This window comes from Bacillus sp. EKM208B, from assembly GCF_011800725.1.
In the GTDB taxonomy this organism is placed as follows: Bacteria; Bacillota; Bacilli; order Bacillales; family Bacillaceae; genus Bacillus; species Bacillus velezensis.
Genome location: NZ_JAANHO010000004.1, coordinates 230,686 through 288,356 on the forward strand (window position 1 = coordinate 230,686; position 57,671 = coordinate 288,356).

The following is a 57,671-nucleotide window of genomic DNA, read 5'->3' on the forward strand; positions in this document are numbered from 1 at the left end:
GACTGTGCGCCAGCTGCAAAAACGACGGTTCGAATCGCTCTTGCAGTCCGGCCTTGCTTTCCGATAATTTTACCGGTATCTGACTTATTGACAGATAAGCGCAGCGCAATCTTTTGATCAGTCTCTTCCTTTGTGACCGTTATGTCTTCCGGATGGTCGACAAGCGGAGCCACAATGCTGACAATCAAATCTTCCAAGTTCTGATCAGTCATTACTTGCCTTGTTTAGCGTTGTGGAATTTTTCCATAATTCCTTGGCTTGAGAACAAGTTGCGGACTGTATCAGAAGGTTTAGCTCCTGTTTGAAGCCATTTAAGAGCAAGCTCTTCGTTGATTTTCACTTCAGCCGGCTTTGCAACCGGGTTGTATGTGCCGACTGTTTCGATGAAACGGCCGTCACGCGGTGAACGAGAATCTGCTACAACAATACGATAGAAAGGAGATTTTTTTGCTCCCATACGTTTTAAACGAATTTTTACTGCCATTTTACTAGCACCTCCGAAAATATTTCAACAAGATAGTATATTAACAATGATAAAAGTGTTTGTAAAGTGTTTTTTCTTAACAACGGTTTTATCATGTATAACCGATTACATAAAAGGTAATTTAAAGCCTTTTTTCTTCCCTTTTGTCATGTTGGTCATCTGCTTCATCATTTTTTTCATTTCCTCAAACTGCTTTAAAAGACGGTTGACTTCCTGAACGGATGTTCCGCTTCCTTTGGCAATCCGCTTCCGCCGGCTGGCGTTAATGATATCCGGCTGTTCTTTTTCAAGAACAGTCATTGATTTAATGATCGCTTCCACATGATTCAGCTGTTTTTCATCGACTTGGATGTTTTTTAAGCCTTTCATTTTGCCTGCGCCGGGCATCATTTGCAGCAGTTCGTCAAGAGGCCCCATGTTTCGGACCTGGCCGAGCTGCTCCAGAAAATCATCCAATGTGAAGCTCATCGTTCTCATTTTCTGCTCAAGCTCTTTGGCTTTGTCTTCATCAACGGTCGCCTGAGCTTTTTCAATCAGCGTCAGCACGTCACCCATTCCGAGAATCCGGGATGCCATCCGTTCAGGATGGAACGCTTCAAGAGCATCGAGCTTTTCTCCCATTCCGGCGAATTTAATCGGCGTTTCGGTGACCGCGCGGATAGAAAGCGCCGCACCTCCGCGGGTATCCCCGTCAAGCTTTGTTAAAATGACACCCGTTAAACCGAGCTGGTCATTAAAGCTTTTGGCGACGTTTACCGCATCCTGACCGGTCATTGAGTCGACGACAAGGAAAATTTCCTCAGGATTTGCGACTTCCTTTACGCCGGAGAGCTCATCCATCAGTTCATGATCGATGTGCAGCCGTCCGGCGGTATCTAAAATCACATAATCATGATGCTCTTCCTTCGCTTTTTCAATCGCCTGTCTGGCAATTTCCACCGGGCTGACCTGATCGCCAAGCGAAAAGACCGGCATATCAAGCTGTTTCCCCAGGGTTTCCAGCTGTTTAATCGCGGCGGGGCGGTAAATATCCGCAGCCACGAGCAGCGGTTTGCGATTATGTTTTTTGCGCAGCAGGTTGGCAAGCTTCCCCGTGGTTGTCGTTTTACCGGCACCTTGGAGCCCGACCATCATAATAACGGTCGGCGGGCGTTTGGCGACGGCAATTTTGCTTTCTTCGCCGCCCATCAGCTCGGTAAGCTCTTCTTTTACGACTTTAATAACCTGCTGACCGGGTGTCAGACTCTGCATAACGTCCTGTCCGACAGCCCGTTCACTTACTTTTTTCACAAAATCCTTTACGACTTTAAAGTTAACGTCAGCCTCAAGAAGCGCAAGACGAACTTCACGCATCATCTCTTTTACGTCTTGTTCGCTGACTTTTCCTTTTCCGCGGATTTTTGAAATCGTCTTTTGCAGTCGGTCGGCTAATCCTTCAAATGCCATTGTTTGCCGCCTCCTAATCTAATTTCTCAAGCGCTTCAATCAGAGCCGTCATTTTTTCCTCTTCCTGCAACCCGGAAGCAAGCTCTTTCAGCTTTGTAAACATTTCTTTACGCTCCTGAAACTTTTTAAAAAGGAGCAGTTTTTCTTCATATTGTTCAAGCATCGCTTCAGTCCGTTTGATGTTATCGTAAACGGCTTGCCTTGAAACGTCATACTCTTCGGCTATTTCACCAAGGGAGAAATCGTCCAGATAATAAAGCGACATATAGCTCTTTTGTTTTGACGTCAGCAACGACTGATAGAAGTCAAATAAATAGTTCATTCTCGTCGTTTTTTCGAGCGACATTTGAGCTCTCCCCTTTGTTAAGTCAAATCCCTTTACAAAAACTTAGTTTACATGGTTTCAGAGCGTGTGTCAAGTTTTTATCTTGTCAAAGCATGATGCTCTTTTTACATCATAAGTTTTTTCAAAAAAATTCATATAGACCGTCGTTAAAATACTCGAATTCTTGTTTTGATACACGGTAGCGGCAATAGCCTTCGTAAAAAGCATTGAGGCATGCTTCATTTGTGACAAAATGACTGATCGCTAATGATTCATCATATCGCGGATCTCCCGCCGATATTCCCGCAGCATCGATAAACAGATAGACCTCTCCGTCTTTCACCAGCACATTATCAGTCGTGCAGTCACCGTGAATCATTGTCTGCTGAACAGGAACAGGCCTGTACCTGTCCAATTCCTTCAAAAGCTCTGCACTTCCTTCAGCCTGTCCTTTTTTGACATATTCCCCGGCTCGTTTGATTTGCAGATCGAGCCAGTCTGTTTCCGGCTGTAAACCAGAGACCATGTCGGTTTCATGCAGCCGTTGCAGAAACCGGCCGAAACTTTTGATCAGCTTTTTCTTTTCAGTATCCCCTTTTGCTTTTCTTAAAGCCGAAGTCAGGGTGATTCCATCCTCAAATGACATGATGATATGGCTGGCATGCTGTTCCTGTATCATCCCATAATAAACAGGAACAGGCAGACGACGAGTTTCCGTCAGTTTTTGTAAAACGAAGGCTTCTCTCATTAACCATTCCCGATACTTCTGTTGAAAAGAACTTTTCAGCAGAAATGCGTCTTGACCGGTCACTATTTTTCGAACGGTTGAAGTGCCTCCCTGTTCATCCAACAGCGACATATGGTTTATTGCGCCGATCTTACTTTCCAATTCAGCTTTCAGCCATTTGTCCAACAATTGCCCCCTCCATTCCGATCTATCAATGCGTATAAAAAAACGAGTATAAAACCGTCCATTTTATACTCGTTTATTATTCATTAATCCTCGGCTTTTTCAACTAAATCAGAAAAGAGACCGTATACGTAAGATTCTGCATCAAACCGCTGGAGGTCGTCAACCTTTTCTCCAAGGCCGACCAGTTTCACGGGGATGTGAAGCTCATTGCGGATTGCCAGGACGATACCGCCTTTTGCGGTGCCGTCAAGCTTCGTTAACGCGATACCCGTCACATTCGTCGCTTTGGAGAATTCTTTCGCCTGCGCCATCGCATTCTGGCCTGTCGTCGCGTCAAGCGCAAGGAGAACCTCATGCGGAGCCTCAGGCACTTCGCGTTCGATGACGCGTTTGACTTTTTCAAGCTCTTTCATTAAGTTTACTTTATTCTGAAGGCGGCCGGCCGTATCACAAATCAGCACATCCGCTCCTCTTGCTTTAGCCGCGTGTACGGCATCATAAATAACCGCCGCAGGGTCGCTTCCGGCAGCCTGCTTAATGACAGGCACGCCTGTACGCTCCCCCCACACTTCAAGCTGTTCAATCGCCCCGGCTCTGAAGGTGTCTCCGGCAGCGAGCACAACGGATTTGCCTTCATTCTTCAGCTTATGGGCAAGTTTTCCGATCGTTGTCGTTTTTCCGACGCCGTTTACCCCGACAAGCAGAATAACGTTCAGGCGCCCGTCCTGAATATTTAATTCAGAAATCTGTTCGTCGCCGCTGTTATAAATGTCGACAAGCTTTTCAGAAATGACGGACTGCACTTCCTGAGGATCCTGGATGTTTTTCAGCTTCACTTCTTTTTTGAGCTCATCAATCAGCTCCATGACGGTTGTAAAACCGACGTCAGCGCCAATCAGCACTTCCTCAAGCTCCTCGAAGAAATCCTCGTCGACTTTCCGGTAGCGGGAGACGAGTTCGTTCACTTTATTCGAGAAGGAATTTCTTGTTTTTTCAAGACCATCTTTAAATTTTTCAGAGACGGAGTCTGTCTGTTTCGTGATTTTCTCTTTTAATTTTTTAAAAAAGCTCATCTTTCAACCTCTTTCCTCGTTACTGAACGAATTCTTTTGTTTCTTCCAGTTTGACCGAAACCATTCGGGAAACGCCGGATTCCTGCATCGTAACACCGTAGAGGACATCCGCTTCTTCCATGGTGCCTTTTCTGTGGGTGATGACGATAAACTGGCTGTCGCTGCTGTATTTTTTTAAATATTGCGCAAACCTGAATACATTGGCTTCATCAAGCGCAGCTTCCACTTCATCAAGGACGCAGAACGGCACGGGCCTTACTTTCAGAATGGAGAATAAAAGGGCAATGGCAGTCAGCGCCCGTTCTCCCCCTGACAAAAGATTTAAGTTTTGCAGTTTTTTGCCCGGAGGCTGCGCGATAATGTCCACCCCGGAGTTAAGAAGATCATTCGGATCAGTCAGCTTCAGTTCAGCCCGCCCTCCTCCGAATAAAGAACGGAACACGTCGTTGAATTGAGAACGGATCTGGATAAACGTTTCATGGAATCGCTTCGTCATTTCAGAATCCATTTCTTCAATGACTTGAAACAGTGTGTTTTTCGCTTCCGTCAGGTCATTTTTCTGCTCTGTTAAAAACTGATACCGTTCGTTTACTCTTTCAAATTCATCGATGCTGCCGAGATTGACCGTTCCGAGCTCTTCAATTGAAAGCTTGATCAGTTTGACCCGTTTTCTCGCCTCTTCAGGCTCGAGTTCGAGCTGATATTGTTCTTTTGCCCCTTCAAAGGATAAGCTGTATTCCTCGCGTAAATACTGCAAGAGATTATCAAGCTCAACTTCCATCCGGCCGAGTTTTACCTCTTCATCTTTCAGAATTTCTGTTTTTTGCTTGTAGAGACGCTTCATCTCTTTCAGCTCAAGTTCGTTCGTATCAAGCGCCCGCTGGAGCTTCACACGCTGGTCGCGCCTGCTGGCGATCAATTCAATCGTTCTCGTTTTATCGTGAAGCTTGTGATGGGCTGCTTCTTCAAGCTGCTCCTCACCGCTTGTGCTGGACGTCATCTCTGAGGTCAGGAGGCTTAAATCTTCCCGTGTTTCTTTCAGAGCGAGCTGCGTTTCCTCAAGCTCTTTTTTCAGCCTTTTGAGATTGTCTTCTTCACTCGAGCACGCCTGTTCTTTTTTCGCAGCGGCCACTTTACATTCCGTCAGTTCATGAGAGAGCGTTTCTTTTGTTGAGGATAGGGTCTGCTTTTGTTTTGTCAGCCTTTCCATCTCTTCCTCAAGCTCTTTCAGCTGGCCGGATGCCTCACTCAGCTGTTCTTCCAGAGCTGATTTGCGCGTCTCTTTTTCCCGGCTGCTTTCCGTCAGTGATGCTTTCTCCTGATCGTAAAGCTCCAGATGGGTATTGATGTTCTTTTCAGCGACTTCGAGTTCATACAGCCTGCCTTTTACATCCTGCTGCTTTGTTCTGAAAGCTTCACCGTCTTCACGGAGACCGCTCAGCGTATGTTCAAGCTCTTGAATGGCCTGCTTCAGCGTTTTGACCTCTTTTTCGAGCAGAGCTGTTTTTTCTTCCATTTCGGCAAGCCGCGCAGTCACCGTCTCAAGCTCACGGCTTCTGCCGAGCAGAGAATTGTTTTTCTTTTTGACCGCGCCGCCTGTCATTGATCCGCCTGGATTGACGACATCGCCCTCAAGCGTCACGATGCGGTAGCGGTGCCCGAGAAGCTTGGCCAGTTCATTCGCGCCTTTTAAATCTTCAGTGATCAGCACGGTGCCGAGAAGGTTTTGAATGACATTCCGATACGCCGCATCATATGTGACAAGCCCGCTTGCTGTGCCGAGGAAAGACGGATGCTTCAGAGCCGTCTGTTCATCACGGGTTTGGAGCTGGCGCGGTTTCATAACCGTAAGCGGCAGGAACGTCGCGCGGCCGAAGGAATTCTGTTTTAAATATTGAATCGCTTTCCGCGCCGCCTGCTCATCGTCTGTGACAACGTGCTGCGCCGCTGCGCCGAGTGCAATCTCGATGGCCGTTTCATACTTTTGTTCGGTGGCAATCAGTTCGAGAACGGCGCCGCGGATGCCGCCAAGCTGCTCTTTCTGCTTCAGCACTTCTTTTACGCCTTGGTAAAACCCTGAAAAATCGCCTTGCATCGTTTCAAGCATATCTTTTTTGGATCTGGCCTGCTGGACGAATTGATACGCCTGATACAGCGCAGATTCTTTCTTTTCATATTGGCGTTTTTTCTGTTCATATGCTGTCTGGACTTCGCGAAAGCGGACGACCTGATTGTGAATATCCTCTTCAACGGCGGCCAATTCTTCTTCGCACGCCGCTTTGCGGACTGCAATATCGTTACGTTCTTCAAGATATTTTTCATTGTTTGCGGTCAGTCTCGCCTGCTGGACCGCAGATTGGGACATCTGGTCATCTAAAAGCTGCAGCTCGTTGCGAATCGACGCCTGGCTGTTTAACAATTCAAAGTAATCGCTTTTTAATTGTTCGATTTTGTCTTCTACATTTTCATTATGCAGACTGAGAGCCTGCTGCTTTTCTTTCACCTGGGCGTTTAACCGCTTCACTTCCGCACGCAGCTTATCATAGACGGCAGACTGTTTTTCAATGTCCGCTTTCAGTTCGGCTTCTTTGTTCGTGTAATGTGTAACGGATTCCTCAAGCTGTTCCCGGTTTTGCGCGGCGTTTTTTTTGCGCTCTTTCAGCACTTCTTTCCGGCCTTCCAGCTTTTCCAGCTCTTCACTTGTCACGAGCAGAACCTGCTGCAGTTCGTTGACGGATTCATCAAGCGCGTGGATTTTATCTCTCGTCTCTTCTATCACCGCTTCTTTTGCGGACAGAGCCGATGATTCCGCCAATTCTTCTTCTTTAGCAGCCTGCACCTTATCTTTTAAACCCGACCATCTGCCGTGCAGTTGTTCGATGTCAAAGGCGGTAAGGGCGATTTCGACATGCTCAAGCTCTTTCTTTTTTTCTAAGTAGTCTTTGGCGATTGAAGCCTGGATTTTCAGCGGTTCGACCTGATCTTCAAGCTCGTGGAGAATATCTTCCACCCTGTTTAAGTTATCCTGCGTCTCAAACAGTTTGTTTTCCGCTTTTTTCTTTCTTGTTTTATATTTCAGCACGCCGGCCGCTTCTTCAAAAATACTGCGGCGGTCTTCCGCTTTGCTGCTGAGAATCTCTTCGACTTTCCCCTGGCTGATAATAGAGAATGCTTCTTTCCCGAGCCCGGAGTCCATAAATAAGTCAATGATATCTTTCAGGCGGCACTGCTGATTGTTGATGAGAAATTCACTTTCTCCGGAACGGTACACCCGTCTCGTCACGCTGACTTCGTGGTAATCGATCGGGAGAAAATGATCTTCATTATCAAGCGTTAACGTGACTTCGGCAAGGTTCAGCCGCTTGCGCGAATCACTTCCCGCAAAAATAATATCTTCCATTTTTCCGCCCCGAAGCGAGCGGGCTGATTGTTCGCCGAGCACCCAGCGGATGGCTTCGGTAATGTTGCTCTTTCCGCTGCCGTTCGGACCGACAACGGCCGTGACGCCTTTTACAAAGTCAACGGATATCCGTTCTGCAAATGATTTAAATCCTATAACGTCTAAACGTTTGAGGAACATCCCAGATCCTCCTTATCGTATAAGTATCTCAATATTATCATAATCACCCGCTTATATCAGGCGCAGACATACTGAAATCCCCCTAGGGAAACAGGGGGATTTTATTGTTTCGTATGATGTTTTTGCATTTTTGCAAGAGCTTCCTGTGCCGCATGCTGCTCGGCTTCTTTTTTGGAACGTCCGTTCCCGATACCGAGCGCCTCACCTTTAAGAGAGACAAGCGCCTCGAATTCCCGGTTGTGGGCAGGCCCTTTTTCATTGAGAATTTTGTACTCAAGCGATCCTTTTCCGTCCCGCTGTACAAATTCTTGAAGCTGGCTTTTGAAATCCATCACATGAGAAAAAGCACCATCGTTTATTTTAGGGAACACGTACACTTTCAGGAATTGCTGAACCGGCTCAAGGCCCTGATCCAGATACAGTGCGCCGATAAACGCTTCAAACACATCCGCTAAAAGCGCAGGACGCTTTCTGCCGCCCGTCATTTCTTCTCCTTTTCCCAAGAGAACAAGATCGCCGAATGACAATTCATGGGCAAGTGAGACGAGTGACGGCTCGCATACGATAGCGGCTCTCAGCTTCGTCAAATCTCCTTCACTCATGGCCGGATATTTGGCAAATAAGAATTGGGAGATCGTCAGTTCCAAAACAGCGTCACCTAAAAATTCAAGCCTTTCATTGTCTTCATACGGCTTTTTCCGATGCTCATTCACATAAGATGAATGTGTAAATGCTTGATACAAAAGTTTCTCGTTTTGAAAATGAACCGAAATCCGTTCTTGGAACTCTTTAAATTGCTCTATTTTTTTATAGAACTTTTTTTTATCTTTAAAATGTGAGTGTTTTGACATAGTAACCTCCATAGGCACATCAGGTTCACCGCGCTCCCCGCCGTAAACGGAATCGGCAGCGCGTACAGCGTCAGACGCCGGTAACCGAACGATTAAAGGGCTAAAGCCCCGCTGTCAGGCGGGACTTTTAGCATCAGCTTATTGCTGGTTTTGTATGTAGTTCACAGCGTCGCCGACTGTTGCAATCTTTTCAGCATCTTCGTCAGAAATCTCCATATCAAACTCGTCTTCAAGTTCCATAACAAGCTCAACTACATCTAGGGAATCAGCACCTAAGTCTTCCTTGAAAGAAGCTTCAAGTTTGACGTCAGCTTCATCAACGCCAAGGCGGTCTACGATGATTTTCGTTACACGCTCTAATGTATCTGCCATAGCAATTCACCTCCCCTCAAGTATTATAGAGGATTCGTTTTTAAAAAACTAGAGAAACTAGGATGAAATTTTAAAAACAAATCTTTACATCACCATTCCGCCGTCAATATGAAGGGTTTGGCCCGTCATATAACGCGATCCTTCAGAAGCAAGGAACGTAACAACGCTGCTGATATCGGAAGGATCACCGAAACGCGCGAGCGGAATCTGCTTCAGCATTTCATCTTGGACTTCTTTAGAAAGCTTGTCCGTCATATCTGTAGAAATAAAGCCCGGAGCAATGGCATTAACCGTAATATTGCGGCTTGCAAGCTCTTTGGCTGATGACTTTGTTAAGCCGATTACACCGGCTTTTGCCGCCACATAGTTCGCCTGGCCGGGGTTTCCGCTGACGCCGACGATTGATGATACGTTGATAATCCGGCCGGAGCGCTGTTTCATCATCTGTCTTGTAACGGCTTTCGTGCAGTTGAATACACCTTTCAGGTTAATGTTAATGACATCATCCCATTCATTTTCTTTCATTCTCATCAGAAGATTGTCTTTTGTGATCCCCGCATTGTTCACGAGAATGTCGATTGAAGAAAATGCAGCGACAGCCTCTTTCATCATGTTTTGTACTTCTTCGGAATTTGATACATCGGCTTTTACCGCGATCGCGTTTCGGCCCAAAGATTTGATTTCATCTACGACTTCGTTCGCTTTCGCTTCATTCCCGGAGTAGTTGACTACTACGTTACAGCCGTTTTTCGCAAGATCAAGCGCGATCGCCCGCCCGATTCCGCGGGACGCTCCCGTTACCACTGCTGTTTTTTCATTAAGCATCCTGATTCTCCTCCTTCAGCGTTTGAATCGCCAGTTCGATGGTTTCATGGTCAGAAACCGCGATTGTTTTAAGGCGGCGGTTCACTTTTTTCACAAGGCCTGAAAGCACTTTTCCTGGCCCGATTTCAACAAACGTCGTGACGCCTTCGTCAATCAGTTTGTTAATGGTTTCTTCAAAGCGAACAGGTGAGTACAGCTGTTCGATCAATTTTTTCTTGATATCGTCTTTTTCTGTCATAACGTCAGCCGAAACGTTTGAAATCACGGGAACAGCCGCATTTTTCAACTCACAGGCGCTGAGCACCTCCTCGAGTTTTTGCGCTGCCGGCTTCATTAATTCAGAATGGAACGGTCCGCTTACTTCTAAAGGGATTGCCCGTTTCGCTCCGTTGTTTTTCGCTTCTTCTGAAGCCAGCTCCACGCCTTTTGCCGTTCCGGAAATTACGATCTGTCCGGGGCAGTTCAGGTTTGCAAGCTGTACGAGATGACCGTTTTCCGTCACTTGATCCGTTACCTTTTTCAAGGACTCCGCATCCATTCCGAGAATAGCTGCCATGGCGCCTTCTCCGGCCGGCACGGCTTCATTCATGAATTCTCCCCGTTTTCTTACCGTGTAAACGGCATCTTTAAATGTCATCGCTCCCGCCGCAACAAGCGCCGAATATTCTCCGAGGCTGTGGCCGGCGGTGAAATCAGGGGTGATGCCGGATTCTTTAAACTTTTCCAATACGGCGATGCTCGTTGTCAACAGCGCAGGCTGCGCATTGTATGTAAGGGTCAATTCTTCGGCGTCACCTTCAAAAATGAGCGAGCTCAGCTTTGTTTCAAGCGTTTCATCCGCTTCATCAAAAATACGTTTTGACGCTTCTTCGCGTTCGTACAGGTCTTTTCCCATACCGATATATTGTGATCCCTGTCCGGGAAATAAAAATGCAATCTTACTCATGATGCGGTAACCTCCAGACTACTCATCTGTTTTTTCTTCTTTTACTTCTTCTTCTATAAATGCGGCCACGTTTTGGCTGACCATTTCTCTCGCCTGGCGCAGCGCATGGTAAACAGCGCGTGCGTCAGAAGAGCCGTGCGCTTTAACGACGGGCGCTTTCAAACCGAAAAGACTCGCCCCGCCGTACTCAGAATAGTCCATTTTCAGTTTCATTTCCATCAGCTTCGGCTTCAGCACTCCCGCTGCGAGCTTAGAAACAAAACTTGAAGTCAGTGTATCTTTCAACATTTTGAAAATCGATAACGCTGAACCTTCCAATGTTTTCAACGTGACGTTGCCCGTAAAGCCGTCTGTGACGATGACGTCAGCAGCGCCTTCGAGCAAGTCTCTCGCCTCAACGTTTCCGACAAAATTTACGTTTGTTTCTTTTAATAATTCAAACGTCTTTTTTGTCAGGTCGTTTCCTTTCTTTTCTTCCGTGCCGACATTTAACAATCCGACGCGGGGCGAGCTGATTCCGAGAACCTGCCGGGCATATACAGATCCCATAATTCCGTACTGGACGAGATGCTCCGGTTTGGCATCGACATTGGCTCCCACGTCCAAAAGAAGGAAACCGTCGCCTGAAACGGTCGGAAGCGTCGGCGCAAGCGCAGGCCGGTCGATTCCTTTAATTCTGCCGACGATAAACAGTCCCGCTGTCATGAGTGCGCCTGTATTCCCCGCTGAGATGCAGGCGTCCGCTCTGTTTTCAGCCACTTCCTGCGCCATCAGCACCATAGAAGAGTTTTTCTTTCTGCGTACGGCGCGGACCGGTTCATCCGTCGGTTCAATCACTTCATCGGCGTGCAACACAGTGATGCGGTCTGATGTTGTTGGCAAGTGTGATTCTATCGTTGTCTTGTCACCGACCAGCGTAATATGAAGATCGTCAAATGCCTCAATACTCTTCATTACTCCGTCAATAACAGCTTTGGGTGCGTTGTCGCCTCCCATTGCATCTACAGCTATTCTCATGCATGCTCCACCTTTATGATTGTTTTGAACGGTACATGTCAAAGCTGCCGGAGAACACGACTTCTTCTCCCACATAGCTGTTGACTTCAACTACCGTTCTGCCTTTTTCTTTTTCGACTGCCGTCACTTTGGCTTTCGCAACGACGCGCTCGCCTTCTTTCACCTGTCTTGTAAAGCGGATATTTGCGCTTGCGGTCAGCGCCAGCTCATCATCAATGACGGCTACGGCGAGTGAGTTCGCCTGCGCAAACAAATGATGCCCCCGCGCAATTTGATTGCGGCTGAAGACATGTTCGCGTCTTACTTCTAATATGGAAATGGCCTGGCCGTCAAGCTCCAGATCAATAATTTCACCGATCACTTCGTCTAAAGACAGTGATTTCACTTCATCATCAAGCGTTTGTTCTGCCACGTTTTTAATTCTTTCCCTCAGCTCCGGTATTGAGAGCTCTAAGCGGTCTAAACGGATCGTCTGAATGCTGACGCCGAATTTCCCCGCTAATTCTTCATCTGTGATGAAGGGTGTCGATTTGATCGTCTGCTGCAATAATTTTTGGCGTTCTTTCTTGCTTCTTCTCATCTGTAAACACCATCCGGACAATTAAGACTAGGTACTAATAGTAGTATATAATCTCATAGATTGGAATGCAATGATTGTTTTTTGAAAGCCGCCGAATTTTACAGAATCAGCTTAATTTCTCCCCTTCTAGGACGCCGCTTGAAAGTAATTGGCCGCGCAGCATACGGTATTCGTCATCTTTCCAAAAAGCCTCTGAAGACACCAGATTGGCCGCATCCTGGCGGGCCGTTTCCAAAGCTCTGTAGTCATGAACCATATCCGCCACCTTGAACTCGGGCATACCGCTCTGTTTTTTCCCGAAGAAATCACCGGGGCCGCGCAGTTCAAGGTCCTTTTCAGACAGTTCAAAGCCGTCGTTTGTCTCCGACATGATTCTCATCCGTTCCTTCCCGGTTTCGGATTTCGGATCGGCCATCAAGATGCAGAAAGATTGGTGGTCTCCCCGCCCGACCCGGCCGCGGAGCTGATGGAGCTGAGATAATCCGAAACGGTCGGCGTCATAGATGACCATAATCGTCGCATTGGGCACGTTCACCCCGACTTCTACGACGGTTGTTGACACAAGTACCTGACATTGATTGGCGCTGAATTCTCTCATCACCTGATCTTTTTCATCAGAATGGAGCTTCCCGTGCATCAGGCCGACATTCCATTTACCGCGGTAAACGTCAGACAGCATGTTATATACGTCAATCGCATTCTGCACATCCAGTTTATCCGACTCTTCAATGAGCGGGCAGATAATATAGGCTTGCCTTCCCTGTTTCAGCTCTTTTTCTATAAAAGCCAAAATCCGCTCCAGCATGTCGTGTTTCACCCAATACGTTTCGATTTGTTTTCGCCCCGCGGGCATTTCATCTATCACGGAAACATCCATTTCTCCGAAGACGGTAATGGCCAACGTTCTCGGAATCGGAGTGGCTGTCATAAACAGCACATCCGGATCCTGACCTTTATTCTTGAGTTTTTTGCGCTGTTCGACTCCGAACCTGTGCTGCTCGTCCGTAATGACAAGGCTCAGCGCTTTAAATTCCACTTCGTCCTGGATTAAAGCATGGGTCCCTACTAAAATATCAATCTCTCCGAGAGCAAGCCGCTCCAAAAGCTCCCTGCGCCGCTTTCCTTTTACAGAACTCGTCAAAAGCGCGATATTTACATCTTCATTTGCAAACAACGATACGAGAGAATCTGCATGCTGTTCGGCCAGAATTTCAGTCGGCACCATTAATGCCCCCTGATACCCCGACAGAATCGCAGCGTACAAAGCGATGGCGGCGACGGCCGTTTTCCCTGAACCGACATCACCTTGCAGCAGACGGTTCATTCGGTAAGGGGATGTCATATCAGCGGTAATTTCCCGAAGCACGCGCGTCTGTGCGGTTGTGAGCGAAAACGGCAGGCTGTCTGTGAAAGCAGCGAGCTTTTCAGCAGGAAACACATGGCTGATGCCTTTTGACTGTTCCCTTTCCGCTTTACGGAACGCCTGCATTTTCAGCTGAAATAATAAGAATTCCTCGTAAACAAACCGGCGCCTGGCCTGCTGTAACGATTCCCTCGTTTCAGGCTGATGCATCGTCTGCAGGGCATGTTTGTAATCAGGCAGCTTGTAGCGGATTCTCAATTTTTCAGGAAGCGGATCGGCCGCACTGTCCAAATGATGCTGCAGCGCTTCCTTAATAAACCGTCTCATCATTTTTACGGTGACGTTTTCTTTAACGGAATAAACAGGCTCAATGCTTTTATCTTCTTGATGAGGACCGTTTTTTAATTCCTGCACGGAAACGGTCTGTCTGTGTTTATCCCATTTCCCGGATATCGTGACGACTGAACCTAACGTCAGTTTCTTTTTTAAGTAGGGACGGTTAAAGCAGACCGCGGTAATTAAATAATTGCCGACAAGCACCCTGAATGTCAGCCTGTTTCGTTTTTTGCCGTAATAGGTAAGAGAAGGTTCTGAATGAACCTTCCCTTCTACCGTCACTCTTTCTTCATGTTTTACTTCTTCTAAATCCCTCAGCTCATAGTCGTCATAACGGTAAGGGAAATAATTCAGAAGATCAGAAATGTCATAGATACCTAGTTCGTGCAATGTTTTTTCTGTTTCCGGCCCAATGCCCTTAATTTCCGCTATACTAGTTTGCTGATGGTGTGTCACTTGATTTCAGCGCTCCTCCGAAAATTTTTTTCTCTAATTCTCTTCCCGTCGGTGTCGCGGCTAAACCGCCTTGTCCCGTTTCACGCAGTGCTGTCGGCATTGTCTGGCCGATTTTGTACATCGCGTCAATCACCTCATCGCAAGGAATGCGGCTTGTAATCCCGGCCAGCGCCATATCCGCCGCGATCATTGCGTTGGATGCTCCCATTGCGTTTCGTTTGACACACGGCACTTCTACCAATCCGGCGACCGGGTCACATACGAGACCGAGCATATTTTTCAGTGTAATCGCCATTGCTTCCGCTGATTGCTGAGGCGTTCCGCCCGCCATTTCCACAATCGCAGCCGCTGCCATGCCTGATGCTGACCCGACTTCCGCCTGACAGCCTCCTGCCGCTCCTGAAATACTCGCATTGTTTGCTACGACAAAACCGAACGCGCCGGCTGTAAACAGAAAACGGATCATTTGTTCTGTCGTAGGGTTCAGCTTATGCTTTACGGCGAATAACGTTCCCGGCACAACCCCGGCAGAGCCGGCGGTCGGTGTAGCGCAGATCGTTCCCATCGCCGCATTGACTTCATTTGTCGCCACAGCTTTAGAAACGGCGTCTAAAATCAGATTGCCCGACAGGCTTCTTCCCGATTGGATGTATGCCTGAAGTTTCACGGCATCTCCGCCTGTTAAACCGGTCTGGCTCGTGACGCCCTTCAGCCCTTTTTCAACAGCTGCTTCCATGACGGAGAGATTGCGCTCCATTCCTTGAAAGATTTCTTCCCGCGTTTTTTGCGTCACTTCCATCTCTTGCGTGATCATCACTTCCGAAATCGGAATTTGTTTTTCTTGAGTGATTTCTATTAATTCTTTTACATTACGAAACATGTCATTTTCCTCCTGACTTTTTAGTCAGCTATCTTAGTAACCTGTATAATATTAGGAAGTGTTGAAAGCTCGTCAAGCACTTCTTCTTCAATATTCTGATCGACCTCAATCGTCATCAGCGCAAGCTGGCCGACGTCCTTACGCGCCACTTCCATATGTCCGACGTTGATGGAGAATTTCGCCAGCACATTGGCAACGCCTGCAATCGTGCCGAATTTATCATTGTGAACGACTAAAATAGCCGGATGGTTTCCGGAAAGACGCAGCTCAAAGCCGTTGAGCTCCGTGATTTCTATTTTTCCGCCGCCGATGGAAATACCGGTAAGGGCAAGCTCTCCCTCATCATCAGAAATGACGAGACGCGCCGTATTCGGATGAACGGGCACGGCATCCTCTGTACGGAACTCTACATATATGCCCTTCTCTTCCGCAATTTGAATCGCTGTTTTAATCCGTTCATCAAATGTATCAAAATCAAGCAGGCCGCCGATAATCGCGACATCAGTGCCGTGACCCTTATACGTCTCCGCAAATGATCCGTAAAAAGACACAATGATCCGGCGGGGCTCCCGCCTGAATAGGCTTCTGGCCACTCTGCCGATCCGGGCGGCGCCTGCGGTATGTGAACTGGACGGACCGATCATTACCGGGCCGATAATATCAAAAACGCTTCTATACTTCATGCTGGTTTGTTCCTCCTTAACATCACTTCATTCAGCGCTTTTCTTTAGACTAATTGAACATTTCTCAATTGGCAAGCAGGCACACTGCCGCACTGCCGCAGGTAAATAAAGACATAAGAATAGAAGGGCCTGATAAGCCCTTCTATTCTGCCGCAAATATATATGGATACAGAGGCTGTCTGCCGTTATGGATTTCAACCTCGATATCTTCACAGACGCTAGCAATATACTCAGCGAGTTTCTCAGCTTCTTCTTCCGGAGCGTCCTCTCCGTACAAGATGGTGACAATTTCATCTTCTTCCCCGATCATTTCATCCAGCAGCAATTTTGCCGCACTCATCCGATCTTCGGCGCTGCCGATAATTGAACTGTTTAAAATGCCGATAAAATCACCTTTTTTAATATCTTTGCCGTCAATATGGGTGTCTCTGACTGAATATGTCACCTGTCCGCTTTTCACATTCCGGATGGCCTCAAGCATATTGGCTTCATTTACGTCAGCCGGCTGGTCAGGGTTAAACGCAAGCAGGGCGGTCATGCCTTGAGGGACCGTTTTTGCCGGAATGACAATGACATTTTCTTCAGCCACGCTCGCCGCCTGATTGGCAGCCATCACAATATTGGAATTGTTCGGAAGAATGAAAACCGTCTCCGCATTGACAGACTGAACGGCTTCAACAATATCTTCCGTGCTCGGATTCATTGTCTGGCCGCCTTCGATTACGTGTGAAGCGCCGATGCTCGTAAACAATTCAGAAATGCCCTCTCCCATTGCCACAGTCACGATGCCAAAAGGCTTGCGGGCTTCTTTCATAACGCCGGCCGGCTTTTTTTCATCATGTTCTTGGCTGATGATTGAAGTATGCTGTTCCCTCATGTTTTCAATTTTAATTTTAATCAAATCGCCGTAACGCTGTGCGAGATTGAGTACGTTCCCTGGTTCTTCGGCATGAATATGGACTTTCGCCAGCGTATCATCAGCCACGACCAGCAATGAATCGCCGAAACGGCTCAGTTCGTTTCTGAACGTCTCTTCCTTGAACGTCCGTTTATCTTGATCCAGCCTCACCATCACTTCCGTACAAAATCCGAATTCAATGTCTTCTGTACTCAGCATGCTTTGCGCGCTTTTATGATGCTCGGCATTCACCATATCATCGAGTGCCGGAAGAACCGCTTTTTTCGGTACGGCCTCTCCTTTTAAAGCAGCCAAAAAGCCTTCATATACACAAAGCAGACCTTTTCCGCCGCTGTCAACGACACCGACGTCCTTTAAAACAGGAAGCAGATCCGGCGTGCGGTTCAGCGACGCTTCCGCTTCTTCAATAACGGCCTCCATGACCGAAATAATATCGGTTTCTTCTTTGGCCGAGGCGACCGCTTTTTTAGCCGCATCCTTAGCCACGGTTAAAATCGTTCCTTCAACCGGTTTCATGACCGCCTTATATGCCATATCCACTCCCGCTTGGAGTGCTGCGGCAAATTCTTGGGCGTCTATTTGGTTTTTGTTTTCAATGCTCTTTGTGAAACCTCTGAACAATTGGGACAAGATCACCCCTGAGTTTCCTCTCGCTCCCATAAGCAGGCCTTTTGACAGGGCGATGCCGACTTTGCCGATGTCGGGTGAGTCAATGTGCTCTACCTCTCTTGCACCGGATGACATCGATAAATTCATATTTGTTCCGGTATCGCCGTCAGGCACGGGAAACACGTTCAGCGCATCCACCGCGGATGCGTTTTGAGACAATGTCTCAGCCCCCGCCAGAATCATTGCCGCAAAAGCTCTCCCATCTAAGTTTCGTCTAGACAATACTCATCCTCCTCACTACGGGTTCGTTACTCGTACGCCTTGGACATAAATATTTACAGAATCAACTGCAAGTCCGATTGTTTGATTTACTGTGTATTTTACCTTCGTCTGAACATTGTGGGCTACTTCGGATATTTTAGTGCCGTAGCTGACAATAATGTACATGTCGATATGTATTTGTTCGGCTTCCTGACGGACATGTACGCCTTTTGCGAAGTTCTCTCTCCGGAGGATTTCAGACAAACCGTCTTTAATCTGGTTTTTTGAGGCCATCCCCACTATTCCGTAACAGTCAATGGCAGCGCCTCCGGCAACCATTGCGATGACTTCGTTGGATATATCAATCTGTCCGTATTTTGTCTTCATTTCAATGGACACACAGGTTCCTCCTTCAGGTGCATAGAGTTATCATTATTCTACTATATGTATCCCATTATGAAAAGAAAAGATACAGACAGCGGCCTTCAGCGCGGAAATGTGATTGGTTTTACATGTCAAGTGATTTTTCTTGAAAGTAAGGGAAACAATAGTTGCAAACGGTTTTTAGCTGTGGTAAATTATTTAAAGTATTGTATAACGAAAGCATCTGAGAAACTATGTTTGAAAAGATGTTTCGCGCAGTTAGGAGGGAAACAAATGGCACGTAAATGTTTTATTACAGGTAAAAAAACAAAAGCCGGAAACAACCGTTCTCACGCAATGAACGCTTCTAAGCGTACTTGGGGCGCCAACCTTCAAAAGGTCCGCATCCTCGTTGACGGCAAACCTAAAAAAGTGTATGTATCTGCCCGGGCTTTAAAATCCGGTAAAGTTGAGCGTGTATAAGCAAAAATGAACGCCTGCCCTTTTATGCGGCAGGCGTTTTTTATGCGTTCAAAGAGGGCAATTTCAGCTTCTTGGGCTTACTCTTTTCTAAATGAGCCCAGCATCGCCCGGACAATTCCTCCTAAAAACTTCGGCAATTTAATGGTATAAAATTTCATTTTGTCCCCTCCTATAAGTCCCGTATCCGCTGCGTTCATCACTTTAGGATTCATGGTTTTTTCCGCATATGGCAGAAGCCGCTTTTTAATCCGCGCTCCTTACCATTATTAATATGCCTTTTGCAAACGAAAAAGTACCTCGTGAATGAATGAGTTCGTTACTAATACATAGTGTGGAACCCAGAGGAATATGACAATTATCAAGGGGATATTTAAAACCGTCGAGTGTCAGGCCGTCTGCCGCTTCCGTAAATGGAATGAAAGAAATATAGCGTCTGCGCGCTTTTTCTTCAATTGTATAACGGCCGGGCCCGAACATCTGAATGTCATTCTGCCGGTCGATCAGCTCGACATCGGTATTCTTATGTAAGGCTTTATACAGCAGCTGGATGTTCCCTAAAAAGTGATCGGCTCTTCCGCCCGTCACACCGAACATCCGAATGGTTTCCGGTTCTTTTTGTAAAGCCCAGTCAAGGGCGAGTTCAAGATCGGTATAATCTTTTTCCGCCTGATACACATGGAGGGCCGGCGCCGCTTTTTGAATCTGCATGAGCTCCTCTTCCGTAATGCTGTCAAAATCACCGAAAGCTTCCTGCGGAATGATTCCGGCTTCCAAAAGAGAAACCGTCCCTTTATCGACTCCGACCCACGTCGTATCTCCGTCTGTGTATTCGGATAGATCGGGAATAAGTTCCCGCGGGCCGCCCGCAACGATATTGATTGTCTTCATATGTTTTCCTCTCTCTTAGACGCGAAAAGAGCCGGCGGCTTTCACCGGGCTCTTTTTCAGCATGTTTATTACGCGTTTCGGATGTCAGCGATGGCTTTTTTCCGATCCGGCTGATTATATACGGCAGACCCGGCAACAAGCAGATTGGCGCCCGCTTCAGCGCATAAAGGGGCTGTTTCTTTATTAACGCCTCCGTCCACCTCGATTAAAAGCTCAGACAGGCCTTTCTCCTCAGCCAGCTGTTTGACCTGACGGATTTTCGGCAGAACCGAATGAATGAAGCGCTGGCCGCCAAAACCGGGGTTAACCGTCATTAACAGCACAAGGTCAAGTTCCTCGATCACATGTTCAATCATTTGGACGGGCGTATGCGGATTGAGCACAACTCCCGCTTTTACCCCCTGCTCTTTTATCAATTGAATGGTCCGGTGAAGATGCGGACACGCTTCAGCATGAACGGAAAGGATGTCCGCGCCGGCTTTTGCGAATGCCGGTATGTAGCGGTCCGGGTTTTCAATCATAAGATGGACATCCAGCGGCAGATCAGTCACCGGACGGACGGCTTCAACGATAAGCGGCCCGATTGTAATGTTAGGGACGAAATGGCCATCCATGACATCAATATGGATATAGTCCGCCCCTCCTTTTTCCACGTCTTTAATTTCCTCGCCCAGTGAAGCAAAATCGGCGGAAAGAATTGATGGCGCAACCTTAATCATATTAATACCTCGGCTTTCTCTCTTTTATTTCCTGCATAAATTCTTTGTAATGCTCATAGCGGTACGGCTGAATCTCTCCTTCTTCCACCGCTTGCTTTACCGCGCATTTCGGCTCCTTAAGATGCAGACAGCCTCTGAATTTGCAAGAGGCGCTTATTTCTCTGATCTCAGGGAACGTGCTGCCCAGCTCATCTTCCTCAATGCCGGTAAATTCAAGCGAACTGAACCCCGGAGTATCCGCCACCAGACCGCCTGATGTATGAATGAGCTCCACATGGCGCGTCGTATGTTTTCCGCGTCCCAAATGCGCGGAAATCTCGTTTGTTTTCAGCTCAAGCTCCGGGCTGATCGCATTTAAAAGCGAAGATTTTCCGACTCCCGACTGACCGGCAAACACCGTCGTTTTGTTCTCGAAGTGTTTCACAATGCCTGTTAAACCGCTGTTTTCTTTTGATGACGTCACATATACGTCATAACCGATCCCCTGATAGTCTTTCACGTAAGAAAGTATCGCCTCTTTCGATTCCCCGTCTGCAGCTAAGTCTATTTTGGTTATGCAGATGATCGGGTGAATGCCGTTGGCTTCCACAAGGACGAGAAAACGGTCCAATAAAGACGTGCTGAACGCCGGCTGAACGGCAGAAAAGACGAGAACGGCCTGATCGACATTTGAAATCGGCGGCCTGATCAGCTCGTTTGTTCGTTCTTTGATTTCCAGCAAGTAGCCTTCTTTATCATTTTCAGCCTGATAAACGGCATAATCGCCGACCAGAGGCGTTATTTTATTTTTTCTGAAAATGCCCCGGCCCCTGCATTGAATGATCTTGTCCTGTGATTCATCCAAGACATAATAGAATCCGCTTAACGCTTTTATAATTTTGCCCTCAGGCATAGGGTCCCTCCTTGTCAGTCATTATCTTTCGGGTATTCAATCGTTTTGTAGCTGACGACTTTATGATCGACCATCACTTGGTAATACCCCTTCTGTCCCTGATCAATCTTCAGTTCAATTGTTTTTTCAGTCGGCTCTTTTATTTTAAATGAGTCATACGTATCAGAGATGCTGTGGTCCTTATCATCGATGGCGATTTGCACTTCAAGCTCGTCCCCTTCATGTTCGGGTTCGTAAGGAATGCTGATTTTTTCTTTTACCGTTTTCGCCGGTTTTTCTTCAGGTCCGAGCGAGAACGTCACTTCAACATTACTTCCCGGCTTAACCGCAGTGCCGGCTGCCGGCTCTTGCTTCATGACTTGTCCTTTTGGCACGTCATCTGAATGGGCTTGTTTTTCAACAAGCTGCAGGCCGTTATCTTCAAGATACCCTGAAGCCGCTTCTTTGCTGTAAGTCTTTAAGTCCCTCAGCGTAACGTCCGCCGGGCCGAGGCTGACCGTTAGATTGACTTCATCGTCGCTTCCGACCATGTCGGTGCCGGCTGACGGGTCCTGATCAATTACGGTGCCGGCCTCGCTGTCATCGTTCTCTTCTTTGACATTGACATGTTTGAAGCCTTTGTCCTTCAGCGCTTTTTTTGCGTCGCCGATCTGCCGCCCTTTCACGTCGATCAGCTGGGTTTTCGGTTTTCCGATGCTTTTGTACAGTTTTACAGAAGAGCCTTCTTTAACGGTAGACCCCGCTTTTGGGTCCGTTTTGACCATTAATTCCTCTTCTATTTTGTCATCTTCAATGTCCGTTATATCAGGATCCGCCCGGAGCCCGTTCTTTTCAAGCAGTGCTTCCGCTTTTTCGTACTTCATGCCCCGTACGTCGGGGACGCTTACATCTTTAGGCATAAACAAAGACGGGAACACGGTGACCGCAAGAACAGCCGCCATAATGAAAATGAAACAGACGGACAGCAAAACCCACGGCCATTTCCGTTTTTTCTTTTTGGCGGGCTGCTGTTCCTTATCGTCCGTCTCCCCCGGCGTTTCCGCCTGAGGTGCGGCTTTTGCGCCGTCAGTAATAACGGGAATGGCTTTTGTCATTTCCTCATCATCCTGAACGGAAAATTTTTGTTCATTCAGCCTGCCGGCGTCAAAAGCCGTTCTGATGTCCGCTTCCATGTCCTCGGCGCTTTCATAGCGGTGAAACGGGTCTTTGGCGGTTGCCTTTAAAATAATGTTTTCGACGCTCTGCGGAATGGAAGGGTTCCACTTTCTGGCGGAAGGCGTTTCTGTTTGCAGATGCTTTAGCGCTATGCTGACGGCTGATTCTCCGTCAAAAGGAATTTTACCTGTTAAAAGCTCAAACAGCACGATGCCGAGCGCGTAAATATCTGATTTTTTCGTTGCCAGACCGCCTCTCGCCTGCTCCGGAGACAAATAATGAACCGAGCCCAGCACAGAATTCGTATGTGTGATTGTCGTAGACGTAAGTGCTGTGGCGATGCCGAAATCCGTCACCTTGATATGCCCTAAATGATCTATCAATATATTGTGCGGTTTAATATCCCGGTGCACGATATGGTTTTGATGGGCATGGGCGATGGCCGAGACGATCTGCTCCATAACGGACAGCGCTTCTTTCGGATGAAGCGGTCCGTGTGCGGTTATGTATTCCTTTAATGTCATGCCTTCCACATATTCCATGACAATGTAATAAATATCGCCTTCCTCCCCGATATCGTAAATACTGACGATATTCGGATGATCGAGGCTTGATGCCGACTGTGCTTCTCTTCTGAAACGCCTGATAAAATCAATGTCATTCACAAAGTCAAACCGCAGAATTTTAATTGCGACTTCACGTTCGAGAATGATGTCCTCAGCTAAAAAAACGTTTGCCATTCCGCCGCCGCCAATGGGCCGGAGGATATGATAACGCCCGCTGATCCGCTTGCCGGTTAGCACTTGTCTTCACCCTCTTTTGCATCTGCGGAAAACTCAATCAACACAGCCGTGATGTTATCTTCGCCGCCGTTTTGATTCGCTTTGCTGATGAGAAGGTCTACTTTTTCCTGAGGATCAGATTCGGCTTGAAGCATTTGTTTGATCTCGTGATCTTCTATTTTATTTGACAATCCGTCAGAGCATAAAAGCAGCTGATCGCCGTCAGACAGTTCAAAAGAACGGGCGTCGGGACTGATGGTTTCATCTGTCCCCAGCGCTCTCGTCAATACATTTTTCCGCGGATGGTGCTCGGCGTCCTCTTTCGAAATTTCCCCCGTCTTGACCAGCTCATTCACAAGCGAATGGTCTTCAGTCAGCTGAGTGAATTCCCCATCTTGAAGCAGGTAGCACCGGCTGTCTCCGATATGAGCCACAGTGACAAACTTCCCCGTGAATAAGGCGCAAACAACGGTGGTGCCCATTCCCCGGCATTCTTCATTCGCTTTAGCGTGGTCATGTACTTTGACATTCGCCTCATGAATCCGGTCTTTCAGCCAATCCTCGCAAGCAGACGGCAGAGAAGGAACCGTTTCGGTCCGGTTCCACTGCTCTTCCATCGCCGCAACCGCCATCCTGCTCGCTACATCTCCGGCAAGATGACCGCCCATGCCGTCGGCGACAACCGCAAGCACCGCGTCTTCTTTTGTGAAAATGCCCGCCGCATCTTCATTATGCCGGCGGACTTTACCTGTATCTGTTTTCAAGGCTGTAATCAACCTCTTCACCTCGTCTCGTCTTGACGCTCCTTCGCGCGAAGCTGACCGCAGGCCGCGTCAATGTCATGGCCTTGCTCTCTTCTGATCGTGACATTTACACCGCGGGATTTTAACGTTTTTTCGAATGCGAAAATCTGATCTCTCGGTGTGCGGACGTAATCCCGTTCAGGCACATAGTTTACCGGAATTAAATTGACATGGCATTTCACGTCTTTTAACAGTTCTGCAAGCTCTTCTGCATGTTCGACCTGATCATTTACGCCGCCGAACAGCCCGTATTCAAAGCTGATCCGTCTGCCTGTTTTCTCGATGTAATATTTGACGGCCTCCATAAGGTCAGGAAGCTTATAGGCTTTGTTAATCGGCATCAGACGGCTTCTGATTTCCGTATTCGGAGCATGCAGAGAAATCGCGAAATTGATCTGCATTTTTTGATCGGCGAAATCGTAAATCTTCGGAATGATTCCGCTGGTGGAAACTGTGATATGACGCGCTCCGATGTTCAGCCCTTTATCGTGGTTAATGATTTTCAAGAAAGCGAGCATTTCGTTAAAGTTATCAAAAGGTTCACCGATTCCCATGATCACGACTGAGCTGACGCGTTCATCCGTTTCATCAAGCGCCTTTTGCACTTTCACGACTTGAGCGACGATTTCTCCCGCTTCAAGATTCCGTTTCAGACCGCCGAGCGTTGACGCGCAAAATGTGCAGCCGATCCGGCAGCCGACCTGTGTCGTTACACATACAGAATTACCATACTCGTGTCTCATTAAAACCGTTTCGATCGTATAACCGTCATGAAGCTCAAATAAAAATTTCATCGTGCCGTCTTGAGATGTCTGTTTTACAGCCGTTTTCAGCGTTGTCAGCACAAAATGGCTCTCGAGTTTTTCACGCAGGCTTTTTGAGAGGTTTGTCATTTCATCAAATGAAGAAACCCGCTTTTCATAGAGCCATTCAAAAATCTGTGCCGCGCGGAACGGCTTTTCGCCATTCTCAGTCAGCCATTGTTTGATTTCATCTAATTCAAAAGAGTAAATGGACGGCTGCTCAGTCCGCAGCTCTTTCCGTACGCTTGTCTTTTTTAATTGTGTCATTTTTTATCCCTTCTTTCTCATGCTGCTAATAAAGAAACCGTCTGTTCCGAAATAATGCGGAAGAATTTGAAGGCTTCCATCCTGAACAAAGGGTCTCGCCTTTTCAGGCAGCCGCTTTTCAAGAGACAAATCGGGTTCAAACTCAGGGTGTTCTTGTATAAACGCATGCATAACTTCTTCATTTTCTGTCCGGTCCATTGTACACGTACTGTATACGAGTGTGCCACCTTTTTTTACTAATGGGGCGATTTCCCTTAAAATGCCGAGCTGGATTTCTGACAGCCGTCTGCTGTCCTCCGGCGTCTTCGTATATTTCATATCGGGTTTTCTTCTGATGACGCCGAAACCTGAGCAAGGGGCATCAACGAGAATACGGTCAAACCGTTCTGCGCCAAAGGCCTCTCCCGCTTTTCGCGCATCCATCGTTTGTGCGTCGATGATCGTAAGTCCGAGCCGTTCTGCGCCCTCTTTAATCAGCTTCACTTTATGGCGGTGAAGATCAAGCGATGTGAGGCTCCCCTCGTTCTCCATCAGTTCCGCAATGTGAGCCGACTTTCCGCCCGGTGCGGCGCATGCGTCTAAAACGGTTTCGCCCGGCTTCGGGTCCAGCGCCCGCGCGACAAGCATTGAGCTTTCATCCTGTATGGATACCCGGCCGTTTTGGAAAAATGCCGTGTTCGCGATGCTTCCTTTTAAAAGCTTAATCGCATCAGGAGAAAGGTCTCCGGCTTCTGCTTCCAGACCGGCATTCTCCATCTCATTCAGCACCGTTTCCCTGTCGCTCTTTATGTGATTGACACGGAGCGTCTGCTTCGGCGGAATGAGATGAATCCGGCAGATCTTTTCAGCCGCCTCAAAGCCGTACGCCTCGACCCACTCTTTTACGAGCCATTCGGGATGGCTTGTCTCTGTGGAAAGACGGAGAACCGGGTCTTCAATTTCAGCGAATGACGGCGCCCCCTCACGCTGCAGGGAGCGGAGGATGCCGTTGACAAAGGACGCAATGCCCTTATGCCCGCGTTTTTTGGCGATTTCAACCGCTTCATGGATGGCGGCGCGATCCGGAATTTTTTCTAAATACTCCATTTGATACGCGGACAGACGAAGCAGCTGAATCACCCACGGCTTCACCTTATTCGGCTTGCGGATAAAAGGCTTCAGCATATAGTCTAAGGCGATTTTATTTTGCAGCGTTCCGTAGACAAGCTCTGTCAGCAGTCCTCTGTCCTGATCGCTGAGCGTATTCGTTTTGATAACCGATGTAAGAAGCAGGTTGCTGTATGCCTGATTTTGCTCAAGCTTCTCAAGCGCTTCGAGGGCGAGCTCCCGGACATTAATTTTTTTCATTTGCTTCTCCTAACACGTCACCGGGCTGCACATTTTTGCCCCTTACAAAATCTTCGCCCTTCATCCGTTTTTTTCCCGCCGGCTGCAGCTCTGTGATTAAAAGGGCGGTGCTGTTTCCTGATGCGACGACAATGCCGTTTTGCTCCGTGCGGATGACTGTTCCGGGCGCAGCTTCAGTTTTTGCCGCAACTTTTTCAGAAGCCCATACTTTAATATTTTGACCGTTCAAAGTTGTATAGGCGACAGGCCAAGGGTTTAAACCTCTGATCTGGTTGTAAATCTCTTCTCCGGGCTTTGCCCAATCAATCCGCTCCTGCTCACGCTTAATGTTAGGCGCGTAAGTCGCTTTTGATTCGTCCTGTTTGATCGGTTTAATATTCCCGGAAATGACGTTCGGAACGGTCTCTGACAAAAGCTTTGCCCCCGCTATGCTTAATTTGTCGTGTAGCGTGCCGACGTTATCCGTTTCATCAATTTCCACTTCGATTTTCGAAATCATATCGCCCGCATCAAGCTTTTCAACCATATACATGATCGTCACGCCCGTTTTCTTCTTGCCTTGGAGAATCGAATAATGTATCGGCGCTCCGCCTCTTAATTCAGGCAATAGTGACGCGTGTACGTTGATACAGCCGTATTTCGGGCCGTCCAGCAGCTGCTTGGGCAGGATCTGTCCGAATGCCGCCGTAACAATCAGGTCCGGCTTCAGGCTGAGCACTTTTTCTATTTCTTCTTCGAGCCTTACTTTTTCGGGTTGAAGCACGGGAATGCCGTGACGTTCAGCTTCAGCCTTTACAGGAGGGGGCGTCATGATTTTTTTTCTGCCTTTCGGGCGGTCAGGCTGCGTAACGACACCAACCACTTCATACCCGTCTTCAATAAGCGTGCGCAGGACGGGAACTGAAAAGTCGGGCGTTCCCATAAAAACGATCCTTGTCATCCAATCATCCTTCCATTTCTGCCAGTTCTTCTTCAGTGTAGTAAGCCGTAATTTTTGATGTGAATAAAATGCCGTCTAAATGATCCATTTCATGCTGAACGGCTCTGGCCAAAAAACCCTCCGCTTCTAAAATAAACGGTTTTCCTTTACGGTCGTGGGCTTTTACCTTTACGTAATCCGGGCGGGTGACATCGCCGTAAACCCCGGGAAAGCTTAAGCAGCCCTCGACTCCGGTCTGTTCACCGATCTTTTCAAGAATAACCGGATTTACAAGGTCGATCCGGCCGCTTTCTTCACCGATGTCCACGACGGCCGCTCTTTTTAAAATGCCGATTTGCGGCGCGGCGAGGCCGACGCCATCCATTTCGAGCATCGTATCGTACATATCGTCAAGCAGTTTTTTTAATTTTTTATCAAATACTGTCACTTCATCGGCAGGTGTTTCCAGAACCTCCGCCGGGTGTGTGACGATTTTTTTCACAGCCAAAATTTTGCCCTCCAAAAACTAATGTTACATCAGCATGTACGGATTCATATCGATTGAAATCATTACATGCTTTTGCGCAATGTCGCGTTTATAGTGCTCCAGTATCTTTTTCAACTGAATCTGCAACTCGTTTTCCTGTCTGTATTTTATCACGCATTGATAGCGATATCTATCTTTGATCCTGGCGATCGGGGAAGCCGCCGGCCCGAGAATTTTCGTATCAGGCCCGCATCCCGCTCTTAAATAGTTTGTAATCTTTTCTGCGGTGACCGCGGCTTTTGCCGCTTCTTCATGAGAAACGGTCACCAGCGCCACGTAATAATAAGGCGGGTATGACTGGGCCCGTCTGTGCGCCATTTCCTGCTGAAAAAAAGTTTCATAGTCGTGCGTTTTCGTCAGCTGAATGCTGTAATGAGACGGTGTATACGTTTGAATAACCACCGTTCCCGGCTTTTCATGCCGCCCGGCCCGTCCGCTTACCTGCGTCAGCAGCTGGAATGTCTTCTCCGCAGCCCTGAAATCAGGGATGTGAAGCGTCGTATCTGCGCTTAATACTCCGACGAGCGTCACGTTCGGAAAATCAAGCCCTTTTGCGATCATTTGCGTACCGAGCAGGATATCCGCCTTCCCTTCACCGAACGCTGACAACAGTTTTTCATGGGCGCCTTTTCTTGAAGTGGTGTCCACATCCATCCTGATCACGCGCGCCTGAGGCAGCACTTTGGTAAGCTCCTCCTCCACACGCTGCGTGCCCGTGCCGAAAAAGCGGATATGTTCGCTGCCGCATTCCGGGCATGTTCCCGGGACAGGTTCCTCATGGCCGCAGTAATGGCATTTCAGCCTTTGTCCGTAGCGGTGATAAGTCATTGAAATGTCGCAATGCGGACATTGCGGCACATAACCGCAGTCCCGGCACATCACAAACGAGGAATACCCCCGTTTATTCAGGAAAAGGACGGCCTGCTCTTTTTTTGCAAGCTTCTCTTCCAGCTGTTCCATCAGCTCTCTTGAAAACATTGATCTGTTGCCGTTTCTCAGTTCTTCTCTCATATCAACGAGAGAAACGTCAGGCATGAGCTGGCGATTTACGCGATGTTTTAACGGAAGCAGCTCATAAACACCTTTTTTCGCCCGCGCAAATGATTCCAATGTCGGCGTGGCGCTCCCGAGGACGACCGGACAGCTGTGATGCTCGGCCCGGCGGATGGCTACGTCCTTTGCATGATACCGCGGCATTTCCTCCTGCTTATAGGAAGATTCGTGCTCTTCATCAATAATGATCATGCCGAGATTTTCAAACGGGGCAAAGATGGCCGATCTGGCTCCGACGACAAGCCGGACTTCCTTGCGCTGAATCTTCCGCCATTCATCGTATTTTTCACCTGTGGATAATCCGCTGTGCATGACCGCAACCTGCGAGCCGAAGCGGCCTTTAAAACGGTTGACCATTTGCGGTGTCAACGAGATTTCCGGAACGAGCACGATAGCTTCTTGTCCTTTTGCCAGCACTTTTTCAATGGATTGCAGGTAAATTTCCGTCTTGCCGCTTCCCGTGACGCCGTGAAGCAGAAAGACGTGATGGACATGGTCGGCTACGGCTTGTTTAATCGGCTCAAAAGCGGCCCGCTGCTCTTCTGTAAGAGAGAGCGGCTCTGTTTTTTTGAACATTCTGTCCTGATAAGGATCGCGGTAAACCTCCTCAAAGCTTTCCGTAAGAAGCCCCTTTTTAAGAAGCGTTTTCAGCGTCGCGGAACTGGAATCGGTCTTTTTGCAAAGCTCGGCCGCGGAAATCTTTGCTCCCCCGCCGATAAAATAAGTAAGCACGGCGAGCTGTTTAGAAGCCTGCTTTGTCAATGAACCTGCGTGCCGGGCGAGTTCTTCTTTGTCTGCCCCCGCTTCGATCATGCGGATCATTTTTTTATTCGTTTTTTGGGCGACTTTATATGTGATATCAATGCTTCCTTTGCGCACGAATTTTTGAAGTGACGAAAGAATGCTTTCATCGGTAATATCCGAGTACAGAAGACTTTTTTGATTCCTGAAAAGCTGTTTGATGTCCGGTGTCAGCGCTTCTTCGTCAACGACTTTCAGCTCTTTCTCGTACTTCGCCTTCAGTGCGGCGGGCAGCATTGCCTGAAGCGCCGTAATTTTAAACGACAGCGTTTTGTCAGAAAGCCATGAAGACAGCTGCATCAGTTCCTCAGTCAGAACGGGCGTCAAATCAAGAAGCTTCTCGACTTCCTTCATTGAGCCGCCGTTTAATTCAGACGAATCTTTCAAACCGGTCACAAATCCTTGAAGCTTGCGCGGGCCAAACGGGACAATCACCCGCATGCCGACTTCGATCATCCCTTTTAAATGATCGGGAATTTTGTAATCAAAGGGTCTGTCAATGTTTTTGGAGCTGACATCGACAATGACTTCTGCTACATTCATACCGGTTTTCGGTCCTCGGCTTTCAAAGCGGTCATTTCCTTCAGCATTTCAAAGGAAACGTCAAGTTTAGACATAAGCGCAAGCTCCCGTTTTCTTCCGTCCCGGAAATAGAAGGTGACGACATTCGTATCCGTGCCAAATCCGGCTCCTTCTGCTTTCACATCATTCGCAACGATCATATCAAGGTTTTTCTGTTCGAGTTTTCTGCGCGCATAGCGTTCGACGTCTTGCGTTTCAGCCGCAAATCCGACCAGCAGCTGGTGTGTCTTCCGTTCGCCGAGTTCTTTCAGTATGTCTGCCGTACGGTTGAATTCGATCACGAGCGAACCGTCTTTCTTCTTCATTTTGTGATCAGAAACAGCCGCCGGCGTAAAATCGGCCACGGCCGCCGTCTTAATCACCATGTCGCATGAATCAAACACAGAAAGCACGGCTTCTCTCATATCGGCTGCCGATTGCACAGGAAGAAACTGATACAGCCCGACTGGCGGCTCTATTGACACCGGGCCTGAAATCAGCGTCACCCGCGCCCCGAGACGGACGGCGGCTTCAGCAGCGGCGTAGCCCATTTTGCCGGTGGATTTATTTGTGAAGAAGCGGACAGGGTCCACGGCTTCGCGCGTCGGACCGGCCGTAATGACAATATGTTTTCCTTTCAGCGGCGCATCGTCTTCAGGCTCCTTAAAATGCTCTCTGACACGCTCAACAATAAGCTCCGGCTCCTCCAGCCTTCCTTTGCCGACATATCCGCATGCCAAATAGCCTTCACTCGGCTCGATAAAGCGGACCCCGTCCTGATAAAGCACAGAGATATTCCGTTTCACCGCCGGATGATCATACATATGGACATTCATCGCAGGCGCCACCCAGACCGGGGCCTCAGCCGCCAGCACCGTCGTTGTGAGCATATCGTCAGCAATTCCGTTGGCAAGCTTGCCGATGATATTTGCCGTAGCGGGCGCGACAATAATTAAATCCGCCCAGTCAGCGGCATCAATATGAGAAATCACCTTCGGATTTTGTTCATTAAATGTATCTGTATACACTTCATTCCGGCTCAGCGCCTGAAATGTCAGCGGAGAAACAAACTCACGCGCGGACTCAGTCATAATCACTTTGACGTTTGCGCCGGCCTGAACCAGCTTGCTCGTGAGTGCGGAAGCTTTATAAACGGCAATTCCTCCGCTTACGCATAGCAGAATGTTTCGGTTTTTCATGAAGTCTTCTCCCCTTTATGAAAGCATTGGACAAATCCCAAACGGAAAAAAATAACAACCTATGTAGAGATAGGTTGCTACGTGTGCTTGTTATTCGCTGTCTTCTCTTTCAAACGAAAGCAGGCCCGCGTCAATTTCTTCTAAAGCTTTGCCTACATATTTGTGAGAAATGGTATGTTCAATCTGCTGGTCTTTTTTGATCTGCATTTCACGCGCGCGTCTTGCAGACACGGTCACCAGCGTATATTTAGAATCTAATTTATTCATTAAAGAGTCAATTGACGGATCTAACATAAGTTATTCTACCTCCAGCATTTTCTTATATCTCGGAGCGACGCGTTCACGTTTTAAGTGCTCGGCGAGAACGATTGCGTTAATCTTATCGCAAGCCGTTTGGATATCGTCGTTTTCAACGACATAATCATACGCGTCCATCATTTCGATTTCAGCTTTTGCGGCATTCATTCTGTTTTCGATTAAATCGTCGGTTTCAGTCCCTCTTGTCACGATTCTGTTTTTCAGTTCAGAAAGACTCGGCGGCGCTAAGAAGATAAACAGGCCTTCCGGAAATGCATTCCGCACTTGGAGCGCGCCCTGCACTTCAATCTCTAAGAAGACGTCTTTTCCTTCTTGAAGCGTCTGTTCGACATAATCAACGGGCGTTCCGTAATAGTTGCCGACATATTCCGCCCACTCAAGCAGTTTGTTGTTTTCAATCATGCGTTCGAATTCATCTCTAGATTTAAAGAAATAATCGACGCCGTCGACCTCGCCCTCTCTCGGGTTTCTCGTCGTGACTGAAATTGAGTATTCAAATTTCGTGTCCTGTTGTGAAAATATTGCTTGCCGAACCGTTCCTTTTCCAACTCCGGAGGGACCTGAGAGAACGATTAATAACCCTCTTTCTTTCATGCGGCAATTACCCCTGCCCTTCATCCATAATTTCTTCTTTCACAGAAAGTCTGTGTGCAACTGTCTCAGGCTGGACGGCAGATAAGATAATGTGATCACTATCCATGACGACAACTGCACGGGTTCTTCGTCCGTATGTAGCGTCTATTAGCATTCCGCGGTCTCTTGCATCCTGGATCATTCGCTTTATTGGCGCAGACTCCGGGCTGACAATCGAAATCATCCGATTGGCGGAGATGATATTGCCAAATCCGATATTAATCAGTTTAATCGTCATCTTCTACGTTCCCCCTGTAAAATAGACGTCTCTAGTGTAACCTGAAGAGACCGTCTGTAAACAATACGCACAGTCGCTATTCTATATTTTGCACTTGTTCCTTCAATTTTTCAATAGAACTTTTCATTTCAACGACAAGCTTTGTGATTTGATGATCATTGGCTTTTGAGCCGATCGTGTTCGCTTCCCGGTTAAGCTCCTGAACAAGGAAATCAAGTTTGCGGCCGACTGCCCCGCCTTCTTTTAATATATCACGGAATTGAACAAAATGGCTCTTCAATCTGGTAATTTCTTCCGTAATATCAGAACGGTCGGCGAAAATGGCGCATTCCGTGATCAGCCTGCTTTCGTCGAGTGCGTCCTCCGTCCATTCCTTCATTCGGGCGTAAAGACGCTCGCGGTATTGAATAACAACGGCCGAAGCGCGCTCTTTCACCTGTTCGGACAGCGTCTCAAGCCGCTCAATGTGCAGAAAGCAGTCTTCCGCCAAAAGCCGTCCTTCTTTTTCCCTCATGTCACAAAGTTCCTTTACAGCCAGCTCAGCGGCTTCCCTGATGACTTCTTCAAGCTTGTCATCACGCATCTGTTCTTCGTGTATCTGCGCAATATGTTCAAATTTAAAGAAATCCATTGCATCGGGTTCTGCGGCCAGGCTGTAGCGCTCTTTCATGACGCGTGCGGCGCTCACATATTCATCAAGGAGCTCCCAATCGATGTTCAGGCTTCTTTTTATGAGCGCGTCACTGTTTACAGTGAGAAACAGCTCTACTCTTCCGCGCTGTATATGCTGCAATATCGTTTGTTTCAGCTTATCCTCTACATATAGCAAAGGCCGTGGCAGGCGGGCGTTCACTTCTTTGAACCGGTAATTGACGGATTTCAATTCAACGGTTGCCGAGAGATCGCCTTTTGTGCTGCTTGCGCTGCCGAAGCCTGTCATACTCCGTATCATATGAAACACCCAATTCTTTCCCGTTATCAAAATAAAAGGGCAATAGACATGCTATTACCCCTAAGATTATATCATATGGAATTATTTTTTTCTTGTCAAAAGTGAACCCGCCAGCAAAAAAGTAGGTATGCCCGACATACCGATAATCAGCATCCAATCGCCCGGCGTAATCGGCACTGTTTTGAAAATCGGCTGCAGCGGCGGATAATAGATGACGATGACCATCAGGAAGATAGAAGAAATGATGGCGCCGAGCAGATAGATATTTTCAAACGGATTCCGGGAGAAAACAGACGTTTCGCTCCGGCAGTCAAACACGTGTATAAGCTGAGCCAGGACAAGAGTCGCGAATGCAACGGTCTGTGCGTAGGGCAGATTTTCAGGATTGCGGTGATAGACGATGATAAACGCTAAAATGGTTGCGGCTCCGATTAAAAACCCTCTTGATACGACTTTCCAGCCCAGTTTTCGCGCAAACACTCCTTCTTTCGGATGCCGCGGCTTCCGCCTCATCAGATCTCCTTCCGGCTGATCCATACCGAGGGCCATCGCCGGCAGCCCGTCAGTGACTAAGTTCACCCACAATATCTGAATCGGAACGAGCGGCAGCGGCAGAGCGAGAAGCATCGCAAACAGCATCACTAAAATTTCACCGACGTTGGAGGCGAGCAAATACCGGACGAATTTTCTTATATTTTCATAGATATTCCGTCCCTCTTTTATGGCTGATTTAATCGTAGCAAAGTTATCATCTACCAGAATGAGAGAAGAGGCTTCCTTTGCCACATCGGTTCCCGTCACGCCCATGGCAACACCGATATCTGCCTGCTTTATGGCCGGCGCGTCATTAACCCCGTCTCCCGTCATGGCGACGACGTGTCCGTTTTCCTGGAACGCTTTGACGATTTTCAATTTATGTTCAGGCGACACGCGTGCGAAGACGTAGACATCATCGACCGTTTCGATAAGTTCTTTCTCCGTAAGCTCATTCAGCGTCTTGCCGTCCATCACACGCCCCTTTTTCGGAAGAAGACGCAAATCTTTTGCAATGGCCTTTGCCGTTTCGACGTGATCCCCTGTGATCATAACCGTTTTAATGCCGGCTTCACGGCATTCTTTAATCGCCTGTCTGACCTCCGGACGGGGCGGATCAATCATGCCTGACAAGCCGAGCATCGTCAGATTTTTTTCCGCCTGCTCCATTGTCGGCTTTTCTCCGGGCTTAAGCGGTTTATAAGCAATCGCGATCGTACGCAAAGCTTGCGACGCCAGCTCTTTCAGAACCGCTTCCGTTTCTGCTTTCTTTTCTCCTGAAAATGGCGCGCTTCTTGCGTCGTACATCAGATGTGACGAGCGGTCAATCAGCACATCGGGCGCTCCTTTAGTGATGACGAACTGCTTTTTTTCCTTATCCTCTACAATGACGGTCATCATTTTGCGGACGGAGTCAAACGGAAACTCGGCAACCACGCGGTATTGCCCGTTGAGCCAATCGTTTGAATAGCCGCCCTTTCTTGCAGCCGTCAGCAGCGCTCCTTCTGTCGGATCGCCGTCGAGTACATAATGGCCGTCTTTCAGTGCGATTTCGGATGTGTTGCACAACGCGCCGAAAACCAGCATCTGTTCAAGAATCTTCTCATCTTTCAGCTTGATTTCCCGCTCATCTCGGGTGAAAACTCCCTCCGGCTCATAGCCGATGCCTGACACTTTAAATGTTTTTCCCCCTGACCACATATGGGTGACGGTCATTTTGTTTTGTGTCAGCGTGCCGGTTTTATCAGAACAAATGACAGAGGCGCAGCCCAATGTTTCAACCGCCGGGAGCTTTCTGACAATTGATTTTTGTTTGATCATGCGCTGGACGCCGATTGATAATGCCACCGTAACAATGGCGGGAAGCCCTTCCGGAATCGCGGCGACGGCCAATGACACCCCGGCCAAAAACATGCTGTAAAGCTCATGTCCCTGTAAGACGCCGACTGCAACGACCAATACCGTTAAAAGGAGCGCGACGATAATTAAAATTTTTCCGAGCTCTTCAAGCCTTCGCTGCAGCGGTGTTGAAAGGCTGCCGGCGGATTCCAGCATATCGGCGATTTTCCCCATTGCCGTATTCATTCCTGTACCGACGACGACGCCGACACCGCTGCCGCGCGTTACGATCGTACCCATAAACGCCATATTGCTGATGTCGCCTAACGAAACATCCGGCTTTCTCAGTTTATCAGCTTGTTTAACCACCGGAATTGATTCCCCGGTCAGCGCCGATTCCTCAATTTCAAGGCTTTTCGCTTCAACGATCCGCACATCCGCGCCAATCCGGTCGCCGCTTGAAAATTTCATGATATCGCCGGGAACGAGCTCCTTGGACTGAATTTTCTTCCAGCTCCCGTCCCGCAACGCTGACACATACGGCGTTGACAGCTCTTTTAATGCGTGTAAAGACTTTTCCGCCCGCCGCTCTTGAAAAAAACCGAGAACCCCATTGACAAATACAATCGCCATAATCGCTACGGCATCTACATATTCGCCTAAAAACCCGGATATTAAGGTTGCCGCCAGCAGCACGAGCACCATAAAATCTTTAAATTGGGCGAAAAACACGGCGATCGCCGGTGTCCTCTTGCCCTCCTGAAGCTCGTTCGGTCCGTGCTTTTCAAGGCGTTTTTTCACCTCTTTTTCGGTCAACCCCTGTTTAATGGACGTATTTGTTGCTTTCAGCAAATCGGTTTGTCCCATTTCATGAAACTTCATTCTTCTCGTCCACTCCCCTGCCTCGCTTTAGAGATGTCACTCTGTAAACAAGCTTATTCTGACTCGTCCCTTTTCATGCTATAATTATCGAATGCAGGAAGAAGGAAAGGGTGTTTTATATGTCTTTTGATGGCATGTTTACATACGGAATGACACATGAATTAAACAGCCGGATTGCCGGAGGCCGGATCACGAGAGTCCATCAGCCTTTTAAGCACGATGTGATATTCCATATCCGCGCTAACGGAAAAAACCATAAATTATTATTATCGGCGCATCCGAGCTATTCACGGGTGCACATGACGAATCAGGCCTATGAAAATCCGAGCGAGCCGCCGATGTTTTGTACGCTGCTCAGAAAGCATATAGAAGGCGGATTTATTGAGAAAATAGAACAGGCCGGATTAGACCGGATTATGATATTCCGCATAAAAAGCAGAAATGAAATCGGCGACGAAACCGTCAGAATGCTGTATGTTGAAATTATGGGACGGCACAGCAATATTATTCTGACCGACGGAGAAGGAGCCATCATCGACGGGCTGAAACATTTATCTCCGTCGATGAACAGCTACCGGACCGTTCTGCCGGGCTATGATTACAAGCTTCCTCCCGCTCAGGAAAAAATTTCGCCGCTCGCCGCGGATGAAGAAGACGTTTTGCGTTATCTCAGTTTTCAGGAAGGACGTCTTGACCAGCAGATCGTCAGACATTTCTCCGGTGTTTCTCCGCTGTTTGCAAAAGAAGCCGTTCACAGAGCGGGTCTCGCTAACAAAATAACGCTGCCGAAGACGCTGATTGAAATGTTCCATGCCGTAAAAGATTACAGGTTTACACCGAACATTACGACAGCCGGCGGAAAGGAATACTTTTATCTCCTGTCTCTCACACATGTAAACGGAGAGGAGCGCACCTTTCACTCTCTGAGTGAGCTGTTGGACCGGTTTTATTTCGGCAAAGCGGAACGCGACCGCGTCAAACAGCAGGCTCAGGATCTCGAGCGGTTTGTCGCAAATGAACGGAAAAAGAACGCCAATAAGATAAAAAAGCTGGAAAAGACGCTCGACTACTCAGAGAACGCGAAGGAATTCCAGCTATACGGCGAACTGCTGACGGCGAATTTATATATGCTGAAAAAAGGTGACAAAGAAGCGGAAGTCATCAATTATTATGATGAAGAAAGTAAGACGGTGACCATCCCTTTAAATCCGAACAAAACACCGTCAGAAAACGCGCAGATGTATTTTACAAAGTATCAAAAGGCGAAGAATTCCGTCGAGGTGGTAAAAGAACAGATCCGTCTGGCCGAGGAGGAAATCGCTTATTTCGATCAGCTGATCCAGCAGCTCTCCTCCGCCTCCACAAAGGATATTCACGAAATAAGGGAAGAGCTTGTGGAAGGCAAATATCTGCGACCGAAACAGCAGCGAGGACAGAAAAAGCAGAAGCAGCACGTTCCTGTTTTGGAGCAATATGAATCTTCACGGGGATTGACAATTCTTGTCGGCAAAAACAATAAACAAAATGAGTACTTAACGACAAAAGCTGCCGCAAGGGATGATTTATGGTTCCACACGAAAGACATTCCCGGTTCCCACGTTGTGATTAAAAGCAGCGATCCGGATGAACAATCCATACTGGAGGCGGCTGCGATCGCCGCTTATTTTTCCAAGGCGAAAGATTCCGGCTCCGTTCCCGTTGATTATACAAAAATCAGACACGTGAAAAAGCCAAACGGCGCAAAGCCCGGATTTGTCACCTATGACAGCCAGCACACCGTATTTGTCACACCTGATGCCGACCTTGTCATACGGCTGAAAAAATAAACGCACCTCCACCTCCAAGCTGAAACCCGCACTCAGCTTGGAGGTGTTTTTTATTACTTATAAACGGAGACGAAACTCTCCCAGCCGTCAGAACCGATCTTTACAGTATCTGATCAGTTTCCCGTCATGTCTGATCCGCCGGGGCCGTCTCTGATTAAAACGGTCACACCTGATTTGGCGGCGGATACTGTCACCTTCCCTCGCCGAGCCTGAACACATCCGGGCGGGTCTCTGACCTTTCCTTTGTATGCGGGCGGAATCCAGGCGGCATCGGGATCAGATACATATTCCGCATCACTTCGCAATCCTGACCGCTTGTCGGCATATACCGTTCAAACTGCCCGCTTTCGTTTTGAATTGTTCACATTCGGGGACTGTCAGGACAGTATAAAAAATACCCTGCCTGATGACAGACAAGGTGTTTTTTATGGTCTTCTTCTTTTCTCAAATAATCGATCCACTTCTTCAGCCAAATCAGCAGTAATGAGAGGCTCTATGTCCTCAGCCAGTCTTTTCGTATGTGCCGGGCTTGCGCCGCTAGTTGATACGGATACTTGAATGCGCCCTTTGCGGATGATCTTCGGCATATACACGCTGCCCTGTTCAGCATCGCTTACACAATTGACCAGCTGCGTTTCAGAAGCGCTCGCGGCTATCTCCTGATTCACGCTGCGGTCATTTGTCGCGGCAATGATGAAAAAAGCGGGCGCGAGATCCTTCATTTCAATTTTACGGGAAACCCAGCGGATACGTCCTTCATCCGCCAGCTGTTTCATTTCAGGCAGGGCATCGGGACTGATTACAGTAATATCCGCGCCTTCCGGAAGCACCGTTTTGAGCCTTCTTAAGGCAACATTGCCTCCGCCCGCGATGATAATTCTTTTTCCGCTTAAATTAATGTGCAGAGGCAGCATACTGTCCCCCCTTAAAATCAAACTGACCGCCGGGGTTTCGAACAGCTTCTGACACACGGTTCAAAAACGCCTGCTTAATATGCGGGTGAAAACCTAAGTATGAAGCGAGATGAACATTTTGATTGATCGTTTGAAGCTTTTGAACTTCCCGTTCAATCTCAGTCATTAAAAGCCCGGTAAACAGAAGATATGGAACGATAAAAACGGGTGCTCCGTCATCCTCTTCAAGGCCGGCAAACACTTCTTTATAGTGCGGGTCACATGCTGTTAAAAAACAAGGGATGACTTCTTTAACAGGTGTAATCGCCTCAAGTTTTCCGGCAATCTCACTGACTGCGTTTTTAACTGCCGGATCTGTGCTTCCTCTTCCGATCAGCACCACTTTCGCCTGCTCAATGGGCACTCCGGTATCTTCAATGCGATGATGCACCGCTTTTACGACTTCATCGTCCACTCCGATCGGAACACCATATGTCACTTTTATATCGGGATGCAGGGCCGCCGCACGGGCGATTTCAGCCGGAATGTCATGTTTTGCGTGGGCAGCGGTCAACAGCAGCAAAGGCACGGCCGCAATATGAGTGGCGCCTTGTCTGACACATGCTTCAAATCCCGCTTCAATAGACGGTTCCTGCAGTTCTAAAAAACAGATTTCCTGAATGGGAGCGTCAGCGTGCGGCATGCACCCTTTTAAAAACGCCGCCGACTCTGTCTGCGCTTTTTTCAGCCTGCTTCCGTGCCCGATGTATAAAATCGCCTGCTTCATTTACAACGCCTCGCTCAAATCCAGATTTTTCTGTTCAGATGCATACCAGTCCAGTTTGCAGTGATAATTGACGACATCACCGATAACAATTAAGCTCGGGTTTTTGATTTCTTCTTTTATCACTGTGTCTGAAAGCGTGCCGACGGTGCAGACGACTGTTTTTTGCCTGTCCGTCGTTCCCCAATGAATAAAGGCTGCCGGGGTGCCGGCGTCTCTGCCGTTTTCCAGCAGCATTCTTTCAATCTGCCGGATATTTTTAATTCCCATATAAATCACCAGCGTATCAATGCCCGTCGCCAGCGCTTTCCATTTTTCTTCAAAGTCGTCTTCTTGTTTATAATGCCCCGTAACGAATGCGACATTGGAGCTCGCCTCTCTGTGCGTCACGGGAATGCCGGCATAAGCAGCAGCCGCGATTCCTGATGTAATGCCGGGAACGATCTCAAACGGAATGGCGTTTTGCGCGAGAGCCTCCGCTTCTTCGCCTCCGCGGCCGAAAACAAACGGGTCGCCCCCCTTTAGCCTTACAACGGTTTTTCCTTTTTTCGCATACTTCACAAGGAAACGGTTGATCGTATCCTGTTTCATAATGTGAAAATCCGGGAGCTTGCCGCAGTAAATCAGATCCGCTTCTTCTCCGGCATACTGTAAAATCTCTTTGCTTACCAATCTGTCATATAATATAACATCCGCTTTCTGTATGGCTTTCATTGCCTTCACCGTTAATAAGTCCGGATCTCCCGGACCGGCTCCAACGATAAATACTTTCCCCATAGCATGTCTCCCCGATCCGTTTTGAAATCTTCCCAGAACAGCCGCGAGGCCGCACTTCAGCTATTTTACCATATCCCGCCATTAGGGGGATATCCGGCTGATTGCGCGGCCTTTTTGGACCTATTATGCTAAGCTGTTTTTCACAAAGTCAACCAGTCTTCCGGTGCATTCTTCGCGTTCACATTTGCCTGAATCAAGTACGAGCTCAGGCGCTTTCGGCTCTTCATACGGTGAGTCGATCCCCGTAAAGAACGGAATTTCACCATTTCTTGCTTTTTTATATAAACCTTTCGGATCGCGTTTTTCACATATATCGAGGTCGCATTTCACATAGATTTCATTAAATTCGCCCTCTGCCACAAGCTCTCTCACCTGATCTCTGTCCTCACGGAACGGAGAAATAAAAGCCGTGATGACGATGGTTCCCTGCTGAACGAAAAGCTTCGCCACTTCCCCGATTCGGCGTATATTTTCCTTGCGGTCATCATCGGAAAAACCTAAGTCCTTGTTTAAGCCGTGGCGGATGTTATCACCATCAAGCACGATGACTTGATAGCCTTGTTCAAACAGCTCGCGCGCTGCGGCGTTTGCAATCGTGGATTTCCCTGAACCGCTTAAGCCCGTCAGCCAGAGGATAGAGCTTTTATGCTTGTTTTTCTGCTGGTATTCTTCTTTCGTTATTGAGGCTTCATGCCACACGATATCACGATTTGTCACTCTATTTTCCTCCTTAAGAAACGCCTGCTTCTTCTTTCGTTTTCAGCCCTTTAATCAACACCTCGACAACTTCAGGACGGCTGAATTCCGCCGGCGGCATGACGCCGCTTCGCAGCATTTCTCTAACCTTTGTTCCTGACAGAATGACGTGGTCTTCTCTGTCATGCGGGCATGTTTTGGCCGTTCCCATGTTGCCGCATTTCCGGCAGAAGAAGCTGTGCTCGAATTTCATCGGTGTAATCCCGAGTTCATCCGCTGTAAATTGATCAAACAGCTCTTGCGCTTCATATGTGCCGTAGTAATCACCGACGCCGGCATGATCGCGGCCGACGATAAAATGCGTGCAGCCGTAGTTTTTGCGGACAAGCGCGTGGAAAATGGCTTCTCTCGGCCCCGCATACCGCATTGCCGCCAAAAATACGCCGAGGAAAACACGGTCTTTCGGATAATAATGATCGAGCAGCACCTGGTAGCTTTCCATTCTGACATCCGCCGGAATGTCATCTGATTTTGTTTCACCGACGAGCGGGTTCAAAAACAGGCCGTCAACCGTCTCAAGCGCGGTTTTTTGGATATATTCGTGGGCGCGGTGAACCGGATTTCTCGTTTGGAAACCGACGATGGTTTTCCAGCCCTTTTCTTCGAAGCTTCGTCTTGTATCGGCAGGTTCAAATGTAAACTCGGGAAACTGCTTTGACGCTTTTTTAACTAATGTGATCGGCCCGCCGATATACGTATCGCCGCGTGAAAATAATTTTTTCACGCCCGGATGCGCGGCATCATCGGTTTTATATACGTGAACAGCTTCTTTTTGTTTATCCGGCGTATAAATATCTTCGATGTCGACGACGCCATATGTTTCTCCGCCGTAAGTCAGTTTCACCGTGTCGCCGACGGCAAGCTCAGCCGCTTTTTCTGAATCGACCGGAAGCGTGATCGGCAAGGACCAGACAACCCCGGATGCCAGACGCATATTTTCAACGACTGACACGTAATCTTTTTCTGTGAAAAATCCTTCAATCGGGCTGTACCCCCCGATGCCGATCAGCTCTAAATCAGCGAACGAAATCAAATCAAGCTCAATTTCTTTTTGGACGGATGTAAGATCATACTGCTCATTCACCCGGTTAATTAATGTTCCTCCGTGCGGTGCTAAACTCATAATACATGATTCCTCCCAGTTAACAGATAAATAAACTCAGATTAATAGTTAAATGCCCCCGCCTTGTTCATGGACAGAGCGTTTCTCTTTTCGGATGGCTTTCATCAGACTGGCGGCTCCGCCAGCTGCCAAAAGCACGCTGGCCATCATAAAGATGGAATAGTAATCTCCTTTTAACAGCAGGGAGACAAGCAGATACGAAATCGATAGTGACAAAAACGGCGAAACGACCCATACTTTGAGCATCGTTTTCACGACTTCTTTATGAAAAACGTTCGGCCCGTTTTTGGCCATTCCGATACCGATAATTGATGATGATGTGACTTGCGCCAATGGGACCGGCAGACCGAAGACGGAACTGATAATGACAAGCCCCGCGCCGGTTCCTGAAAGCAGTATGCCTTCTCCGGCTGAAAATCTCGTAATCTTTTTCCCGTTGGTTTCAAGCACTTTACGTCCTAAAAGCAGAGCGCCGAGAGCGACAAAGATGCCTCCGTACAGCGTTCCTTTGGACACGCTGAGCACGCCCGCAGCAACCAGAGGGCCCACTGCATTTGCGACATTATTCATTCCGGCTGAAAAAGCTTCCCAAAACCCCGCAATCAGCAGCACAATCCCTAAAATCTTCTGTTTCCGATTCGAAATGACTCGAATATTCAGAGAACTGAATACCTTCGAGACGAGAAACGTGAAACAGAACGCGACAAACGGTACAAGCACCCAAAAACTCACGATGACCAAAAGATGCTGTAAAAACAATACTTTGTACGCGACGCCGACACCGACAATCGCCCCGACAGTGACCTCACTCGTCGACAGCGGAATGCCGAGCACATTCGCCGTGAATAACGATAGCGCCGCCGATCCGATAATAATGCAGACAATGGTGAGCGTAATGGTTTGTTCGGGAATGATTCCGCCGCTGATCGTCTTAACAACTTCACCGCCGCCGATAACCGCCCCTGACAGGACTCCGGCCGCGCAGATGATCAGCGCATACGTTTTCTTTTTAACGGCGCCGGACCCGTAAGCGACTCCCATTGAAGCCGCGGCTCCGCTGGCTCCGATATTCATGGCAAAAAACAGGCAGAATAAAATAGCGGCTAATTCCATCGTGCAGCTCCTTTATTCATGCAGTCCGCATTCTGTTTTCGCCATGCCGTTCCATCTGCCGCTCCGCAAATCTTCCGCGGTAAATGCAGGTGAAGTGCACGGTTCACAGCCGATGCTCGGATACCCCTGATCGTGGAGGATATTGTAATCCAGCTCATGCTTGGAAGTATATCTCCAGATGTCTTTCCATGTCCAATGGATCAGCGGGCATACTTTAATCGATTGAAACTTGTCGTCTTTATTCAGGAAATTCGTATTCGCCCGGCTCGGCCCTTGATCCCGGCGAAGACCGGACAGCCATGCCGGATGCCCCGCGAGCGCTTCTCTTAACGGCAGAATTTTTCTGATGTAGCAGCACTGGTTCGGTTCTCTTTCCCACAGTTTATCTCCGTGAGCCTCGGCCTGTTCCTCAAGAGTAAGGCTTGGCTTTTTCAGGATAATGTTCAGCCCCGGGTAACGCTCTTTCACTTTTTCGATCGTTTCATATGTTTCTTTAAAGTGAAGACCCGTATCAAGAAACACGATTTCCGCGTCTTTCTTTACTTTAGAAATTAAATCGATCAGGACGATGCCTTCAATCCCGAAGCTGCACGCGTAAACAAGCTGGTCTCCGTAGTGGCCGTATGCCCATTTTAAAACGGACAGCGCGCCTTTATAGGAATCGTCTTCCGGAAATGTAATCGCCGGCTCTTCCCATGTGTCATACGTTAGCATTTTTTCTTTCCTCCTCCCGGAGACAATCAAACAGCTGTTGTTTTCTGCCGGTTGTCTTATCCCTCAATCTTTTTTTCATATAAAAAACTTTCAATCCAGCGGAATGAAAGACAATGACCCGGTATAGCCCTTATCTTCAAAATGCTGTGCATTTTTCTGGATGCGGCACCTTGCAATACACGCAGGTTGCCGGGCGTCATCGGTCCAGTCCCTCAGCCGCTCTTGATAAGCTTTTTAGATTTGTACTAAATTTTAGCACAATTCTAACAGAAGTCAACCCGAGTTTTTTGATAGGAATAATAAAACAGGCCCTGAGGCCTGTTTTTATTGTCATTATTTTTTAAACCAATCTTTTGACTCGGGATTCAATTTCCATGATTTCAGTTTTTCAATGTCAGCTGAATGAATCGTTCCGTTTTCAAGCGCGACTTCAATCAGCGTGTCATAATCCGTTAACGAGTAATAAGGAAGACCCGCTTTTTTAAAGGCTTCTTTTGCTTTCTGCAGTCCGTATGTAAAAATGGAAATGACGCCGAGGACTTCCGCGCCCTCTCTTTGAAGGGCCGCCGCAGCTTCAAGCACGCTGCCCCCGGTAGAAATCAAGTCTTCAATCACGACTGTTTTTTGTCCTTTCTTAATGGCGCCTTCTATTTGATTTCCTTTGCCGTGCGCTTTCGGTTTGCTTCTGACGTAGCACATCGGCGCGCCTGTACGGTCTGCGAGAAGCGCAGCATGCGGAATGCCCGCCGTTGCAGTGCCCGCGATCATCTCCGCCTCGGGGAAATGCTCTTTCAGCAGTTTTCCGAGCCCGTCCGCCACATCATTTCTCACTTTTGGATACGACAATGTCAGACGGTTGTCACAATAGATCGGTGATAAAATGCCGCTCGCCCACGTAAACGGCTCATTCGGGCGTAAAAAGACAGCTTCAATGTGTAATAGATGTTTTGCGATAGCCTGTTTCATCGGCGAACGCCCTCCCATTCCAGTTTAATTGCTTCATATGCTTTAACGGGGTTTTCCGCTTTTGTAATTGAGCGGCCCACGACGATGGCTGACGACCCGTTTTCTTTCGCAAATAACGGAGTCGCCGTCCGGACTTGATCGTCAGCTGCGTCACTGGCCGTGCGGATGCCCGGTGTGACTGTCAGAAATGAAGGCCGGGCCGCTTCATAAATGGCTTTTGTTTCATGTACCGAACATACCACTCCGTCCAGCCCGCACTCTTCCGCCATTTTGCTGTAATGCACAACCGTTTCTAACAGCGGCTTTTGCAGCAGAAGCTCTTCCTTCGCCACCTGCTCTGAAGTGCTGGTCAGCTGAGTCACCGCGATTAAAGACGGGCGTTTTCTGCCTGCCGGCGTGCCTTCTTCAAGCCCCTCTAGGGCCGCGCGCATCATGCGTGCGCCCCCTGCCGCATGCACATTGACGAGATCAACGCCGAGGCCGGCAAGCCGCTTCATCGCTTTATTGACCGTAGTCGGGATATCATGAAGCTTTAAATCTAAAAATATATCACAGTTCCGTTCTTTTAATTGGTGAATGATGGCGGGGCCTTCCTGATAAAAAAGTTCCATCCCCGTTTTGACAAAAAGCCTTTCCTTTTCAAACAAGTCTAAAAACGTTAAAGTCTCTTCCCCTGATGCAAAATCAAGCGCGATGATGGGCAGGTTGTTTTTCATGTTTCCAGCTCCTTCCGATGCATTCACTTACAGATTGAAAGCCGTGTTGGCGCAGCACACGGGGGAGCTGTTCTATGATTTCCGGGCAGACGAACGGATTGACGAAGTTCGCCGTGCCGACGGCAACCGCACTCGCTCCCGCAAGAAGAAATTCTAATGCATCCTCTGCGGTCTGAACGCCGCCCATCCCGATAATCGGGATTTGAACGGCCTGGCTGACTTCGTATACCATCCGGATGGCGACCGGTTTGATCGCCGGGCCTGACAGTCCGCCCGTTTTATTTGCTAAGATCGGCCGTCCCGTCTTGAGATCGAGCCTCATCCCGATGAGTGTATTAATCATCGTCAGACCGTCAGCACCGGCCGCTTCAATCGCTTTGGCAATTTCGGTTATGTTTGCGACATTAGGCGAAAGCTTCACATACACAGGCACTGCGGAAACTTCTTTCACCGCTTTTGTCAGTTCGGCCGCCATGACGGGATCAGTGCCAAAAGCAATCCCCCCCGTTTTGACATTCGGACATGAAATGTTAAGCTCAAGCGCATGCACATTCGGCGCTTGGCTGATGTGCTCGGCCACTTCTTTATAGTCGTCCACCTGAGAACCGGCGACATTTGCGATAATCGGCGTGTCAAATTGTTCGAGCCAAGGCAGCTCGTGATTGAGCACATGCTCAAGGCCGGGATTTTGCAGTCCGATGGCATTCAGCATTCCCGCGCTTGTCTCCGCCACTCTCGGTGTCGGATTTCCGAAGCGGGCTTCGTTCGTCGTGGCTTTAATCATAATGCCTCCGAGGCATGATAAATCGTAAAATCCGGCATATTCTTTCCCGAAACCGAAACATCCGGAAGCGGGGATGATCGGATTTTTCAATTGGAGACCCGGCAGATTCACTTCTAACATTACAGCGCCACCTCCTCAGCTTTAAATACCGGCCCGTCAAGGCAGACCTTTACATAGGATGTATCGCTTTCACCCGTGCGGCACACGCAGGCGAAGCAGGCCCCGATGCCGCAGCCCATCCGCTCTTCCATCGAAAGATAAACCTCTTTATGGCTGTACTGCTGCTTCAGAGCTTTCAGCATCGGTGTCGGTCCGCAGCTTAGCAGGACATCGAATTCGAGCTGCTTTTCACGGATGACATCGGTGACAAATCCTTTCTCTCCATATGTTCCGTCAGCCGTCGCCACATAGGTGTCTCCGTACGCACGACATTCCTGTTCGTAAAAAACATCCTTTGCTGATTGAAATCCAAGCACATGAATGACGTTTACGCCTTTTTCCGTCAGGCGCTTTGACAGTTCCTTCAAAGGCGGAACCCCGACTCCGCCTCCGACTAACAGCGCGGTTTTGCCGGGTTCAATCCGCCGGACGGGGAATCCGTTGCCGAGAGGGCCGAGAACGTCTATCCTGCCGCCCTCTTTTTTCTCGGACAAAAGACGCGTTCCCTCACCGTCAGCTCTGTAGATAACGGATACTTCATTCGCGGCGAAATTGACGTCCGCAATGCTGAGCGGTCTTCTTAATAGCGGCGTGACCGCGTCACTCACCTTCAGATGAAGAAATTGACCCGGCTCGGTAAGGTGCCGGACAAGCTCTCCTTTCAGCACCATCTTATAAATCCGGTCGGCAATCTCTAAGTTGGATTGAACAGTCAAATGCGCTTTTTTCATATCGTGACTGCCGCCTTTTGATTGGTTTCGGATGCAGGCATATGATCCGCCCGGAATGTCATGCTTTCCAGTACCCGCAAAATGGCTTCGGCCGTATCTAAAGATGTCAGGCAGGCGACTCCGTTCTCAACGGATTCGCGGCGGATTCTGAAGCCGTCTCTGGCCGGCTGTTTGCCCTTTGTCAGCGTATTGATGACAAATTGCGCTTCGCCGTTTCTGATGACATCGAGCAGATTTTTCCCTTCTTCGCCGATTTTTCCGACGACCTGAGCCGGAATCTGAGCGTCTTTCAAATAAGCCGCCGTTCCTTCCGTTGCCAAGATTTTATAGCCGATGGCGTGGAACCGCTTGGCGATCAGCAGTCCTTCTTCTTTATCTTTATCGGCAACAGTCAACAGCACTGAGCCGTAGTTCGGGATTTGAATGCCAGAAGCAATCAGCGCTTTATAGAGCGCTTTTTCCAGGGTTGAATCTTTGCCCATGACCTCTCCCGTCGACTTCATTTCAGGGCCTAACGTGATATCCACTCTTCTCAGCTTCGCGAATGAGAAGACAGGCGCTTTCACGAATACCCCCTGCTGTTCAGGCTGCAGCCCCTCTTGATAGCCGAAATCAGCAAGCTTTTGGCCGAGAATGACCTTTGTCGCCAGGTTCGCCATCGGGATTTTTGTGATTTTGCTTAAGAACGGCACGGTTCTGCTTGACCGCGGATTTACCTCAAGCACATACACCTCACCTTGCGACAGGACGAACTGGATGTTCAGCAACCCGATGATGTTAAGGCCTTTTGCCAAGGCTACAGTGTATTGTTCGATTTTTTTCTTAATGTCTTCGCTTAAAGACTGAGGCGGATAGACGGCGATTGAATCCCCTGAATGGACGCCGGCCCGCTCGATATGCTCCATAATTCCCGGAATAACGACTGTTTCGCCGTCAGATACGGCATCGACTTCGATTTCTTTCCCCGTCAGATAACGGTCGATTAACACCGGATGCTGCGGGTTGATTTTGACAGCATTTTTCATATAGTGAAGCAGCTCTTCTTCGTGATAGACGATCTCCATCGCCCGGCCGCCGAGCACATACGAAGGGCGGACAAGTACCGGATAGCCGATGGATGCGGCGATTTTGACCGCTTCGTTCACCGACACGGCGGTTTTTCCGAGCGGCTGCGGCACATTCAGCGCCTCAAGCGCCTGCTCGAACTTATCCCGGTCTTCCGCACGGTCTAAATCTTCAAGTGATGTGCCGAGAATTTTGACGCCGCGGGCGCTCAATTCTTCCGCAAGATTGATCGCCGTCTGCCCGCCGAATTGGACAACAACGCCTTCCGGCTGTTCCAAATCAATGATGTGCATGACATCTTCAACCGTCAGCGGTTCAAAATACAGTTTGTCTGATATGCTGAAATCAGTGGACACCGTCTCAGGATTGTTGTTGATAATAATCGCTTCATAGCCTGCCTGCTTGATCGCCCAGACAGAATGAACGGTCGCATAGTCAAATTCGACGCCCTGTCCGATACGGATCGGCCCGGAACCGAGGACGACGACGCTTTTTCTTGAAGTAACCTCAGACTCGTTCTCTTCCTCATATGTGCTGTAGAAGTACGGGGTTTCTGATTCGAATTCCGCCGCGCATGTATCCACCATTTTATATACAGGCTTGATGTCTGCTTCTTTTCGCATTTGATACAGCTCTTGTTCCGGCATATTCCATTCCCGGCTGATATATTTGTCGGAGAAACCGAGTTCCTTCGCTGTTTGAAGGACGGCGAGGCTGCCTTTTTCCGCTTTCAGCTCTGTTTCAAAAGCGACCAGCTTCCAGAGCTTGTGCAAAAAGAATACGTCAATTGCGGAAAACTCATGAAGCTGCTCCACTGTATAGCCTCTTCTGAACGCTTCAGCAAGATAAAACAGGCGTTCATCCCCGGCTTTTCTGATCCGTTTTTCCAAAAGTCCGTCCGAAATCTCTTCCGCATCCTTCAGTTCCAGGTGATAGACATCGGCTTCCAGTGAGCGGACCGCCTTTAACAGCGATTCTTCAAGGGTGCGTCCGATGGCCATGACCTCTCCGGTGGCTTTCATTTGCGTCCCGAGCCTGCGGTTTGCCGACTCAAATTTGTCGAACGGCCAGCGCGGGATTTTAGAAACGACATAGTCAAGCGCGGGCTCAAAAGCCGCATATGTTTTTCCCGTTACGGGATTCATCATTTCATCAAGAGAAAGCCCGACTGCGATTTTCGCCGCAAGCTTTGCGATCGGGTAACCCGTCGCTTTTGAAGCGAGGGCAGATGAGCGGCTCACCCGCGGATTCACTTCGATAATGTAATATTGGAAGCTGTCGGGATCGAGCGCGAGCTGAACATTACAGCCGCCTTCAATGCCGAGCGCGCGGATCAGCTTTAATGAAACATTGCGCAAAAGCTGATATTCCCGGTCGCTCAAAGTCTGGCTCGGGGCAACGACGATGCTGTCGCCCGTATGGATGCCGACCGGATCGATATTTTCCATGTTGCAAACGACGATCGCGTGATCTCTGCTGTCTCTCATGACTTCATATTCGATCTCTTTGTAACCGGCAATGCTTTTTTCCAGAAGGCACTGATGGACGGGGCTGAGTTTTAATCCGTTTTCGACGATCTCTTTCAGTTCTGCTTCATTCGAGCAGATGCCGCCGCCCGTTCCGCCTAATGTGTAAGCGGGGCGCACGATAACCGGAAACCCGATCCGGCCGACAAATTCCTCGGCTTCCTGTAAAGTGCGGATGATCTCACTTTCCGGCACCGGTTCATTCAGCTCATTCATCAGCGTACGGAATAAGTCGCGGTCTTCCGCCTGCTGGATGGCGGACAGCTTTGTGCCGAGCACTTCCACCCCGCATTCCTCAAGAACCCCGAGTTCAGACAGCTCGACGGCAAGATTCAGTCCGGTCTGTCCTCCCAGAGTCGGCAGGATGGCGTCCGGCCGTTCTTTTCTGATAATACGCGTGAGAAACTCCGGCGTCAGCGGCTCTATGTATACCCGATCAGCCATTTCCGTATCCGTCATAATCGTTGCCGGATTCGAGTTGACGAGAATGACTTCATAGCCTTCTTCCTTTAAAGCGAGACACGCCTGTGTGCCCGCATAATCAAATTCCGCCGCCTGTCCGATAATAATCGGGCCTGATCCGATCACTAAAATCTTTTTAATATCTACGCGTTTTGGCATACCGCTTCCCCTTCTTTCTCAGTTGTTTCGATCAAGTCAATGAATCTGTCAAATAAATGATTGGCGTCTTCCGGCCCCGGTGAAGCTTCAGGGTGGTACTGAACCGTAAATGCCGGCAATGTTTTATGCTTGAGTCCTTCGATCGTTTGATCATTGATCGCAATGTGCGTCACTTCAAGCTCTGTCTTATCTATTGAAGAAACTGTATATCCGTGGTTTTGGGCGGTTAAAGCGACTTTCCCTGTCGCAAGCTCTTTAACCGGATGATTGGAACCCCTGTGTCCGAATTTCATTTTTTCCGTTTCCGCTCCGGATGCCAGCGCAAATAATTGGTGGCCGAGGCAGATTCCGAATAACGGCACCTTCCCGAGTATGCCTTTTATCATTTCAATGGCTTCCGGCACATCTTTCGGATCTCCGGGTCCGTTAGAAAGCATGATGCCGTCCGGCTTGAGCTGAAGCACTTCTTCCGCCGTTACATTGTACGGCACAACGATGACATCGCATTTTCTTTTGTTTAACTCTCTTAAAATGCCGTGCTTCATACCGAAATCGACGAGTACGATGCGTTTGCCGCGGCCCGGACTCGGATATGCCGTTTTCGCAGATACTTGAGCGACTTGATTTCTCGGCAGTTCCGTTTCTTTCAGCCTTGCAAGAACCTCTCCGACATTCTCCTCGCTTGAAGCAAACGTTCCTTTTAATGCGCCGGCCGTGCGGATCATTCTTGTGAGCTTTCTCGTGTCAATCCCTTGTAAGCCGGGGATATTTTTCATTTTCAAATACTCGTCAAGCGTGTAAGCCGAACGCCAGTTGGAAGGCAGCTCGCACAGTTCTTTTACGATCAGCCCTTTTACAAAAGGAGTGATGGATTCAAAGTCATCTCTGTTAATTCCGTAGTTGCCGATCAGTGGATACGTCAGCGTCACGATCTGCCCGCAGTAAGAAGGGTCTGATAAAATTTCCTGATAACCGGTCATTCCCGTGTTGAATACGACTTCACCCGCGGTATGTTCCAGGCTCCCGAATGCTTCACCCTCAAATACCGCTCCATTTTCCAGCACTAGTCTTCTTTTCATTTGACGAGTCTCCCTTCTTCGTATGCAAGCTTACCGGCAGCCATCGTTGCAACAGGCCAGCCGAAGCACTTCATCTTGTTGAATGGCGTATTTTTTCCTTTAGATAAAAATGTATCTTTGTCAATGGCCGCTTCTTTTTCCAGATCAATCAGGGTGATGTCAGCAGGCGCGCCCGGTGCAAGCGTTCCGTACGGAAGACCGAACGCCTCGCAAGGTTTTGCCGTCATGAAATCAACCAGCTGCTTCAGCGTCCACGCCCCGTTTTTCACAAAATGTGTGTACAGAAGCGGAAAGGCTGTTTCTAAACCGACGATACCGAAAGGCGCAAGCTTCATATCCGTGTTTTTCTCTTCTTCTGTATGCGGCGCATGGTCAGTGGCGATGAAATCAATCGTACCGTCTAACAGCCCTTCAATCAGCGCCTCTCTGTCCTCTTTGCTGCGAAGCGGCGGATTCATTTTAAAATTGGTATCAAGTCCCGGGATATCTTCGTCACAAAGCAGCAGGTGGTGCGGCGACACTTCCGCCGTCACGCGGATTCCCGCTTTTTTTGCGTCTCTTACGGCTCTGACGGATTCTTTCGTGCTGATATGACACACATGGTAATGGCAGCCCGCCGCTTCCGCCAGCAGGACGTCACGGGCGATATGTACCGCTTCGCAAATGGAAGGTATGCCGTTCAGGCCGTTCGCTTTTGAAAAAGATCCTTCATGCACGCTCCCTCCGTAAATAAGCGAGTTATCCTCACAATGAGCGACAATCGCTTTATTCATTGAAGCCGCCCGTTTCATGGCTTCATACATCATTCCGGCCGTCTGAACGCCGACGCCGTCATCGGTGAAGGCGAATGCGCCCGCTTCATGAAGCGCCTCAAAATCTGTCATTTCTTCGCCCGTTTGTCTGATCGTAATTGATGCGTAAGGAAGCACCCTGACAGATGAGGTTTCTTTGATCCGGTTTTGCAGCCATTCCATCTGCTCTTTCGTATCCGGCACCGGCCTTGTATTCGGCATGGCTGCGACTGTGGTAAAGCCGCCCCGCGCCGCGGCTTTAGAGCCCGTCTCAATGGTTTCTTTTTTCTCGCCGCCCGGTTCTCTGAAGTGGACATGAAGGTCTACGAGCCCCGGTGAAACAAACAGTCCGTCAGCGTCGATCACCGTTTCTCCGTCTTTCGCTGTCAAAAGCCCGGTTTCCATAATAAACTCACCCGTTACCCGGATATCCTGTGCCACTTTTTCTCCCTGTTCATTTAACATCCAGCCGTTTTTAATGAGATAAGACATAAGCCGCTTCTCCCCTTTTCACATTGGTTTGCAGTGCTCTTTTTAAGACTGCCATTCTGATATACACACCATTTTCCATTTGTTTAAAGATTCTTGATTTTCCGCATTCCACTAATGTTGTGTCAATTTCGACTCCTCTGTTCACCGGTGCGGGATGCATGATGATGGCATGCCGCTTCATGCTCTCCGCCCGCTTTGCGGTCAGCCCGTATGCTTCCAGATAGCCTTTTTGGTCGGCTTCTGTCTGATGCCTTTCATTTTGGATGCGGAGCAGCATGACGACATCTGAAGCTTGTATGGCTTCATCCGTCTGAACACAGGTGCCGAAGGCGTTTTTCTCATCCTGCCATTGCGGCGGACCAGAAAACAGCACACGTGCGCCGAGCCTTGTCAGCACCTCGGCATTCGACCTTGCCACCCTGCTGTGTTTGATATCGCCATGAATGGAAACCGTCAGGCCCTGAAAGGTCTCAAATTCCTCTTGAATCGTCATTAAATCGAGTAATGACTGAGTCGGGTGCTGGCCGCAGCCGTCGCCGGCGTTTAAGATCGGAATATTGACTCTGCCGGTCAGATCTTTGTAATATTCATCCGTGCTGTGCCGGATGACGCAGGCGTTCGCTCCGATTGATTCCAGTGTTTTGACCGTGTCATATAAGGACTCGCCTTTTTGAACGCTTGTGCTCGTATCGTCTAAGCTTAGTACGTTCATCCCGAGTTTCTTTTCCGCCACTTCAAAGCTGAACCGCGTTCTCGTGCTCGGTTCAAAAAACAGATTCGCAACAAATTTCCCCGCGAGATCGGGGCGGACTGTTCCCTCTTTTATCGCTTTTGCCTCACACAGCAGTTCTGTAATTTCAGCCGTGCTCAGTTCAGACATCGCCGTTAAATGATTCATGTTTTTCTCCTCCGTTTCCGCTTGAAGGCCGTAAAAAACACCCCGGTCTATAGACTCGGGGTGCGGTTAAAGAGAGAAGCAGCGTACAGCTTCTTCCCGTTATAACCCTTCCAAGCCTCTCTGGACTTTCTTTAAAAGGTTTTACATATGATTTTGTTTTTCTGATGCAATCGCGTCTTCTTCATTTGCATGCGGCAGGATGAGGTTCAGGATGACTCCGACGATTGCCGCAAGCGCCATGCCGGATATTTGGAACCCGCCTTTTGATACTTGAATAAAAGCCCCTCCGACGCCGATCACGAGGATGACGGATGTGATAATTAAATTTCTCTTGTTTTCATAATCAATGTTGTTGTCAATCAGCATTCTTAAGCCGCTGGAGGCGATAATTCCGAAGAGCAGGAAGGAAACGCCTCCCATAACCGCGGACGGAACAGAGCTGATCAGCGCTGATACTTTTCCGATAAATCCGAAGCACAGCGCAATCACACCCGCGCCGCCGATGACAAAGACGCTGAAAACTCTCGTAATTGCCAGTACACCGATGTTTTCGCCGTATGTTGTCGTCGGCGGGCCGCCGATTAACGAAGCGATAATCGTCGCTACGCTGTCCCCCATTATGGAGCGGTGCAGTCCCGGCTTTTTAATGAAATCCTGTCCGACGACTTTACTCAGCACCATTTGGTGGCCGATATGTTCTGACATGGTCACGAAAGCGACCGGCACCATCGCAGCCGCAATGCCCAATGTCACTGACGGCGTATAGTCTTTGAAAGGGATGATAAATTCAGGAGCGGCGAACCATTTTGCATCAATGACCGGCTGAAAATTGACGATGCCCTGTGTCAGCGCAAACAGATATCCGCCTATAATGCCGATCAATACCGGAATCAGGCTTAAAAATCCCCGTAAAAAGATGGCGCAGATAATGGTGATTGCCAAAGTGACGCCGGCTACACTGAAATGTTTCAAGCTGTAGACGAGTTCCTTCGCATTCGGATCAGCATACATTGCCATATTGACGGCTGTGCTTGCCAGTCCGAGGCCGATGACGATGATGACCGGCCCGACGACCACCGGGGGCAGCAGCTTCATCAGCCACCCCGTTCCAAGCTGCCTGATGAGAAGTGCGATCAGGCCGTACACAATTCCCGCCAGGAAAGCGCCGACCATGGCAGCCCCCGGCCCTCCCGTCGCCTTCACCAAGATAATCGGTGATATAAAGGCGAATGATGAGCCGAGATAAGCGGGAATCTGGCCTTTTGTCACCAAGAGATAGGCGAGTGTCCCGATTCCGCTCGTGACAAGCGCCACTGCCGGGCTCATTCCGACCAGTTTCGGCACGAGTATGGTTGAACCGAACATGGCGAATAAATGCTGCAGGCTGAATGACAGCCAGGACAATGGATTGGGGACGTCCCTGACTCCTAGGTTTACTTTTTTCTTACTCATGGCGTTTTCCTCCCGGTTGACTTTCAAATGGTATAAAAAAACCTCTTTGCTTTTTGCGCAAAGAGGCATACAAAACCCGGCCGCGTCGATCCGCCCGGCTTTGTGTTTTAAAATCCTCTTTGCAAACTCTCTGGGATGCATTTAAAAAGGGTGGTTATTCATTTTCATAAATGGCGACCATATCAGTCTGATCAACTTCGCTCAGCTGAACCATCACTTTTTCAGCTTTTGAGGTCGGAATGTTTTTCCCGATATAGTCCGCTCTGATCGGCAGTTCCCGGTGCCCTCTGTCGACAAGCACGGCAAGCTGTATCGATGACGGCCGCCCGACATCAACGAGGGCATCCATCGCAGCTCTCACCGTCCGGCCGGTATAAAGCACATCATCAACCACAATGACCTTTTGGTCTGTGATATCGGCCGGAATGTCCGCGCCTTTTACAAGCGGCTCTTCATTGCTCGTTTTTTTCGTGAGATCGTCACGGTAAAGGGTGATATCGATTTCCCCGACGGTGACCGGATTCCCTTCAATCTGTTCGATCCGCTCGGCCAGCCGCTTTGCTAAATAAATGCCTCTTGTTTTAATCCCTACAAGAATGCAGTCATTCATTCCTTTATTCCGCTCGATCATTTCATGGGCTATCCTTGTGAGCGCCCTTCTGATGGCCTGTTCGTCGAGAATAACAGCTTTTTGATTCACTCGTGACACCTCTCCATTCGTATATAAGAAGACCCCTCCTGCCAGAGCATAGAGGGGTTCCTTTCCAGGACGAAGACACACGTGTATCTCTTCTGTCCTATCCGTTATCCTTCTCAGCCTCTCTGGACTGTGTTAAAGAATCTATTCAGCTTGTTTTTATTATTTCAGAAAAGAAACTCGCTGTCAACGGCTATTTCTTAAATTTTCAATGAGTTTTTTCATATCTTCAGGAAGGGGCGCTTCAAACTCAATGTATTCGCCCGTCCGGGGATGATCAAAACCTAATATTCCGGCATGAAGCGCCTGACCGTTAAAATCAACGGTTTTTCTCGGTCCGTATTTCGGATCGCCCGCCAAAGGAAATCCGATATATTTCATATGAACACGGATCTGATGCGTTCTTCCGGTCTCAAGACGGCACTCTACGAGCGTGAAATCTTGAAAACGCTCAAGCACGTGGAAATGCGTGACGGCGTTTTTGCTGCTTTCTCTTGTTACGGTCATGCTTTGACGGTCTTTTTTATCTCTTCCGATCGGAGCGTCAATCGTTCCGTCATCATGTGAAATCAACCCGTGGACAACCGCTGTGTACTTTCTGGTCACGGTTTTATTGACAAGCTGATTAACGAGTGATTCATGCGCCATATCGTTTTTAGCGACCATTAACAGACCGGAAGTATCTTTATCAATCCGGTGGACGATTCCCGGGCGCATGACGCCGTTAATGCCGGAAAGGTCGTTGCAGTGAGCCATCAGTCCGTTTACAAGCGTCCCTGTCACATGGCCGGGCGCCGGGTGTACAACCATGCCCCGCGGTTTGTTCACAACCAAGACGTCCTGATCCTCATAGTAAATGTCCAAATCCATCGGCTCTGCAAGCACGTCCAGTTCTTCCGGTTCAGGAATGGTGACGTTTACCTGATCGCCGGGCTGCATTTTGTAGTTCGCTTTTACGGATTTGCCGTTAACGGATACCAGTCCCTCTTTTACCCATTGCTGCACTTGAGTGCGTGACCAGTTTTCTCCCGTTGAAGCCAAAAATTTATCAATCCGTTCGCTCTTTTGTTCAGGCTGAACGGTTATCTCAAATTGATTCATGTTATTGCTCCTTCTTTTTCCCGCTGTCAAACAGCATATGAATAAATAAAAGTATTACACCGACGCACAGTGAGGAGTCCGCGATATTAAAAATCGGATAGTGATAATCCACGATGATGACATGAATAAAATCCACCACTTCCTGGCGCGCCGCCCGGTCAATAAAGTTTCCGGCCGCACCGCCCAGCATTAAGCCGAGAGAAATTCCGAG

At 48.5% G+C, this 57,671-nt stretch carries 56 protein-coding genes and 1 riboswitch (2 of these 57 only partly in view); of the genes, 2 read left to right on the forward strand and 54 right to left on the reverse strand.

The window, feature by feature from the left end; genetic code table 11:
- The 18 genes from G9F75_RS09100 to G9F75_RS09185 all read right to left on the reverse strand — a co-directional run.
- Positions 1 to 212 carry the 5' portion of a KH domain-containing protein gene (locus tag G9F75_RS09100; RefSeq protein WP_007611392.1) on the reverse strand. It extends 34 nt beyond the left edge of the window, so the window shows 212 of its 246 coding nt (coding positions 1-212); its start codon is at positions 210 to 212; the stop codon falls past the left edge of the window.
- Positions 212 to 484: a 30S ribosomal protein S16 gene (gene rpsP, locus G9F75_RS09105; RefSeq protein WP_003154296.1), complete on the reverse strand. Its 273-nt coding sequence runs from the start codon at positions 482 to 484 to the stop codon at positions 212 to 214. The genes G9F75_RS09100 and rpsP overlap by 1 nt, the downstream gene beginning before the upstream one ends.
- Positions 485 to 589: 105 nt before the next feature.
- Positions 590 to 1,930: a signal recognition particle protein gene (gene ffh / locus G9F75_RS09110; protein WP_007409763.1), complete on the reverse strand. Its 1,341-nt coding sequence runs from the start codon at positions 1,928 to 1,930 to the stop codon at positions 590 to 592.
- Positions 1,931 to 1,943: 13 nt separating this feature from the next.
- A complete protein-coding gene (locus G9F75_RS09115; protein WP_003154299.1) occupies positions 1,944 to 2,276 on the reverse strand; it encodes a putative DNA-binding protein in 333 nt (110 codons plus the stop codon).
- A 121-nt stretch (positions 2,277 to 2,397) separates the two neighbouring features.
- A complete protein-coding gene (locus tag G9F75_RS09120) occupies positions 2,398 to 3,168 on the reverse strand; it encodes a phosphotransferase family protein (protein ID WP_072176998.1) in 771 nt (256 codons plus the stop codon).
- A gap of 83 nt (positions 3,169 to 3,251) precedes the next feature.
- On the reverse strand, positions 3,252 to 4,241 hold the full coding sequence (gene ftsY, locus G9F75_RS09125) for a signal recognition particle-docking protein FtsY (RefSeq protein WP_003154301.1): 990 nt from the start codon (positions 4,239 to 4,241) through the stop codon (positions 3,252 to 3,254).
- A gap of 19 nt (positions 4,242 to 4,260) precedes the next feature.
- Complete coding sequence (gene smc / locus G9F75_RS09130) at positions 4,261 to 7,821, reverse strand: chromosome segregation protein SMC (protein ID WP_167409062.1); 3,561 nt, start codon at positions 7,819 to 7,821, stop codon at positions 4,261 to 4,263.
- A 101-nt stretch (positions 7,822 to 7,922) separates the two neighbouring features.
- Positions 7,923 to 8,672 (reverse strand): ribonuclease III, encoded by a 750-nt coding sequence (rncS, locus tag G9F75_RS09135; RefSeq protein ID WP_014417754.1) that lies wholly within the window; start codon positions 8,670 to 8,672, stop codon positions 7,923 to 7,925.
- A 138-nt stretch (positions 8,673 to 8,810) separates the two neighbouring features.
- On the reverse strand, positions 8,811 to 9,044 hold the full coding sequence (acpP, locus tag G9F75_RS09140; protein ID WP_003154310.1) for an acyl carrier protein: 234 nt from the start codon (positions 9,042 to 9,044) through the stop codon (positions 8,811 to 8,813).
- Between the two features lie 84 nt (positions 9,045 to 9,128).
- A complete protein-coding gene (gene fabG, locus G9F75_RS09145; RefSeq protein ID WP_003154312.1) occupies positions 9,129 to 9,869 on the reverse strand; it encodes a 3-oxoacyl-[acyl-carrier-protein] reductase in 741 nt (246 codons plus the stop codon).
- A complete protein-coding gene (gene fabD, locus G9F75_RS09150; RefSeq protein WP_007409759.1) occupies positions 9,862 to 10,815 on the reverse strand; it encodes an ACP S-malonyltransferase in 954 nt (317 codons plus the stop codon). Before fabD ends, fabG begins: the two co-directional genes overlap by 8 nt.
- 18 nt (positions 10,816 to 10,833) lie before the next feature.
- On the reverse strand, positions 10,834 to 11,832 hold the full coding sequence (gene plsX / locus G9F75_RS09155; protein ID WP_007409758.1) for a phosphate acyltransferase PlsX: 999 nt from the start codon (positions 11,830 to 11,832) through the stop codon (positions 10,834 to 10,836).
- Positions 11,833 to 11,845: 13 nt separating this feature from the next.
- A complete protein-coding gene (gene fapR, locus G9F75_RS09160; RefSeq protein WP_003154320.1) occupies positions 11,846 to 12,412 on the reverse strand; it encodes a transcription factor FapR in 567 nt (188 codons plus the stop codon).
- A gap of 106 nt (positions 12,413 to 12,518) precedes the next feature.
- Positions 12,519 to 14,567, reverse strand: a complete 2,049-nt coding sequence (recG, locus tag G9F75_RS09165) for an ATP-dependent DNA helicase RecG (protein ID WP_014417753.1) — start codon at positions 14,565 to 14,567, stop codon at positions 12,519 to 12,521.
- Positions 14,545 to 15,447 carry an L-serine ammonia-lyase, iron-sulfur-dependent, subunit alpha gene (gene sdaAA, locus G9F75_RS09170; protein ID WP_003154324.1) on the reverse strand — a complete coding sequence of 301 codons (903 nt, stop codon included), beginning with the start codon at positions 15,445 to 15,447 and terminating at the stop codon, positions 14,545 to 14,547. Before sdaAA ends, recG begins: the two co-directional genes overlap by 23 nt.
- Before the next feature lie 20 nt (positions 15,448 to 15,467).
- A complete protein-coding gene (sdaAB, locus tag G9F75_RS09175) occupies positions 15,468 to 16,130 on the reverse strand; it encodes an L-serine ammonia-lyase, iron-sulfur-dependent subunit beta (protein ID WP_014417752.1) in 663 nt (220 codons plus the stop codon).
- 142 nt (positions 16,131 to 16,272) lie between these two features.
- A complete protein-coding gene (locus G9F75_RS09180) occupies positions 16,273 to 17,940 on the reverse strand; it encodes a DAK2 domain-containing protein (RefSeq protein ID WP_014417751.1) in 1,668 nt (555 codons plus the stop codon).
- Positions 17,941 to 17,955: 15 nt separating this feature from the next.
- On the reverse strand, positions 17,956 to 18,318 hold the full coding sequence (locus tag G9F75_RS09185) for an Asp23/Gls24 family envelope stress response protein (protein WP_003154327.1): 363 nt from the start codon (positions 18,316 to 18,318) through the stop codon (positions 17,956 to 17,958).
- Positions 18,319 to 18,576: 258 nt separating this feature from the next.
- On the opposite strand from G9F75_RS09185, the gene rpmB reads away from it, so the two are divergent.
- Positions 18,577 to 18,765 carry a 50S ribosomal protein L28 gene (rpmB, locus tag G9F75_RS09190; protein WP_003154328.1) on the forward strand — a complete coding sequence of 63 codons (189 nt, stop codon included), beginning with the start codon at positions 18,577 to 18,579 and terminating at the stop codon, positions 18,763 to 18,765.
- A 77-nt stretch (positions 18,766 to 18,842) separates the two neighbouring features.
- Here the strand turns inward: rpmB and spoVM are convergent, their stop codons facing one another.
- The 17 genes from spoVM to G9F75_RS09275 all read right to left on the reverse strand — a co-directional run bounded on the left by spoVM (position 18,843) and on the right by G9F75_RS09275 (position 36,396).
- Positions 18,843 to 18,923, reverse strand: a complete 81-nt coding sequence (gene spoVM / locus G9F75_RS09195) for a stage V sporulation protein SpoVM (RefSeq protein WP_003154329.1) — start codon at positions 18,921 to 18,923, stop codon at positions 18,843 to 18,845.
- Between the two features lie 85 nt (positions 18,924 to 19,008).
- Positions 19,009 to 19,653, reverse strand: coding sequence for a thiamine diphosphokinase (locus tag G9F75_RS09200; protein WP_014417750.1), 645 nt, complete (start codon positions 19,651 to 19,653; stop codon positions 19,009 to 19,011).
- Positions 19,654 to 19,721: 68 nt separating this feature from the next.
- Entirely contained in the window at positions 19,722 to 20,372 is a 651-nt protein-coding gene (rpe, locus tag G9F75_RS09205) for a ribulose-phosphate 3-epimerase (RefSeq protein ID WP_014417749.1), read from the reverse strand.
- Between the two features lies 1 nt (position 20,373).
- Complete coding sequence (gene rsgA / locus G9F75_RS09210; protein ID WP_021493697.1) at positions 20,374 to 21,264, reverse strand: ribosome small subunit-dependent GTPase A; 891 nt, start codon at positions 21,262 to 21,264, stop codon at positions 20,374 to 20,376.
- A gap of 14 nt (positions 21,265 to 21,278) precedes the next feature.
- Positions 21,279 to 23,222, reverse strand: coding sequence for a Stk1 family PASTA domain-containing Ser/Thr kinase (pknB, locus tag G9F75_RS09215; RefSeq protein ID WP_021493698.1), 1,944 nt, complete (start codon positions 23,220 to 23,222; stop codon positions 21,279 to 21,281).
- Entirely contained in the window at positions 23,216 to 23,977 is a 762-nt protein-coding gene (locus G9F75_RS09220) for a Stp1/IreP family PP2C-type Ser/Thr phosphatase (RefSeq protein WP_021493699.1), read from the reverse strand. The genes pknB and G9F75_RS09220 overlap by 7 nt, the downstream gene beginning before the upstream one ends.
- A gap of 5 nt (positions 23,978 to 23,982) precedes the next feature.
- Entirely contained in the window at positions 23,983 to 25,074 is a 1,092-nt protein-coding gene (rlmN, locus tag G9F75_RS09225) for a dual-specificity RNA methyltransferase RlmN (protein ID WP_014417746.1), read from the reverse strand.
- 3 nt (positions 25,075 to 25,077) lie between these two features.
- On the reverse strand, positions 25,078 to 26,421 hold the full coding sequence (rsmB, locus tag G9F75_RS09230) for a 16S rRNA (cytosine(967)-C(5))-methyltransferase RsmB (protein ID WP_003154341.1): 1,344 nt from the start codon (positions 26,419 to 26,421) through the stop codon (positions 25,078 to 25,080).
- Positions 26,408 to 27,361 (reverse strand): methionyl-tRNA formyltransferase, encoded by a 954-nt coding sequence (gene fmt, locus G9F75_RS09235; RefSeq protein ID WP_017417760.1) that lies wholly within the window; start codon positions 27,359 to 27,361, stop codon positions 26,408 to 26,410. Before fmt ends, rsmB begins: the two co-directional genes overlap by 14 nt.
- 4 nt (positions 27,362 to 27,365) lie before the next feature.
- Positions 27,366 to 27,848, reverse strand: coding sequence for a peptide deformylase (gene def / locus G9F75_RS09240; protein ID WP_167409063.1), 483 nt, complete (start codon positions 27,846 to 27,848; stop codon positions 27,366 to 27,368).
- 24 nt (positions 27,849 to 27,872) lie between these two features.
- Positions 27,873 to 30,284 (reverse strand): primosomal protein N', encoded by a 2,412-nt coding sequence (gene priA, locus G9F75_RS09245; RefSeq protein WP_167409064.1) that lies wholly within the window; start codon positions 30,282 to 30,284, stop codon positions 27,873 to 27,875.
- Positions 30,281 to 31,501, reverse strand: a complete 1,221-nt coding sequence (coaBC, locus tag G9F75_RS09250) for a bifunctional phosphopantothenoylcysteine decarboxylase/phosphopantothenate--cysteine ligase CoaBC (RefSeq protein WP_003154345.1) — start codon at positions 31,499 to 31,501, stop codon at positions 30,281 to 30,283. The genes priA and coaBC overlap by 4 nt, the downstream gene beginning before the upstream one ends.
- Before the next feature lie 90 nt (positions 31,502 to 31,591).
- Complete coding sequence (gene rpoZ, locus G9F75_RS09255) at positions 31,592 to 31,795, reverse strand: DNA-directed RNA polymerase subunit omega (RefSeq protein ID WP_003154346.1); 204 nt, start codon at positions 31,793 to 31,795, stop codon at positions 31,592 to 31,594.
- Between the two features lie 3 nt (positions 31,796 to 31,798).
- Positions 31,799 to 32,413, reverse strand: coding sequence for a guanylate kinase (gmk, locus tag G9F75_RS09260; protein ID WP_003154347.1), 615 nt, complete (start codon positions 32,411 to 32,413; stop codon positions 31,799 to 31,801).
- A gap of 7 nt (positions 32,414 to 32,420) precedes the next feature.
- Entirely contained in the window at positions 32,421 to 32,690 is a 270-nt protein-coding gene (gene remA, locus G9F75_RS09265) for an extracellular matrix/biofilm regulator RemA (protein ID WP_003154355.1), read from the reverse strand.
- Between the two features lie 76 nt (positions 32,691 to 32,766).
- Positions 32,767 to 33,642 (reverse strand): YicC/YloC family endoribonuclease, encoded by an 876-nt coding sequence (locus G9F75_RS09270; RefSeq protein ID WP_014417740.1) that lies wholly within the window; start codon positions 33,640 to 33,642, stop codon positions 32,767 to 32,769.
- Between the two features lie 81 nt (positions 33,643 to 33,723).
- A complete protein-coding gene (locus tag G9F75_RS09275) occupies positions 33,724 to 36,396 on the reverse strand; it encodes a calcium-translocating P-type ATPase, SERCA-type (protein WP_021493704.1) in 2,673 nt (890 codons plus the stop codon).
- Positions 36,397 to 36,515: 119 nt separating this feature from the next.
- Between G9F75_RS09275 and G9F75_RS09280 the strand changes: the two genes are divergently transcribed.
- Positions 36,516 to 38,222 (forward strand): Rqc2 family fibronectin-binding protein, encoded by a 1,707-nt coding sequence (locus tag G9F75_RS09280; RefSeq protein ID WP_167409065.1) that lies wholly within the window; start codon positions 36,516 to 36,518, stop codon positions 38,220 to 38,222.
- A gap of 425 nt (positions 38,223 to 38,647) precedes the next feature.
- Here the strand turns inward: G9F75_RS09280 and G9F75_RS09285 are convergent, their stop codons facing one another.
- The 19 genes from G9F75_RS09285 to lspA all read right to left on the reverse strand — a co-directional run.
- On the reverse strand, positions 38,648 to 39,136 hold the full coding sequence (locus tag G9F75_RS09285; RefSeq protein ID WP_021493707.1) for a precorrin-2 dehydrogenase/sirohydrochlorin ferrochelatase family protein: 489 nt from the start codon (positions 39,134 to 39,136) through the stop codon (positions 38,648 to 38,650).
- A complete protein-coding gene (locus G9F75_RS09290) occupies positions 39,117 to 39,902 on the reverse strand; it encodes a sirohydrochlorin chelatase (RefSeq protein WP_020955802.1) in 786 nt (261 codons plus the stop codon). Before G9F75_RS09290 ends, G9F75_RS09285 begins: the two co-directional genes overlap by 20 nt.
- A complete protein-coding gene (gene cobA, locus G9F75_RS09295) occupies positions 39,903 to 40,676 on the reverse strand; it encodes a uroporphyrinogen-III C-methyltransferase (protein WP_007409740.1) in 774 nt (257 codons plus the stop codon).
- Between the two features lie 123 nt (positions 40,677 to 40,799).
- Entirely contained in the window at positions 40,800 to 41,393 is a 594-nt protein-coding gene (gene cysC / locus G9F75_RS09300) for an adenylyl-sulfate kinase (protein WP_007611313.1), read from the reverse strand.
- 13 nt (positions 41,394 to 41,406) lie between these two features.
- Entirely contained in the window at positions 41,407 to 42,555 is a 1,149-nt protein-coding gene (gene sat / locus G9F75_RS09305) for a sulfate adenylyltransferase (protein WP_014417734.1), read from the reverse strand.
- Between the two features lie 48 nt (positions 42,556 to 42,603).
- Positions 42,604 to 43,668 (reverse strand): sulfate permease, encoded by a 1,065-nt coding sequence (locus G9F75_RS09310; protein ID WP_012117522.1) that lies wholly within the window; start codon positions 43,666 to 43,668, stop codon positions 42,604 to 42,606.
- Positions 43,669 to 43,680: 12 nt separating this feature from the next.
- Positions 43,681 to 44,382 (reverse strand): phosphoadenylyl-sulfate reductase, encoded by a 702-nt coding sequence (locus G9F75_RS09315; RefSeq protein WP_003154369.1) that lies wholly within the window; start codon positions 44,380 to 44,382, stop codon positions 43,681 to 43,683.
- Between the two features lie 127 nt (positions 44,383 to 44,509).
- Positions 44,510 to 44,614: riboswitch (SAM riboswitch) on the reverse strand.
- 101 nt (positions 44,615 to 44,715) lie between these two features.
- Positions 44,716 to 45,348 carry an orotate phosphoribosyltransferase gene (pyrE, locus tag G9F75_RS09320; protein ID WP_311689466.1) on the reverse strand — a complete coding sequence of 211 codons (633 nt, stop codon included), beginning with the start codon at positions 45,346 to 45,348 and terminating at the stop codon, positions 44,716 to 44,718.
- Positions 45,345 to 46,064 carry an orotidine-5'-phosphate decarboxylase gene (gene pyrF / locus G9F75_RS09325; protein WP_025649475.1) on the reverse strand — a complete coding sequence of 240 codons (720 nt, stop codon included), beginning with the start codon at positions 46,062 to 46,064 and terminating at the stop codon, positions 45,345 to 45,347. Before pyrF ends, pyrE begins: the two co-directional genes overlap by 4 nt.
- Positions 46,033 to 46,968, reverse strand: a complete 936-nt coding sequence (locus G9F75_RS09330; RefSeq protein WP_003154377.1) for a dihydroorotate dehydrogenase — start codon at positions 46,966 to 46,968, stop codon at positions 46,033 to 46,035. Before G9F75_RS09330 ends, pyrF begins: the two co-directional genes overlap by 32 nt.
- Positions 46,968 to 47,738, reverse strand: coding sequence for a dihydroorotate dehydrogenase electron transfer subunit (locus G9F75_RS09335; protein WP_022553368.1), 771 nt, complete (start codon positions 47,736 to 47,738; stop codon positions 46,968 to 46,970). The genes G9F75_RS09330 and G9F75_RS09335 overlap by 1 nt, the downstream gene beginning before the upstream one ends.
- Positions 47,735 to 50,950, reverse strand: a complete 3,216-nt coding sequence (gene carB, locus G9F75_RS09340; RefSeq protein ID WP_022553369.1) for a carbamoyl-phosphate synthase (glutamine-hydrolyzing) large subunit — start codon at positions 50,948 to 50,950, stop codon at positions 47,735 to 47,737. The genes G9F75_RS09335 and carB overlap by 4 nt, the downstream gene beginning before the upstream one ends.
- Positions 50,935 to 52,029 carry a carbamoyl phosphate synthase small subunit gene (locus G9F75_RS09345; RefSeq protein WP_109566930.1) on the reverse strand — a complete coding sequence of 365 codons (1,095 nt, stop codon included), beginning with the start codon at positions 52,027 to 52,029 and terminating at the stop codon, positions 50,935 to 50,937. The genes carB and G9F75_RS09345 overlap by 16 nt, the downstream gene beginning before the upstream one ends.
- A complete protein-coding gene (locus G9F75_RS09350; RefSeq protein WP_167409067.1) occupies positions 52,026 to 53,312 on the reverse strand; it encodes a dihydroorotase in 1,287 nt (428 codons plus the stop codon). Before G9F75_RS09350 ends, G9F75_RS09345 begins: the two co-directional genes overlap by 4 nt.
- A complete protein-coding gene (locus tag G9F75_RS09355) occupies positions 53,296 to 54,210 on the reverse strand; it encodes an aspartate carbamoyltransferase catalytic subunit (protein ID WP_167409068.1) in 915 nt (304 codons plus the stop codon). Before G9F75_RS09355 ends, G9F75_RS09350 begins: the two co-directional genes overlap by 17 nt.
- Positions 54,211 to 54,351: 141 nt before the next feature.
- The gene (gene pyrP / locus G9F75_RS09360) at positions 54,352 to 55,662 is read right to left on the reverse strand and encodes a uracil permease PyrP (protein WP_025649477.1); all 1,311 of its coding nucleotides are present in this window, start codon (positions 55,660 to 55,662) and stop codon (positions 54,352 to 54,354) included.
- A gap of 154 nt (positions 55,663 to 55,816) precedes the next feature.
- Positions 55,817 to 56,362 carry a bifunctional pyrimidine operon transcriptional regulator/uracil phosphoribosyltransferase gene (pyrR, locus tag G9F75_RS09365; RefSeq protein WP_003154392.1) on the reverse strand — a complete coding sequence of 182 codons (546 nt, stop codon included), beginning with the start codon at positions 56,360 to 56,362 and terminating at the stop codon, positions 55,817 to 55,819.
- A gap of 183 nt (positions 56,363 to 56,545) precedes the next feature.
- The gene (locus G9F75_RS09370) at positions 56,546 to 57,460 is read right to left on the reverse strand and encodes an RluA family pseudouridine synthase (protein ID WP_167409069.1); all 915 of its coding nucleotides are present in this window, start codon (positions 57,458 to 57,460) and stop codon (positions 56,546 to 56,548) included.
- A 1-nt stretch (position 57,461) separates the two neighbouring features.
- Positions 57,462 to 57,671, reverse strand: the 3' portion of a protein-coding gene (lspA, locus tag G9F75_RS09375; protein ID WP_014417726.1) for a signal peptidase II. The gene runs 252 nt beyond the window's last position; the window shows 210 of its 462 coding nt (coding positions 253-462); its start codon lies off the right edge, out of view; its stop codon occupies positions 57,462 to 57,464.

Bases quoted from the DNA above. Each gene is read 5' to 3' on its own strand.
- G9F75_RS09280 (WP_167409065.1), top strand. From the start codon at position 36,516: ATGTCTTTTGATGGCATGTTTACATACGGAATGACACATGAATTAAAC.
- G9F75_RS09310 (WP_012117522.1), bottom strand. From the start codon at position 43,668: ATGGAATTAGCCGCTATTTTATTCTGCCTGTTTTTTGCCATGAATATC.
- cobA (WP_007409740.1), bottom strand. From the start codon at position 40,676: ATGGGGAAAGTATTTATCGTTGGAGCCGGTCCGGGAGATCCGGACTTA.
- spoVM (WP_003154329.1), bottom strand. From the start codon at position 18,923: ATGAAATTTTATACCATTAAATTGCCGAAGTTTTTAGGAGGAATTGTC.
- G9F75_RS09345 (WP_109566930.1), bottom strand. From the start codon at position 52,029: ATGAAAAGAAGACTAGTGCTGGAAAATGGAGCGGTATTTGAGGGTGAA.
- G9F75_RS09115 (WP_003154299.1), bottom strand. From the start codon at position 2,276: ATGTCGCTCGAAAAAACGACGAGAATGAACTATTTATTTGACTTCTAT.
- G9F75_RS09285 (WP_021493707.1), bottom strand. From the start codon at position 39,136: ATGCTGCCTCTGCACATTAATTTAAGCGGAAAAAGAATTATCATCGCG.
- G9F75_RS09335 (WP_022553368.1), bottom strand. From the start codon at position 47,738: ATGAAAAAAGCGCATTTGACTGTTCAATCCAACTTAGAGATTGCCGAC.
- pyrE (WP_311689466.1), bottom strand. From the start codon at position 45,348: ATGAAACAGGCTATCGCAAAACATCTATTACACATTGAAGCTGTCTTT.
- fapR (WP_003154320.1), bottom strand. From the start codon at position 12,412: ATGAGAAGAAGCAAGAAAGAACGCCAAAAATTATTGCAGCAGACGATC.
- sat (WP_014417734.1), bottom strand. From the start codon at position 42,555: ATGAGTTTAGCACCGCACGGAGGAACATTAATTAACCGGGTGAATGAG.
- rncS (WP_014417754.1), bottom strand. From the start codon at position 8,672: ATGTCAAAACACTCACATTTTAAAGATAAAAAAAAGTTCTATAAAAAA.
- rpmB (WP_003154328.1), top strand. From the start codon at position 18,577: ATGGCACGTAAATGTTTTATTACAGGTAAAAAAACAAAAGCCGGAAAC.
- G9F75_RS09270 (WP_014417740.1), bottom strand. From the start codon at position 33,642: ATGATACGGAGTATGACAGGCTTCGGCAGCGCAAGCAGCACAAAAGGC.
- G9F75_RS09290 (WP_020955802.1), bottom strand. From the start codon at position 39,902: ATGAAGCAGGCGATTTTATACATCGGGCACGGAAGCAGGCTGAAAAAA.
- rlmN (WP_014417746.1), bottom strand. From the start codon at position 25,074: ATGACACAATTAAAAAAGACAAGCGTACGGAAAGAGCTGCGGACTGAG.
- G9F75_RS09275 (WP_021493704.1), bottom strand. From the start codon at position 36,396: ATGAAGTTTCATGAAATGGGACAAACCGATTTGCTGAAAGCAACAAAT.
- G9F75_RS09200 (WP_014417750.1), bottom strand. From the start codon at position 19,653: ATGAAGACAATCAATATCGTTGCGGGCGGCCCGCGGGAACTTATTCCC.
- rpoZ (WP_003154346.1), bottom strand. From the start codon at position 31,795: ATGTTAGATCCGTCAATTGACTCTTTAATGAATAAATTAGATTCTAAA.
- acpP (WP_003154310.1), bottom strand. From the start codon at position 9,044: ATGGCAGATACATTAGAGCGTGTAACGAAAATCATCGTAGACCGCCTT.
- ffh (WP_007409763.1), bottom strand. From the start codon at position 1,930: ATGGCATTTGAAGGATTAGCCGACCGACTGCAAAAGACGATTTCAAAA.
- gmk (WP_003154347.1), bottom strand. From the start codon at position 32,413: ATGAAAGAAAGAGGGTTATTAATCGTTCTCTCAGGTCCCTCCGGAGTT.
- G9F75_RS09370 (WP_167409069.1), bottom strand. From the start codon at position 57,460: ATGAATCAATTTGAGATAACCGTTCAGCCTGAACAAAAGAGCGAACGG.
- G9F75_RS09355 (WP_167409068.1), bottom strand. From the start codon at position 54,210: ATGAATCATTTAACGGCGATGTCTGAACTGAGCACGGCTGAAATTACA.
- G9F75_RS09350 (WP_167409067.1), bottom strand. From the start codon at position 53,312: ATGTCTTATCTCATTAAAAACGGCTGGATGTTAAATGAACAGGGAGAA.
- G9F75_RS09330 (WP_003154377.1), bottom strand. From the start codon at position 46,968: ATGTTAGAAGTGAATCTGCCGGGTCTCCAATTGAAAAATCCGATCATC.
- G9F75_RS09315 (WP_003154369.1), bottom strand. From the start codon at position 44,382: ATGCTAACGTATGACACATGGGAAGAGCCGGCGATTACATTTCCGGAA.
- fmt (WP_017417760.1), bottom strand. From the start codon at position 27,361: ATGACAAGGATCGTTTTTATGGGAACGCCCGACTTTTCAGTTCCCGTC.
- smc (WP_167409062.1), bottom strand. From the start codon at position 7,821: ATGTTCCTCAAACGTTTAGACGTTATAGGATTTAAATCATTTGCAGAA.
- fabD (WP_007409759.1), bottom strand. From the start codon at position 10,815: ATGAGTAAGATTGCATTTTTATTTCCCGGACAGGGATCACAATATATC.
- remA (WP_003154355.1), bottom strand. From the start codon at position 32,690: ATGACGATTAAACTGATTAATATCGGATTTGGCAATATCATCTCCGCC.
- sdaAA (WP_003154324.1), bottom strand. From the start codon at position 15,447: ATGTTTCGTAATGTAAAAGAATTAATAGAAATCACTCAAGAAAAACAA.
- pyrF (WP_025649475.1), bottom strand. From the start codon at position 46,064: ATGAAAAACAACCTGCCCATCATCGCGCTTGATTTTGCATCAGGGGAA.
- rsmB (WP_003154341.1), bottom strand. From the start codon at position 26,421: ATGAAAAAAATTAATGTCCGGGAGCTCGCCCTCGAAGCGCTTGAGAAG.
- fabG (WP_003154312.1), bottom strand. From the start codon at position 9,869: ATGCTTAATGAAAAAACAGCAGTGGTAACGGGAGCGTCCCGCGGAATC.
- ftsY (WP_003154301.1), bottom strand. From the start codon at position 4,241: ATGAGCTTTTTTAAAAAATTAAAAGAGAAAATCACGAAACAGACAGAC.
- rpe (WP_014417749.1), bottom strand. From the start codon at position 20,372: ATGATTAAGGTTGCGCCATCAATTCTTTCCGCCGATTTTGCTTCACTG.
- coaBC (WP_003154345.1), bottom strand. From the start codon at position 31,501: ATGAAAAACCGAAACATTCTGCTATGCGTAAGCGGAGGAATTGCCGTT.
- priA (WP_167409064.1), bottom strand. From the start codon at position 30,284: ATGAATGTAGCAGAAGTCATTGTCGATGTCAGCTCCAAAAACATTGAC.
- rpsP (WP_003154296.1), bottom strand. From the start codon at position 484: ATGGCAGTAAAAATTCGTTTAAAACGTATGGGAGCAAAAAAATCTCCT.
- sdaAB (WP_014417752.1), bottom strand. From the start codon at position 16,130: ATGAAGTATAGAAGCGTTTTTGATATTATCGGCCCGGTAATGATCGGT.
- rsgA (WP_021493697.1), bottom strand. From the start codon at position 21,264: ATGCCTGAGGGCAAAATTATAAAAGCGTTAAGCGGATTCTATTATGTC.
- plsX (WP_007409758.1), bottom strand. From the start codon at position 11,832: ATGAGAATAGCTGTAGATGCAATGGGAGGCGACAACGCACCCAAAGCT.
- carB (WP_022553369.1), bottom strand. From the start codon at position 50,950: ATGCCAAAACGCGTAGATATTAAAAAGATTTTAGTGATCGGATCAGGC.
- pyrP (WP_025649477.1), bottom strand. From the start codon at position 55,662: ATGAGTAAGAAAAAAGTAAACCTAGGAGTCAGGGACGTCCCCAATCCA.